We start from the raw sequence: 57,671 nt of genomic DNA on the forward strand, positions 1-57,671 counted from the left end.
CACCCACTTTTTCTTTAGCCTAATCCTCAATACTTCCAAGACTTCGGCTAACTTCCTCTGTTTTCTTCGCCCCATCCCCCGTGGCGGCGTAGACGCTCAATCATCCTTGCTCTGCTTAACTACCCTTTATCAGAAAGAAAAGTCTTGTCAACCCTGTAGCCGCTTAGCGGTGCGCATTTGCGCAGGGTTTACAAGACTTTTCGACCGATAAAGTAGTTGCCGCAGAGCAAGGACAACAGCTGATAGCTTGAACAACTACCAGTTTTCTCTATATTCCTCACTCAATCACTTTAAATATAAGATTGTACTTTTCTCCATATTCCTTACAATAAGCTTCCGCCGTAGAACCCAAATATCCATGCACTCTGATAGAAGCCTTATCCCTTCTATCTGTGATGGCAGGCCATTCGATAAAGGTATTAGCTCCATGGAAATAGATGTCCTTAATATTTGGACAATCCATAAAATTCCAATAGGTTAGTCTCTTGCAGGTTTCAGGAATGTGTACCTCACTGCACTTGTTACCACGTATGGCATCAAGATCTATATCCTCTACAGCGCCAAGGGAAAGTTTTTCAAGCTTTGAATGTGTCAGAGCCCAGGCATTTAGGTACTTAACTGACTGTGGCAAGATAACCTTTCTAAAGTTTCTTTGCCTATTACTGTGATAGCAGGAACTCTCTGCAATTCCCACTGTCCCCTCTCTTACTACAAGTTCAGGCCTGCAATTGTCTTTAATATCTATAAGCCAGTCAGAGACATACAAACAATCATCTTCAGAATCAACAAATCTCTTTTCTATCTCTGTTCCAAGGAATGCCCTTAGGCCTACCTTTATTACAGATGCTGGTATAGTAGCCTCCGCCAGCTTTTTACAATCCTTGAAAAGACATCTTGGAACCACCTTTAATCCCTCATGTAGTTCCACCTTTTCAAGCTGAGGACAATTTTCAAATGCACTTTCGCCAATTTCATCAACTGTTCCGGCAAAAGTAACCTCTTTTAGCAGTAAGCAACCACAAAAAGCTTTAATTCCTATATGCTTGCAATCTTCAGAAATCCTAACTGATTCAATAGTTTTATTATTCTCAAAAGCACGATCACTTATGGAAGTCACATTACTTGGAATAACAAGGTTCTTATTAACGCTATCTGTAGCCTTAAACAGAGTATTACCGATATAGCAGATTCCGCTTTCAAAGGATATAAATGGACAATTATAGAAAGCGTTACTAGCTATATCAAGATGACTCCCAAACTGGACGTCCTTTAGATAATAGCACTCACTAAATGCACCAGATGCTACTGCTGTAACTGACTCTGGAATAACGAGTTTTTCTATAGACAGGCTCTGAAATGAATCCCTATAGATATGATTCATCTTGTATCCACCAACACTTTCAGGAATTACCAGTTCATCTCTGATCACCGCATCCTGCGCCGCTGAAGCCAATCCATCAACCCAATATGAACCTCTGACCTCCAGAGCATTTTTGGCATCATTCCAGATAAGACCACGGGCTTCATAAGCAATTTGTGGAGGCATTCCTCCGCGATCTATATCCATGCTGGCATTATATGATCTATATTCAAGCTCTACTTTTCTTGCATCTTCTCTTGTAAGAGGTGAATTCTTCCCATTTTTTTCAATATATGCAAACCAGCCATCTGCATAGATCATATCCCCATAAAAACTAACTTTGTTCAATATGTCACCCTCCCAACTAACTTAGGACATTCTTTTTCTTTCATTATGCTACAAAGCCCACCAGAATACTCTGGTGGGCTCTAAATACTATCAAACTATCTAATTATCAAATTACTTGTCATCGTCAAGATCAAGGAACTCGAACTCAAAATCATCATCATCACCGATGAAATTCTTGGCACGACGGCGTGGAGCTTCTTCTGGCTCTTCTGATCTTGATGGTCTTCTGGATGGACGCTCATCTGCATAAGCATCTTCTACTGGTCTTCTAGAAGGTCTTGAAGGTCTATCTTCTGGACTTCTCCTTGATGGACGAGCCTCTGGCTCTTCTTCCTCAGCAGGTCTTCTGGATGGTCTTGAAGGTCTTACTGTTCTCTCATCATCAGCAACTGCTCTTCTGGATGGTCTGTCATCCTCTGAAGGTCTTCTGGATGGTCGCTCAGGTCTATCCTCTGAAGGTCTTCTGGATGGTCTGCGCTCTGACGCTTCCTCATCCTCTTCTGGACGAACCCTTCTTCTAGGACGATCTTCCTCTTCTTCAGAATCCCTTGATCTTCTTCTGTTATCTGAATAACGATCAAACTCTTCTTCATCGTCATCATCTTCATAATAAAGCGAATCTCTAAGTTTAAGAGCAAGGATCACAAGTCCTGCAAGTAAAATAGCTATTACGATTGCAAGAATAATGATAACGGTCTTGTAGTTGTTTGCCTTCTTGTTAAGTGAAGGAACCTGCTCTGCAACCTGTACAAGCTGCTGAACCTGTACTCTCTGTTCTTTTTCGTAGTCATAGAGATACCAAGTATCGTTCTCATAAGCAAGTGCATACTTGCCATCCCCCTGCTGCTGAACTGTTTCCTGCTGAGTCTCTTCTGCAGGCTCTGTAGCTTCAGGAGCTTCTTCTCCTTCGCCTTCGCCTTCACCTTCTGCAACTTCAGCATTTTCTCCCTCTGCAGGAGCTTCTTCTGTCTGTACTTCAACTGCTGTCTCAGAGATATTAACAAGATCACTTCTGACAAAACCTGTCTTGCCATTGCTCATAGTGATCTGATACCACTTCTTGCTGTCTGTTCCTGTAGCTTCACCAGTAATTGTTACTGAATCACCCTTTGTAAGCTTACCAACTGAATCATAAGCCTTGCCAGCTCCTGAACGAACATTGCAGTTATCAACTGCTGTTGCGTTCTTCTGATCAACTGCTGTTACAGAAGTCTCAGGAAGAGTTGCTGTTGAAGCATTAGAATCTGTTGATGATGTTGTTGTAGTTGTGCTACTAGAATTAGTTCCTGTAGAACTTGAACTGCTAGAAGAACCTGACTTAGTTAAAAGATCGCTTCTAACATAACCATATTCACTCTTATTAACACGGATCTTGTACCACACATAGCCTGAAGCATCTGTTGTCTCGTCAACAATGTCAACCTTGTCTCCGTTCTTTAAACTAGAAACCTGTGTAGCTGTTGTGCTGGCTGATTCTCTAACCTTTACATTGTCAGTATTGACTGTACCTGTAGTCTCTGTATAGGCATATGATGTAAAGCCTGCTCCTACAAAAACTGTCATACTAACCATCAAGGAAAGAAGTATAGCCCCAATTCTAACTCCCAGTGTTTTTCTCATTTTACCTCCTTCGCATCATCGATAGCCTTTCCAATATCATGACGCATGTACTTATTGTCAAAGCTAACCCACTCTGTTGCTTCGTAGGCTTTAGCTCTGGCCTCCTCAAGAGTATCTCCCTTGGCAGTAATTCCTAATACTCTACCACCGTTTGTAACTATTCCCTCAGAGGTCTTTTTAGTTCCTGCATGGAAACAATAGTATCCATCTTTGCCTTTAAATTTATCTAAACCGGAAATAAGCTTGCCCTTTTCGTAGCTAACAGGATACCCCTCACTGGCAAGAACAACACAAACTGCTGCCTTATCCTCAAATTCCAAGTCTGTCTCTGCAAGCTTTCCGTCGATGCAGGCATTCATCACATCAATTATATCAGTTTTGAGTCTAGGAAGCACCACCTGAGCTTCTGGATCACCAAATCTGGCATTGTACTCAAGTACCTTTGGTCCCTCTGGTGTAAGCATGAGTCCAAAAAAGATAACGCCCTTAAACTCTCTGCCTTCAGCCGCCATAGCCTCTACAGTCTTTCCATAAATATGTTCACGGCAGAACTTGTCTACCTCTTCTGTATAGAATGGACTAGGTGAGAAATTACCCATTCCACCTGTGTTAAGACCTGTGTCTCCATCTCCTGCTCTCTTGTGATCCTGAGCAGATGACATAAGCTTATAAGTCTTACCATCAACAAAGGACAATACTGAAACCTCACGGCCAGTCATGAATTCTTCGATTACCATGTGATTGCCGGCATCTCCGAATTTCTTGTCCTGCATGATCTCTTTTACTCCTGCCCTGGCCTCATCAAGATCCTGGCAGATCAAAACGCCCTTACCAAGTGCAAGTCCATCGGCCTTTAAAACGATAGGAAACTTGGCTGTTTCAAGATAAGAAAGTGCGTCATCAGCATTATCAAAAGTTTCATAGGCAGCTGTTGGAATTCCATATTTCTTCATAAGGTCCTTTGAAAAAGCCTTACTTCCTTCAAGAATTGCTGCGTTCTTACGAGGTCCAAATACTCTAAGTCCCTCTTTTTCAAAAGCATCAACGATACCTCCAACAAGAGGATCATCCATTCCAATAATCGTAAGATCTATTTCCTTTTCCTTGGCAAATGCCACTAGCTTATCGAACTCCATAGGTGTTATAGGAACACACTCACAAAGTTCTGCGATTCCACCATTTCCTGGTGCACAATAGATTTTATCAACCTGAGAGCTTCTTGATACAGCTTCTGCTATGGCGTGCTCACGGCCGCCTCCTCCAACGATCAAAACCTTCATCAAACTTTTCTCCTCTAATATCAGAATAATCCAAGTGATTCGTAATCTTTTATAACTACCTTGTGGTCAACAACCTCTACCTTACCATTGGCAATAAGGTCAATAGCTTTTGGCATGATCTTCCACTCGGCTTCCTCCATGATACGGCGCTGTAATACTTCCGGAGTATCATCCTGTCTCACATAGACAGCCTTCTGAAGTATGATAGGACCTGTATCTGTTCCTTCATCAACAAAATGAACTGTAGCTCCTGATACCCTTGCTCCCCTTTCAAGAACCTTCTCATGAACCTTAAGTCCATAGAATCCAGTTCCGCAAAATGATGGTATCAAAGATGGGTGAATATTAATTATCCTGTTAGGGAAAGCCTTAACAACTGCTTCCGGAATCACTACAAGGCATCCGGCGAGCACGATGAGATCAGGCGCAGCGTCAGTAAGGATCTTCAAAAGAGCTTCGTTAAAATCTTCTCTTTTTTCAAATTCTTTGGGACTCTTAACGGCATAAGGAATGCCTGCCTTCTTGGCTCTCTCTATAGCATAAGCGTTAGGATTGTTACTATATACCAGGCAGATCTCAGTATTGGTGATCTGTCCACCTGCAATTCCATCAATAATTGCCTGGAGGTTCGTTCCGCCTCCAGACACCATAACTGCAATTTTCATCAGATAAGCTCAACTTTCTTTTCACCAGACTTTGTCTCACCTACAATAAAAGCTTTGTCTCCAGTTGCCTCGATTGCCTTAAGAGCTGCATCAACCTGTGAAGGGTCAACAGCAAGAACCATACCAAGTCCCATGTTGAATGTGTTGTACATCATCTGTTCCTCGATCTGGCCTTTCTTTTGCATGAGCTTAAAGATAGGTGGGATGTCATAGCTGTCTTTCTTGACTACTGCTGTGATTCCCTCAGGAAGCATTCTAGGAATATTCTCATAGAAGCCTCCTCCTGTAATGTGGCTGCAGCCCTTAACTGTTACGCCTGCGTCTCTAAGGGATTTCATCATACCACAATATATTCTGGTAGGAGTTAATAAAGTCTCGCCAAGAGTAGCACCAAGTTCATCAACATAAGTGTTAAGATTCTCAGCTGTCATATCAAATACTTTTCTTACAAGTGAAAAACCATTGCTGTGAACACCGCTTGATGCAACACCAATAAGTGTATCACCAGCCTTGATCGTGCTTCCATCGATCATGTTCTTGCGATCAACGACACCAACTGCAAAACCAGCTACATCGTACTCATCTTCCGGCATAAGATCAGGATGCTCTGCTGTCTCACCACCGATGAGAGCTGCACCAGACTGTTTGCAGCCTTCAGCTACACCCTTGACGATTGCTGCGATCTTCTCAGGAATGTTCTTGCCACATGCGATGTAATCCAGGAAAAAGAGCATATCGCCACCAGCACATGCAACGTCATTAACGCACATAGCAACTGCATCTATACCAATTGTGTCATGCTTGTCCATAAGGAATGCAAGTTTGATCTTGGTTCCTACACCATCTGTTCCAGACAAAAGAACAGGATCTTCCATTTCTTTGATCTTACTAAGAGAAAAAGCTCCGGAGAATCCTCCAAGACCACCTAAAACCTCAGGTCTCATTGTCTCCTTAACATAAGCCTTCATAAGTTCTACAGACTTGTAACCAGCCTCGATGTCAACGCCAGCCTTCTTGTAATCCAGTGCCATAATAAACTCCTCATTTCTTATATTTTCACTATCCAGAGTAATACCCTGTAATGTTTACGAATTAGTAGTTCTTGTATCCAACTTCCTGAAGCTTCTCATCTTTTTTGACAACGCTGTCTTTGAGAGATGCTTTATAGTCTTTGAGCTTTTTAAGAAGCTCCGGGTCACTTGTTGCAAGGATCTTGGCTGCCAGTATTCCTGCGTTGGCACCACCATTGATCGCTACTGTAGCTACAGGGATACCTGTAGGCATCTGAACAATACTATATAAAGAATCACGGCCTCCCAGTGAAGTTGTATGCATGGGTATTCCGATAACAGGCATTGGGAAGATCGCTGCGCACATGCCTGGTAAATGTGCTGCCATTCCTGCTCCTGCTATGATAACCTTAAAGCCCTTTTCTTCTGCAGTGTTTGCATATTCAAAGAACTCATCCGGTTCTCTGTGGGCTGAGATGATGCGCATCTCGTAAGATATTCCAAGTTCTTCCAGAATATCTGCTGCCTTCGACATTACGGGCATGTCTGAGTCACTACCCATTACAATTCCAACTTTAGCCATTTCATTCCTCCATTTTGCAATTACAACTTCTAGTCCATTGTATAATAGCACAGCACAACATATTGTGCCACTTTTTTATCCCTTCATGGGCTTATTTAGCTCCTCGGTTCCAGGCAGTACAAACCTGCCGTTTTCTATGATCACGATGCTGGAACCATCCTTCCTTACAGCCTTGATCTGTCCAAGTTCATCATAAGGAATAGTTATATCTGTATGGCAGCTAAAATATGCCTTGTCAGGATCTTCTTTACGCTTTGCAGAGATCTCGTTTTCTCTGGCAATAATGCTCTTTCCATCTGGATTGTAAGTCACATTATCCTCTTCATATGAATAACATGTATCGCCCACTGCAAAATGTGGTCCGGTCTTTTCCGCAATAAGGATTGGAAGCTTATCAGCAATTCCATAATCCCTTGCAACCTGATATGCAGTTGTATTAGTTCCTATGGCAAATTCACCAATAGGAAGTGTCTTGTGGTTAAAGAGGATGTTATCGTTTATGTACTTGCGATTCTCCTCTTCTGAATCAAAGTTTGAACACTTGTAATCTGTGATGCAGCCATCTTTGAATGTGATCTCAAGGTTCTTGAAGAACAGTCCTTCAAGATAAACACCTGTAACATGGAGAACACCTTCTGTTCCTTTTAAAACAGGTGATGTGAACACTTCACCAACAGGGATGTTAACGTCTGCCACGCAATTTTCAAAGTTTGTTTCATGAGCTGGATCTTTGAGTTCATGAAGCACAACCTTCATATTGGTATGATTGTCGCCCATACCGGTCACTTCTACATATTCAGCTTCATCAAGTGCATCAATAAGTTTCTGCTGAATAGTCTGATAAAGCTTGTAATCAAGGGTATTGATCTCAACTACTCTGTCAAAGATTTCCTTGAAATTATCACCTATCTCAGGAACAGGGAATGCTATTATAGTAAAGCTTCTCTCCTTTCCGATGATGTAATCATTTACGATAATACTTGACTGGATCTTGTACTCACTAAGGAGCTTTTGCTGATTCTTGTCCAGATGAACCGCATTCTTATTAGGTTCTGGAGAAAAAGGCTTCTCGCCGAAAACCTCGATAACTGCAGGTCCTCCATATACATAAGCTTTTTCTTTAAACTTTTCACCTGCTGCCCTTACTGCCTCAAGTCGTCTGTTCACAAGCTGTGGATCAAGGAAAAGTCCGTCATCATCCTTGTGATCATAGTCAAACTGCTTGTTTGGTACAGCACCGTAGCATCCACCTCTTCTTGCACTTCCGCCCATGTAAAAAACAGACATCATTGCGCCATATATCGTGGACTTAAGTCCAATGCTTTCAAAGTTCTTAACTGCCTTTTGAACAATCCTCTCAAAGCCAAGCTGATAAAGAATAGAAGCTGTCTTTTTCTTGGAAATATCCTTACCGGTCATCTCAAAGCCAATGCGATAGCCCTCTGTGAAGGTTGTTGCCAGCTTATCGATCTCTTCTTCAGAAAGAGAATTAAGATGTTCTGCTGCCTTTAGCTCATTATCTGTTATATACTCTCCAAATCTGTAGAGATATCTAAGGTCTGAAAGATCACTGTTCATGATAATGTCTCTGTAGTAGCTCTTTTCCGGATCAACTAACTGTCCAAAGCGGATAACACGCTCATCTTCGGCATAGTCACTGTAGAACCAATACATTATCTGTTTGATTTCTTCATAGGTTGGAAGTTTATTTTCTGAAAGAGCGCCACTAAATGCTCCGTATATCTCAAGGAAAAGTTCCATTCGGATCACCATGTTGAACTTATCTTGTTCGAATGCACATGGTATAAGGGATCTCTCTTCAAAATAGAGAGTTGATAGAATCTGGCCAAATTCCTGACCGAGTTTTTCTTTTGCAAAGCTAGGATTACCGTAGCTCTTATGATAATTCTCTGGAAGAATATCACTGTAAAGCTCTTTATTTCTCTTTTGAAGGTCTGATAGAGAGTCTTTCTCCTTGCCTCCATTTGCTGCCCACACAAGGGTATCATCTATCATTAAAAGAAATCTTGCCACGAAGTTAAAGTAATCTCTAAAGACTTCATTTGAAAGATCTTCTTTTGCTATCTCAGCTATTCTTTCTATGGCAAGAGCGTATCTCTCATCGAGTATCTCTCCGCCTGTTTCAAATTCAAACATCAATTCATTATTCATAAAACACCTATTCCTAATAAAATAATAAAGATCACAAAAAGAAAGGCAATCAGGTTAAGGATGATCCCAAGATTTGGGAAAAGTTTGAAGATATCCTTCTCTGTTCTTGCCATTATTCCTAAAACTAATCCTATACACGAAAATATCGCCGCAACAAAAGCCGCTGCGGCGTATCTCATATTAGCCTGTCCCCCATTCTGGTAAGAAAAGAAAACAGACAGAGCCAGTGCAGATACAGACAATATCCCCAATACAGTAGACATGATACCCTTTTCAGGGTGCCTGTTATCAGTGAACATATATCTGTCACGTACTGGCTCAAGCTTTTTAATTTTCAACTTAATAGATCTAAATTTGCTCATTATATAATAATCTTTTTCCTGCTTCCAAGGAGCTTTGCTCCGCTGATAATAAGAAGAACTCCAGCAGCAATACCTGCTACTATTGAAATAACACCAAATGCGATATTAACTGCGCCTGTGCTACCTAATACTTTGTATGTATGTTCGTCCATTCGTAAACCTCCTACTTATCCTAATATCAGTTCTTGGCACCGTACTCAGCATAGTACTCGTCAATAGCCTTCTTGATGTCCTTGTTCAAAAGAACTTCACCATCAATTGGTCTGTTATAAAGATAGCTTACTACATCATCCATTGTAACAATAGCATGAGCACTAAAGCCATATCTTTCTTTGATCTCGTCAAGAGCGCTCATATCACTGTCCTGACCCTTTTCCTGTCTGTTAAGTGATACCATAAGTCCTTCGATATCGCAATCTGCCTGTTCCTGAATGATAGGCACAGTCTCTTCGATAGACTTACCTGATGTTGTAACATCCTCGATGATAAGAACTCTGTCGCCATCTCTAAGCTTTGATCCTAAAAGAATACCCTTATCGCCATGATCCTTGATCTCTTTTCTGTTGGAGCAATATCTGATCTCACGGCCATAGAGCTCGCTAATAGCCATTGACGTTGCTACTGCAAGAGGAATTCCCTTGTAGGCTGGTCCAAAGAGAACATCAAACTCAAGGCCAAATGTATCGTGGATAGCTCTTGCATAGTAGTTGCCAAGTTTCTTGAGCTGAGAGCCTGTTACATAAGCTCCAGCGTTCATGAAAAATGGTGACTTACGTCCACTCTTAAGAGTGAACTCTCCAAACTTAAGGACATTGCTGTCCACCATAAATTCAATAAATTCTTCCTTGTATCTTTCCATTTTTATCTCCCTCCCATTACTTAGATGCAAGCGCATCTGCTATATCTTTTTTCATATCAAGAACAGCACATCTGGCTGCTTCACCGACTCTACCGTCATTAAACTCTTTATAATTCTCACTCTTCCAGGCTGCGATGATGCCTCTTGAAGAATTAACGATAGCGCCAAGTCCATCTTTATTGAAGAAGTGTACCAGGTCTTTGCCCTTTCCACCCTGAGCGCCATAGCCAGGTACCAGGATGTACGCATGTGGCATAATGCCACGAAGGACTTTACCCATCTCCGGATATGTTGCCCCGACAACGGCTCCTACGTTACTGTATGAGCCGTCCATAGACTCAAGCCCCCACTTTTCAACCTGTTCACCAACGTGCTCATAAAGTGGACGACCATCTATTATTCTATCCTGAAATTCACCACTTGATGGATTTGATGTCTTAACCAGTACAAAAATACCTCTGTCTTCCTTGTTGCAGACAGAAATAAAAGGCTTTACACCGTCAGAACCAAGGTATGGATTAACTGTAGCAAAATCTTCGTCAAATCCTCTGTAAACCTTGTCACCAATCTTGGTACTACCAAGATGACCAACAGCATACGCCTCTGAAGTGGAGCCAATATCTCCTCTTTTGATATCTCCAATTACTAAAAGACCTTTCTCTTTACAGTAATCAACAGTCTTTTTGAAGGTAATAAGTCCTGGAATGCCAAGTTCTTCGTACATTGCGATCTGTGGCTTAACTGCTGGCACCAGGTCATAAATATTATCGATAATCTCTTTGTTGAACTGCCAAAAAGCCTCTGCAGCTCCCTCTAAATTCTCTCCTTTTTCCTGGAAACACTTGGTCTTAACTGCCTCTGGAATAAAATCCAGCTTTGGGTCCAAACCCACCACAATAGGTGCGCCTGTATTAACTATCTTGTCTACTAACTTAGAGATCATTAAAACGTATCCTTCCTTATGTTACTTTGCCCGCTCTACCTCTGAAGAAATCATCTATTGCCGCGGTCAGTTTTTCCTTTGGCATGGACTTAAGAAGGTATTTTTCAGGCTTGAGTCTGACAACCTTCATAACACTTTCCTTATCATCCTTGGCTGTAAGAAAGATAACCGGCAGGTGTTTAAGTTTTTCGCTCTCGCGGATCTCCTTGAGCACTTCAGGTCCGTTCATGACTGGCATCTCATAATCAAGAAGCACCAGATCAACAGGATTTTGTGCTAAAAAGGATAATGCGATCTTACCGGAACTAGCCATATAAACATGGTATTTAACTGACAACCATGTTCTCATCATTCTGAGCATAGCACCATCATCATCAACAATCAAAATCTTTTTTCTAAGATTTTCATCGACTTCGCTAAATTCCACAACAGAATCAAGCTGTGCTGCAAGAAGCTGCACATCTAAAGGACGAAGGTGGGTCTCCTGAACCTTTTCTTTGGCAATATAGGTCTGAGCTAATTCGAGCTCTTCATTATTACCTATAAGATATAGCATAAAACGTTCTGAGTCTATAGCTTCATTAAGATATTTAAAAAGATCTACATAATCTTTTGTCAGATCGCCCAAATAAAGCAGATAGATCCTGGGTTTATTTTCTATCTGTTGAACATACTGTGGCAGTGGACTAGCACATACTACAGAATAGTTCTCCTTTTCTAGTCCCTTTACTATAGCACCTACCATAAAGCTTTTTTCTTTACCAATAAGAAGTACGCTTTTTTCCATTAGGTATCCCTCTCAATCCGAACTTAATATTACAATATCCTTAAAAGTCCATCCCTGTCAACTGCTGCCAAAAGACGTTTTACATCGTGGTATTTGTCGGCATATTCCTTAGGTATCTGGTACTCATCAAGCATATTCATAATGTCATCTGCACTATCAAAATAAGAAGCAGCAACAAATTCCTTCATAGAAAGGAATGCCCCCTCAAGCTCCTTAGGATCGATCAGTGGTTTGTCGCTATTATCCTCTTCAAACAAGGAGCCAAGCTTATTGATATAACTTCTGTATTGTTCGAGAAGCGAAGGTGTCAGTTTCTCGATCATTTCTACATCTTCTTTATTTCCGCATTCTTCCAGATACTCTGCTTTATCTGCAAGATCTAAAGCTCCTATGGCTCTTGCAGAGCTCTTAAGGCCATGCACATATATTGTATAGTTTTTGTAGTTCTTTTCATTAAAATATTTTTCAATAAGACCGGATCTTTCGTCTATGGCAAGTCTGAAGTCCTTCATTACCTCTTTTGCCACCTCAGGAGATCCGCACCTCGAAATAGCAGTTTCGATGTCGATGCCATTTATCTTGAGAATGTCCTGCATTGCCTCTTTTTCTGTTTCCTGCTTTGGTGTTGTATCTTCTACGTAATCCTTGTCTCCAGGTTTTGTAACCTTATAGGAAGGTAGATAGCTCATTATCATCTCTTCAAGCTTGATTGGTTCTACCGGCTTGGACATATAGTTTGTAAAGCCCTCTTTATAGTACATTTCTCTGGATCCAGATACTGCATTTGCGGTAAGGGCAATGACTGGAACCTTTTTGTTTAAATTCTCCGGCATCTCTTCCATGGCGTGGAAGGTCTGAATTCCGTCCATTTCAGGCATTCTGTGATCAAGGAAGATTATGTCGTACTTGTTCTTTTTAACAAGATCAAGAGCCTCCATACCGCTGGTGGCCGTATCTACAACTATCTGAGTCTGCTTTAAGAGTCCCTCTACAACGGTGAGGTTTGTTCTGGTATCGTCTACTACCAGTATCCTTGCATCTGGCGCATGGAAGGTCTCATGATATTCATGCGCACTCTTTGCTGCATCCTCAAAGGCCTTAACAATATCGCCAACTGGCTCTGCATCCACTACTGTCTGTATTATGGTAAAAGAAAACTCGGAGCCCGCTCCATATTCGCTCTTGACCGAAAGCTTTGAATCCATAAGGTTAAGAAGGCTGTTAACAATGTTTATTCCAAGTCCGGTTCCTTCAATTGTTCTATTTCTCTTTTCATCGATTCTCTCAAAGGCCTGATCGAGCTTTTCTATATCCTCTTCTCTGATTCCTATACCGGTATCTGTAACGCTTACAGCAAGGGCTATCTTCTCTTCATAAGAGTCTTCAGGGTTTTCTTCTAATACTCTTTCGTATTTCACGTCTAAAGTAACGGAGCCGCGCTCTGTGTACTTGATAGCGTTTGTTATAAGGTTTATGATACACTGTTTGATCCTGACTTCATCGCCAAACAGGATGTGAGGAATATTTTCATCAACAAGAAGCTTGAGTTCAAGGTGCTTTTCACTTGCTTTGATGCTGGCCATATTGATGATATCGTTGATAAGTGACCTTACATCATACTCTACAGGTATGATCTCCATCTTGCCTGCTTCAATCTTGGAAAAATCTAGGATATCGTTTATAAGTGCCAAAAGAGTCTTACCAGAACTCTGAATGTCCTTGGCATATTCAAGAACCTTTTCATTTGTGGTCTCTCTAAGGATCATCTCGTCAAAACCAAGAACTGCGTTGATAGGCGTTCTGATTTCATGGGAGATGTTAGAAAGAAATCTTGACTTAGCCTCATTTGCACTCTTTTCCATATTGAGCTGATCTTCAATACTCTGCCTTGTTTTAACTAGCTCGATATATTCCATAAGTCTGTAAAACGTCAGGTCCACTGCGTGATACAAGTCTTCTATCTCATCATTTGTATCAATCTGAAGTTCATGTACTTCACGTACTTTTTTATCAATATCTATCTCTTTTGAATTATAAATATCTGAAACTGCCTTAGATAGCGCTCTTATAGGCCTTGCTATTCGCCTCTGGGCATATCCGTTAAAGAATACCGCAAGTGGTATAACGATAATGGATATGAGCATAGCTAGCTTGACGCTAAATTCCGAGCTAAGAACCTGGTAATTAACGCTACCTCCTAGTTGTTGTACAAAGCCATCAGAGTCAGCAGTACCGCCTTCTAAGACCTCGATACTAACTAAGCTTTCAAGCTTTTCAGCGTTCGTAGCATGTTCCCATGACCTTTGTTCTAAAGAATTGTTAGTGCTGGAATTAGCCACTTTCATTGTAGGAATAAGTGTATTAGAAGCAAGCTCAGCTGAGATTCCAAGAATGATAGCTTCAAAAACAATGATCTGCATCACTACTGCTCCGATCTTGGACCTTCGCTCAACTTCGTATCTTTCATCTTCACTTAAAAATTCCGGTTTAACATAAAACTTTCCATTTCCAAATAGGAGCTTCTTTTCCGGAGTAAGCTTTTTAAATACCAAATAGACAATAAAGCAACCAATAAGACAACCTGGTGCCTCATTTAAAAAATATGTTACATAGTATTGGAATGGGACTGACGACACATCTATTCCTGCTAAAAGAAACAGGAGGATGCCCCAGAAATCTCCACTTATGAGCTGCAAGATAACAGACACCAATAGAGTTTTGTATACACTTGAAAAGAATTTTTTCCTGGCCATAAAATCTACAACACAGGCCAGAATAAGATAAACGAACACAAGATATGAAAAGCTGCTGTATACAATAGATCTGTACAAAAAGACCAGTAACACGCTGACCATTCCGGGAACAGCTCCGCCTAGAGCTGTCACCGTTATGATCGGTATGTATTTGAAAGCATAGAATATACCCGCAAAGGCCTGGTTCATGTCCTCTACATGAAAAATGTGCTTACTATAAAAGATAGTAAGAATAGACGAGATACCTATCATGCATAACTGAACATAAACCGATAATGGTAATTTTTTTATTCTTCTCATTTAATGTCCATCCCTGTGCATTGAAAACTTGTCCATTGGGTAATTTTTCAGGTTATCTAATACTTTTCTTTCATCCGCCTTGGCAAGAAGTGTTTCTCTCGCCTTATTTATTTCTGAAATATGCTTATGTTTTGACGGTCCTCCTACACATCCTCCTGGGCAAACCATACCTTCTATGAAGTCTTCAGGTAATTTGCCAACTTTTAATAATGTGAGTGCCTTCTTACACTCAGCTCCTCCCGCTGCACGAAGAAGTTTTATTCCGGAAGTATCTTCCCCTCTCTCCTGCATGCACTCTATTACAGCATTTGCAACGCCGCCGCTTGTGGCAAAGCGTTTACCCCATATAGATGATTCCTGATATTCATCAGTGATCGGTTCAAAAGAGATATCTTTTGATCTCATCAGTGCTCTAAGTTCGCCGTAGGTCACAACATAATCTGCATTTCCAGGAACTGACTTATCCTGAGACTCTGACTTTTTAGCGATACAAGGTCCTATAAATACTGTTACGCATCCTGGCCTTGTAGCCTTTAGATATCTAGAAATAGCGCACATTGGTGAAACTGTTGTGGACATGTTGTCTCTGTACTGCTCTGGGAAATGCTTTTTTAGCATATTGATAAATGCCGGGCAGCAGGATGTCGTCATCTTGCGGCCGCTGTTGTATGCTTCGCTCCACTCTTCAGCTTCATAGGCCGCCGTCATATCTCCGCCAAGTCCAACCTCGACCATATCAGCAAAGCCAAGCTTTTGAAGTCCTACTTTTATGGAAGCCATGGAGATATCTTCACCAAACTGGCCTTCCGTAGCTGGTGCGCACATTGCAATTACTTCCTTGCCTGCCTTTATCTCTTTTATGATGTCAACCAGGAAGGTCTTACTTCCGATGGCTGCGAATGGACAACTGTGAATGCAGTGACCACATTGAATACATTTTTCTTCATCTATCTTACAGTAACCATATTCGTCGTAAGTAATAGCTCCAACAGGGCATGCCTTCTTACAAGGTCTCTCCAAATGAACAATAGCGCTGTAAGGACAAGCATTGGCACACATTCCACATTCCTTACACTTAGCCGGATCAATGTGCATATGGGTATCGCCTGGAGTGATGGCTCCAAACTTACAGGAGTTAAGACAAGCCTTACCCATACAGAACCTGCAGTTATCAGTAACTGAATAAGCTGCAATAGGGCATTCATCACAAGCTGGATCTATAACCTGAACTATGTTAGTAGAATCCGGATTATAGGACGGGCTTTTTGCCATTGCCAGCCTGATCCTCTGCCTTACGATCTCTCTTTCTTTGTAGATACAGCATCTGTATGATGGCTTGGGTCCTGGAATTATCTTTAAGATAAGTTCCTCGATGTGCTCTGGATCATTTTTGCCTTCCCACTCCAGTCTGCACACCTGCTCCATGATATTATGCTTGAACCTGTTCATACTTACGTCATTGGTTACCATAAGAAATCTCCCCTGCTCTCTTACAAATTAACTACTCTGCCAAAATCAAAACCTTCGCCGCTATGTGACGTAATAACCAAAGGGCCAGAGCCCTGTTTATCTCTTATATATCTGATGGCCTCTTCTTTACTTTTTTCATCAAGACCTGTAAGTGGCTCATCCATTATCAATATGTCATTTGGAATACAGCAAGCTCTTACAATGGCAACTTTCCTTCTTTGCCCCCCGGAAAGCTCCCTTACCGGCTTGTCCAAAACCTCTGCAGGTAGAAGTTTTTCAAGCTCTTCTCTTGCTGTTTCCTTAAATATCTTATGACTTACCATTGTCACATTTTCAACTGCCGTAAAATCATCGCAAAGCCTGTCTTCCTGAAATACAGTTCCTGACACGATGTAAGGATACTTGTAATCACCAAGGAGCTTCACGCTTCCTTCATCCGGCTTATCAAGTCCAAGAATTATCCTGATAAGTGTTGTCTTACCGCAACCCGAAGGACCTGCAATGATGTAGCTGTGCTCTGATTCAATATCAAGACTAAAGTTATCCAGGACCTTTCTGCCATCAAAGGTCTTTGTAACGTCTTTTACCTCAATAGTCATGCCTTGCGCCCTCCCATAACATGTAATAACAGTAGCAATATCTTTTCACAGATAAAAGAAATAACTACTATCGCAATGGTCCAGGCAAAGAGCTCACCTGTCTCAAGGTATATCTTGGCGTTGTAAAGCCCATTTCCTATTGTTTCAAGGGGCTGACCGATGACTTCAGCGGCAATTCCGCTCTTGAACGCCATTCCAATTGCCAGTTTAAAAGAGCTCTTAAAAAACGGTATGAGCTGTGGCAAGTAGATATATCTGATAACATTCCCCTCAGGCATTCTGAAGGTGTGTGCCATTTCAAGCAACTTGTGGTCTGTTGCATCAAATCCCTCAAGCGTACTGACATAAATGATTGGGAAGACCACCATAGCACTTATAAAGATAGAAATATTGCTGCTTCCAAGCCAAATGAGAAGAAGTATAACAAAGCTTGCTACAGGCACTGTCTTTAAAAGCCCCACAATTGGTCTTGCAAAATCTCTTACAAGTTCCTCCTTGTAAGCAAGGAATGAAAATACAATTCCAAGAACTGTTCCTATCACAAATCCCAATAATATGTGTCCAAGACTGCTGCCTACAGACGCCCAGAAGCTTTCGCTTCCTGATAGTTCAATTAACTTCTGCAATGTCTCAATCGGACCTGCCATAAGGATCTTATTATGTATGATAATTGCCACCAGCTGCCAGATAACGATCCAGAAAAATACTGGCAAAGCCTTTTTGATTATTTTTTTCACCCTGATGTACTCGTTTCTTTTGTTATGTTTTATATTTCTAGCCTTATTGGCTCCAATGCTTACTTATGATTTATCATGCTTGCAAGATATCCGGCGCCAAAGCCATTATCGATGTTCACCACGCTTACTCCGCTTGCGCAGGAATTAAGCATTGATAAAAGAGCTGCAAGTCCTCCAAAAGCTGCGCCATAACCTACACTTGTCGGGACAGCAATAACCGGGCAATCCGCAAGTCCGCCGATCACACTTGCAAGAGCTCCTTCCATTCCTGCAATAGCTATGATCACGTTGGCGCTCATGATCTCATCCATAGCTTTTTTGTTGATAAGTCTATGAATGCCAGCTACACCAACATCATAGAGCCTGACTACTTTATTTCCTAAAAACTCAGCTGTCTTTGCAGCCTCTTCTGCAACAGGAATATCGCTTGTTCCACCTGTTGCTACAACTATCCTGCCAATGCCTTCAGCTGTATTTACCTGCTTACCTGCAACGGCCACCTTACTAAGTTCGTCATATGAGAAGTCTTCTATTTCACTTGTCATATTCTCTTTGAAATATTCAGAAGCTTCCTTACTCATGCGAGTGATAAGTACTCTTTCCTGACCATGAGCTAAGAGTTTTTTGGCAATCTCAACTATCTGCTCATTAGTCTTACCCTGACCATAGATCACTTCACCCTGTCCCTGCCGAAGACTCCTGTGAAAATCCGGTCTGGCAAATCCCATATCTTCAAATGGTGCTTCTTTTAACTTGAGAACAGCCTCTTCTATGCTAGTTTCTCCGTTCTTAACTTCGCATAAAAGCTGCTCAATATCTTTCTCTACCATTAACCTAATTCCTTTTTACCGCAAAGTTTCCACTAATAATATTTTATCATAATAGAGTCCACAAAACATCTACATTATTGTTATTTTGCGGTATGCTTACGCGGTGTTTTCCCTCTTGTTTTCTCTCACGGCATGTCATTTTCCGTATTTCCACATTTAGACATGCCATTATCTTGCTTTTTTCTTCTTATCAGCATGCCTTATCCTCATATTTCACAAATACACATGCTTTCTTTTCTTCAAATGTCAATTTTTGGCATGCCTTTTTCTACTTTTAACCATATAAGCATGCCGCCAGCCCCGAAGCCTTTCTTTTCCAACTGTATCGCCTGCGCCCCCAGAATCCTCCCGGTCATTTTTCATTACCTGCACTTCTCCAAAAAACTTGTTTGCAGGTAACAACTACCGCCACTCCACCACTCCCAGGTCCCATTTCATTACCTGCAACCTCTCATAATACTTGTTTGCAGGTAACAACTACCGCTACTTCACCACTCCCCGGCTCTCTTTCTTTACCTGCACTCCCTTATAATACTTGCTTGCAGGTAACAACTACCGCCACTCCACCACTCCCCGGTCCTCTTTCTTTACCTGCAATCTCTCATAATACTTGTTTGCAGGTAACATATACCACTACTCATCCTCTCCCCGGTCTCATTTCATTACCTGCAATCTCTCATAATACTTGCTTGCAGGTAACAACTACCGCTACTCCACCACTCCCCGGCTCTCTTTCTTTACCTGCACTCCCTTATAATACTTGTTTGCAGGTAACCCATGCCCTAAAATCCCCTCTCTGCCCCTCGGCAGAGTGCCTCCTTGTTCTGCTTAACTACTGCATATCAGCCGGGAGGGGCTTGTCAGCCCCGAAGCCGCGAAGCGGTGCGCCTAGCGCAGGGTTGACTAGCACCGGAGGGCTGATAAAGTAGTTGACGCAGAACAAGGACAACCGCGAAACCAACACACTTCTGCCCTCACCCTTAACAAAAAAGCCCCCTGCGCGCTAGCACAAGGGGCTTCAATCAGCTCAACAGCTATCTTTAATTCAAATGGAACACATGCTTTCCAAGGAACTTACCTACTACTGAAATGATAGGTCCTAGGAACAATGCCATAAGTATGATTCCGATATTTGGTGTTCCGCCAAACATGACGCCAATAACAATTACAAGGAAATCATAACCAATTCTGATAATGTAATAAGGCACTTTAGTAAGTACACGATCAGAAATGATCTGTGGCATGGCATCGTATGGAGATACTCCCATGTCTGCATTGATATAAAAGGAAACAGAAATGATAAACAAAAGCAATGCCAGGGCAAAGATCACTGCTCTTGAAGGAAATTCTGTAAAATAACGCTCTGGTATAGTCTTATCCCAAAGCCATCCAAAAAAGTCGGCGATATATCCAATAAATACCATGTTTGCAATGGTTCCGAATCCGATACATTTCTTGCCAAAAAGAATAACAATAACAAATAATACTGCATTTAATGCAAGTTGCCATGTTCCAAACAAGATTCCAAGTTTTCTTGAAATAGTAAGATTCATAAAAGTACAAGGATCTGTTCCAAGGTCAACCTTAATAAGGAATGAAAGAAAGAATCCCATAAGAAAAACGCCTATAAGCATAACAACAAGACGTTTCATAAAGTCAGGAGTCTCAAAATACTCACGCAAAAAATTTTTAACTTTGTTCATATAACCTCTACTTAAATAATTTATGATCAATTACTCTGCTATATGCAGTGCCCAGTAATTGTTTTTGTAATTGATGATGACTGGAGCATTTACAAAAGCTTCATCGCCGATATAACATCTGTCAGCTTCTTTATCGAAGGTGTATCTCCTGCCTTCACTATCATGCTCATTGATATATTCAAGTGCCTGATCAAGTGTCTCATCACCTTTACACAAATGAATGTTCATAACATTTCCTTTCTTGTCTTCTTGCCAATGAGTTAGTATACCATAAATATTCCAAAAAAATAGTCCATATTTTTATCAAAAAATAGCAAAGAAAAGCTGTTAAAGAATTAATCCTTAACAGCTTATTATCCATATTCAGTTGTAGTTTTTATCTCACACTCTTACCTTAACAAAGGCAACAGCTTTCTTTTCTTCTGTTTGCTCTTTTCTGCGTACCAGATCAGTTGTATGAACTGTGTACTCTGACTGATACTCGTCATCACGCAGGCCATCAGCTCCGAGCAAATCAAGAGCTTTAAATTTGCCGTATGATAAGTTCTGCTCCTTTGCCTTGATAGCATCAGTCATGATCTCTATGCAGCTCTGACTCATGCCTGTTTTAGTCTTTGCGGAACGTCTCATTATTTAATTCCTCCATCTCATAAGAAATATTTTTTCATTAAATGAACTGACGAACCAGGAACAATTTTTAACGGCCCCTCAACCTATTGTGTCCTGAAACCAAAAATTCATTTAATGGGTACATTATATACCTAACCCCTATGAAATGGTAGATACTTTATCGAGTTAAATTATTAAATTTTTATTAATTGGTTTATTGAAAATTAATTTCTAATTGTTTATTTTTGTACTCTAATTCGCTCATCTCCAGCAAGGTAGTTTAAAAGCGCCTGTCTTGCGTGTTCTTTGTCGGTTGCCTCAACGCTAACGGTAAATTGATAGGTATGTTTCTTGTGACCGCCAGCCTGTTCAAGCCTCTCAGCTTCTGCAATAGACTTATCTCTGGTATCTTCACTAGTCATCTCCATTATGTCTTCAATAGCAAATTTAGTGAACATCTCTTTGTGCCTCTCATCCTTAAGATATTCACCTATCAGCGCAAGCGTGTTTCCAAGATTCAGATACTCTCTGTGCAGGAAGGTCTCGAAATCAAGCATTTCATCATTTTCTCCAATTTCATCATCCTTCCATTCCAATTCCTTGTTCATCATTTCCTGTCTCTTTTCAGGATTCTTTTGCTGCCAGTCCATAATGTACCATTTCCAGATCTGCAAGCGCTTCCTGTTGGTCTCTTCATCGCTAAGCTCAGACATCTTCTGAATAGCATGTCTGACGCCCCTAGAAACCAGCGCATCTGTAGTATTTTGTACTTCGTAATTACGACTTTCAACTACAATCTTCTTGGCGGTATTTTCGATAGTAAGTCCCAATGTATCATGAGACAGACTCCTCAAGAACAGAGAGTAATCTCCATGGCGCGCAATAACAACAGGCCTTTCAGAAAGAATAGAATCTCTAAACTCTTTGAAAGACTTAAGCACGTCATCATTCTGAATGTAGCGAAATGTCCTGCTCATTACTTAAGATACTTCTCCATAAATTCTTGTATTCTACAAGGCCTGCCAAAATAATATCCCATCACATCTGATATTGGATATGCACTGGCCATCTTCTCCGTCTCTTCATCCTCAATTCCAGAAAAGCAGGTTCTGATGTTAAGCCTGTGAGTGAAACCTGTAATAGTCTCTACCATGTACTTGGTGGTAGGATTATCCTCCATTCCTCCTGTAAGGGAAGGTGCAATATTTATCAGGTCAATAGGCAAATGCCTTACAAGATCAAGAGTTCCAAAATCCGAGACATCCAGACCAATCTTGAGTCCACAGGACTTCAAAAATTCTACCTGGCTCTTTAAATGTTCCATTCCAAGCTGCCTGCTGCTCTGAGTCAGCTGCAGATATAAGCCGGTTGCCGGATATCCTATTTTTCTTAAAATGTCGATCAGAGTAGTTCTAAATTCTGACCTTTCAAGCTGCATGAAGGCCAGGTTTACACTTAGGAAAAAATCTCTTTTACCTCGTCTGATCTCGAGTGCATCCTTAAGTGCGTTTTCCAAGATCCAATTTCCAAGTAAAAAGAACACCGGATCCTGCTCAAGCCATGGCACAAATTCTGAAGGTGCCACTTCTCCGAAGGGCTCTCTTTCCCATCTGACAAATACTTCCATACCAACCAGATTCTTACCTACAGCTGAAAAAATGGGCTGATATTCAAGAAAGAACCCTTCAAAGCCGTTGATCACACTATTTCTGATAGCATCAACAAGCTCTATATTGCCCCTGTTGGTATCAAGCTGGTCATTATTGTAAATGATAAGATTGCCATGTTTTTGCGTCTTGGAATAGTCAAGGGCATATTTAGCGCTGGTGTATATGGCATGTTCATCAACGGTAGTATCTGTGGCGCATATCATTCCGCCGCCGATCTCAGCTCCAACCTTCTTGCCATTTATCATCAGAGAATCTCTGGTAAAAGACCTCATTCTGCCATAGAGTTTTTTCAGCTCCTCGATGTCCATCTGCCTTGTGATATAAGCAATTATGGTACCTTCGCCTCTGTAAGCCTTACCTCGTCCATTTCCTTCCTGCGTAAGCTTGGTGGCCATGGCTCTGAGGATACTGTTACCTATCATGTAACCATATCGTCTGTTAACATCACTAAAGTCTATAAAATTGATGAGAAGAACAAAATAAGGCGTTCCTGCTGCCTTATACTGTCTCATCTCATTTAGCATTTCATATTGATTAGGTAAAAGAGTAATTGGATCATTATTGTCCACGATACCCTTATTGATTATCGAGCATGCATAAAAAACCGGCTTACCCGCATAATCCTTGATAACAACGCCTCTGCAGGAACAGATCACATACTCGCCATTTTTGTTCTTGGCTCTGTACTCGATATTTGGATCTGTCTTAACCCCTGAATAGAATTCTTTTATATACTCAGCATACTTGTCTCTGTCATCAGGATGAATCCTGTTTTCCCACACAGAAGCTGCATTGTATATGTACTCTCCAGTAAGTCCAAAGTAGTCCACTGCATTCTGTGACCACCTGGAGATATTCTTTTCCATATCAAAAACGTAGACATATCTACTTCTTGAAGTTACAGCAAAGGTATCAAAGATTCTGTTGATGGTTTCATAGGTTCCGCCCATTAGCTGCCCCGTTTCTTGATGCTTTTATTAGTCGTTTGTTGTTGTACATAGCATCATCAGCTTTTTTCACTACATCCTCAAACTTTGTTCCATCCTCTGGACAGCGTGCATAGCCCGCACTTATGGAACCACGAAGTGTAATATCCCCTATTACTACATTTCTTGCCACATTCTGTCTCATACGAGAAATAACATTCTCATAAAATCTCTTGTCATGGGTTCCATGAATAACTACTACAAATTCATCGCCGCCAATTCTAAATGCTCTGTCCTTTTCTCTAATGCTGTTCTGAAGTCTCTTGGCTACAATATTAAGTAGTGCATCGCCAGTCTCATGTCCGTAGGTATCATTAACTTTTTTGAAATCATTCAGATCTATAAAGATCAGGCCATATGGAAGCTTCTTTTTGGATAATTCCTCCATGTGCTCCTGATAACTTCTAGGGTTATAAAGATTAGTAAGAGCATCTCTATAAGACATAACCTCAAGTTCCTTGGTATTAGCCTTAAGTGAAGAGAATGCTGCCATATTAAGAGCAAACAAAATGCTGATGATCAAAATGATTCCAAAGGCAGACAATATCTCATAAGCCTCCATCCAGTTGCTCAAAGGAGACAGCTCAAGAGTCCAATATCCGCCGCCTACTGTGCTGATCATAGCTTCAACAGGTGTCGCAAGAGCTTTTTCTGAATACTCCATGATGATCCTGCTGTCACCTGTGATGACATCGTTGCCGATCAGCTTGTACTCATAGCCTTCATCAGCTATTCCGCTAATATTCACATCAGAAAGAAAGGACGAAAGACTAATGGTAACTGAGGCAAATCCCCAAAAGTCCCCATTATTTCTGCCATCCCCAAGATAAATAGGCCTCCTGATGATGATGCCATAGCTGCCATCAGGAAGTTTTACAGGCGCCAGTATTATTCCAACACCTGTCTGTTTGCTATTGTCTAAATACACCCCTTCAAAATTATCATCGAAAAGATTCTTTCTCTCCGTATAAGCACTCTGAAGTGGGTATACATAAGTTACGATTCCACCAGGAGCAATGGAAATATCTACAACATCAAGATAATCGTCAAATAAAGCTTCTCCAACCTTGTAGAATCTCTCTTGCGTCAGGGCTCCGTTAGCATTTTTAACTTCAATCTCAAGGAGTCTTGTTATGTAATCTCTATTCTTGATCTCAGCTTCTATACGATTAGCAATATTTCCTGCCATAAAAGCAGCTCTTTCTCTTCTGGTTGAAGCAACTGAGCTAAGATAGATAATGCCTATAACAGTTGTGGCAATAAGAGCTAATACAAAGGTCACAAGACCAATTGTTATACTACGCTTTTTTGACATCATTTCCTCCATGATAAAACGATTCAACGTAATTAATTATACCATAATTGCAGGTAATTAAAACTCAGCCCTTATTTACTATTTCTCTTTCAACTACAAATTCAGAATCCTTGATAGCTTCAAGCACTGTTGTGGCATAGTCGGAACTACTTAAAAGTGCAGTAGTTGCATAGCTTTTATCCTTAAGCGCCTGATCCTCAAGGTTCTTAAAAAGAGTCTCAGTTGTGGTACCACTCAGACCTTCAGAAGTATTCCATGAAATCTTTGCTTTGTTATCCTTGCCAAAAAGATCTGCATGAACTCCGCCGTTTTGCGCATTCTCTCTTATCTTTTCAATGGATTTTTTGGCCTCTGATCCTGTAAGGACAGAGATATAGTGCTTGATATCCAGCTTGATCCACATAACGATAGCCAATACCAGCATAATAAGAGACATTGCAGCCATTAAAATTGACATGAGATTGTAAAACTCAACATTACTCATACTTTTTCCTTATCTGATCACTTTCCTACCTGATCCAGTGCCTGCTTAGCAGCCGTAAAGTTCCTCTGTGTCTTGCTTACAAGTTCCTTCGTACTATTAGTCAGGTCATATCTGGTCAGAATATCCTCATCAATATGTGCTAAAAGAGTATCCATCTCTTTTGACATCTCATCATAAGTTACACCTGCTTCAATAAACTTAGCAGCATTATTATATATCTGAGCAGCAACCTCCCTATAGATCACAAGAGCTGTTGTGGGGTTATCCACTTCTGCAATATTTCCATCAGAAATAGCCACAAGATCATCCCAGTATTCTCTGTAACTTATAACCTTGTCTCCACTTTTGGACTCAGTACCGATCGATGAATAGTACTGACAGATCTTGCCAAGTCTAAAAGCTCTTTCCTGCTTGTCTTTTGAAAGTCCACCATTGTCATTTACGATCTGAAACCACTTTGCAGCAAGCTGCTTGTTGCCAACATCGTCATAGCAATAGAAATATGCGATACCAAGTCTGTAGGCCACCTCAGAATAAGCCTGCTTGTTTGTTGATAGCGCACCCTCTACTGTAGTCTTGCCTACAGGTGAAATAAGTATCTTTCTAAGCTCTTCATCCTCTTCCTTTGAAAGAATATCATCAGCCAAAAGAAGGTTATCGATCAGCTCAAAATAGCCATCCACATCCGTTGGTTTTTCTGCTATAGCCTTGGCATACAGGTTCGCTGCCTCGCTTTCATCAGTAGTACCCTTTGCCTCAGCAATATAGTGCTGATAATATGCGTTAGCAAGCTTTCTGCTCTTTATCTGGAAATTAACGCTAAGTGCTGCAGTGAAAAGAGAAAGCACAATAATTGCAACAAATATGAGAACACTTATCTTAGCTTCCTTTTTATATCCTTTTTCAAGTTCCCTGTAGTTCTGAAGATCATACATAACTTCAGCGCAGGAATTGTACCTGTCATCAGGATTACTCTGAACGCACTTGCTGATGATGTACTCAAGTCCTGGTGAGAGCTGCTGATTCCAGTATCTGATCGGATAGAACTCATAAGGTGGTTCACTTGGGTTGTGTCCTGTTACCAGATGATACAGTGTTGCACCCAGGCAAAAGATATCTGTCCTTGCGTCAGTCTGTCCCATTCCGCCAAACTGCTCTGGAGCAGCATATCCACGAGTTCCAAGGTATGATGTATCTCCAGCCTTGGCCTCTTTATACTCTCTTGCGATACCAAAATCAATAAGCGTGATAGTACCATTTGGTCTGAGCATAATATTTCCAGGCTTAAGATCTCTGTAAATGATAGGAGTCTTTCTGGTGTGAAGGTACTCTAAAACCTCGCAGAGCTGGATACCCCACTCGATAACATACTCCTGTGGTTGCGCACCCATGTGTTTGAGCGCTTTTTCAAGAGTATTACCCTCAATATAATCCATTACGATAAGAAATCCGCCATCCTCATCAATAACATCCACAATACTGGGCAAAAAAGGATGTGATAGCTCTTTTAACAGATCTGTCTCAGTAATAAGACTCTGTCTGACAGTCTGGTAATTAGCTACTGCATCCTTCCTAACTTCCTTTATAGCCCAGGGCTTATTAGCCCTTTCATTCATAGCCAGGTACACTGTACTCATGCCACCTTGCCCGATGACACTAAGCACTTTGTACTTGCCGCCTACTATACTTCCAATCTCTAACATAGCATTCCTTTATTCTATACAAATGTTTATAACTGAAATATTATCTTTTTCGCCTCTTTTTTTGAGTATCTCAACTAAACGATCGAGGTTCTTTTTCATATCATCTTCTGTGGCACTACCTGGATGAGAAAGGCAACTGTTAAGTTCGCCTTGCGTAAGTCCTCTCCAAAAGCCGTCTGAACATAGAACAAATTCCTGTCCTCGTTCTATCTTGCCTCTTACCATCTGAGGTTTTACGCTCTCTGATACTCCAAGGCACTGAAGAAGCACACTCTTTTGTGGACTATTCTCTGCTTCCTTAGCAGTCATCATGCCTTTGTCTATCATATCCTGAACAACGCTCTGATCATGGGTTAAAAGAACTGTTTCTCCATTAGAAGAGCCATAAACTCTGGAGTCTCCGATGTTCATGATGACATATTCATCACCAATGACCAATAGGGCGACCATTGTAGTTCCAAGCATGCATCTATGCTGATTGCCATAGTCCAATATCTCGGCATTAATATCTAACGCCAAAGTTTGCCATCCACGAATTATCTCAGATATTATATCAAGAGTTTCTGTTCTATCAAGTCTTTCTGTAACATTTTTATGATACAGGGCCATAGGCAGCCCTTCAACAAACCATTTTCCCATAAGTTCGACAGCTTTTGCGCTTGCAACTTCTCCCTGGGTAAGTCCACCCATTCCGTCGCAAAGAACGCCCATAACTATCTTGCCATACTGTGCAGTACTTGCCACCTTAACCATAGTAGAATCCTGGTTAACCTCTTTAGTTGTGCCTTTATCTGTTGTGATGCTTATTTTTGTATCCATAAAGCCTTCCGATGTCATCTTTTTCTAAACATCAATATTCCGGCGCCTGTCGCAAGTCCTGCGCCTGTAGTACTAAGAACAATAATCAATGCTACATATGCACCCTTGGTCACTCCCAGCACTTCTGGCAGACCACCCTTGCCGTCATCTCCTGAGCCAATAGTTTCCTTAGTTGAAACTAAAATTCCATTGTAAACAAGAGTTTCCTTGTTTCCTGCCATATCCTCAGAAATGATAGTAACAGTATGTGTCTCATCTGATTCATTAATTGTCGCGCTTACTGTTGAACCTGCCTGAGCAAGCTCTTCGCCAGAATAATTCTGAACGATCTGTCCATCAATATAGACCGTCAGCGATTTAACCCCCATATTATCAGTTACATCAACTAAAAATTCATGAGCTGATTCTTTATACTGCTCGCCTTCCTTAAGGCCAACAGTTACAATACTTGGTGCTGTTCTATCTACAGCAAAGGTTATCTCTGCATCTTTTGACTTATTATCCTGAGTATTGGTAGCTCTATCCTCTGTGTAAACTGTTACTGAATAAACGCCATCAACTTCAAAGTTTTCCTTAGGAATTGTGTATGTATAAGTCTTCCAGGTAGTATCTGAACCCTGCTGACTAACTGTATAATCTCTATCCTTGGCAAGTTCGATGATATCTCCATCACGAGTTAAGTTAACATCTTTGTATGTAAGAGTATCTACATTGATCTCAGTTATGGTCACATCCTTTGGATCATTAATATAGTATTGATCATTGAGGACCTTTGTTCCATCACCAAGAACAAATACAGAACCAAAGCGGTTTACAGAAAACACAAGTTCCTCTTTGGTCTCATTTCCAGCCATATCTACAACAGTTGCCTCAAGAACGTAGAGATCATCCATTTGTTTTTCGTGAGCAAAGTCACTAAATGAAGCAACAAATCCATTCTCTGTAGGCTTTACCACACTTCCTGTCTGAACCGGTCCGTTGTTCGCGCCTGTCAATGTGACCTTTGTTGCTTCCATATCCATGTACTTGTCTACATAGGATACTGTAGGTGCAACTGTTCCATTATTAGCTGAGAAATTAGCTACTCCTTCAAAAGAAACTTCTGGAGCAGTCTTATCGATCACAAAAACATCTGACATATAAGTCTCAGATACGTTTCCTGCAAGGTCTGTACACTTGATAGTGTATCCGTATGTTCCATCCTGGTCAAAGGTCATATAACCAGTGCTTAGATCTTCTGTAGTAGCAAATCCTGTGATCTTTGGAAGTGTTCCGCCATCTTCAACCGGCTGAATGCCCACTTCTACAAGCTTTCCGTCAAATGAAAGATCTTTTACTCCAACTGTAGCAATTCTGGTGTCTTTGAAGTACTTCTCGTTATGTCCTTCTTCCTTGTCATAGGTAACCTTAATTTCTGGGGCTGTCGTATCTACTACAAACTCATCTTCATGGAGAACTTCTGAGCTATTGCCAGCCTTGTCACTACATACAATATCAAAGGTGTAGACACCGTCTTTATTAAACTCAATTGTCTTTTCATAAGTAAAAGTACCAGTCTGTGCCCATTCGCTCTCGTTGGCAGTGCCATACTTCTGCTCTAATTTAGGTTTAGAAGCCTCCTGATCAAATGAAAGATCCGTAACTGTAATCCTGGCTGTTCTTGCCTTGTTATAGTACTTCTCATTCATTGGCTCGTTGTTATCGATCTCCATCTCAACATCTGGAGCTGTTGTATCAACAGTAAATCCCGGGTCTTCTACAGTAGATGGTCCATTTCCGCAAAGGTCTACAGCTTCTACAGATACCTGATATATGCCATCACCCTCTGTTACAAAAGAAAGTTTCCAATCCTCCTGTCCCAGTTCGCCCTCAAACTCTTTAAGTTCAGTTGTCTGTTCGCTGCCGTCAATGCTTATCTTTTTAACCTTTACTACTGAACTTTCAGTATCAAGCCATCTGTCCTTGATATTTACTGTGATAGTTGCATTTGAATTAACGTAAGTCTCATTTTCACCTGCAGGATCACCAAAACTATACTCTACATTTACTTCAGGGGCTGTTCTATCTATCACCAGATACTTTGTCCTGCATGAATTTCCATGTCCCATCAGGTCTTTTGCTGAAGCATAAATAACATAAACGCCGTCTTCATCAGTGCTATAGCTGTATTCCAAACGAGTAACCAGATCCATGCTGCCTAAGTTTGCAAGATATTCCTCAGACTCTGCAGTCATAGTTGGAACCAGTATCTTGGCATCATAAAGAAGCTCTTCGCCTTCTGGCTTATCAAAAGAAACAGAATCTTCATCTATGTCAAAATCAGTTATAGTAACTGTTCCCTGAATTCCATCCTGGAAAAACGCATAATCTTCATCTGCGTCCGGGTTCTTGATATTGTCGATCGCGATCACAGGCCCTGTCTTATCAATAACAAATTCGCCTTTGCCATCTTCAATCTTGCCCTCTGAACTGTAGGCTACATTGCCGGCATTATCAGTAAGAGCTGTGACTTCCAATTCATATACAGTTTCTGCACTGGTATCCAGTGTCTCTGTAATTACATAGTACTGACTGGATCCTTTTGCATTTTTATTATCAACTGTTCTAAGGTCATCTTCGCTAACAGACTTCTCTTTTTCTGTTCCATTTACTGTATAGGTAACAGATTTGAGGCCGCTAAGAGTAGCACAATCGCCGTTAGCATCTTTATCATCGCAGTTTGCAGGAACAAAAATAAGAACGTCTACTTTCCTGTTAAAAAAGCTCACTACCTTTTTACTCAGTTTTTTGAGTAGATTTTTTTCATTCTCTACAGTTTCTGCTTCAACTGTAACAACAGCTGTTGGGGCGGTGTTATCAATACTGCAGCTAAGAGTTCCAATCTGCTGCGATGCTTCATCTCCGCAAAACTTGTAGGCTACCACATAATCAGATTTACCTTCAATGTTTTTAACATTTGCTTTTGCTGTGAGCTTATAGATTCCGTTTTCATAAGACTTCTGAACATCTATCGCATTTGAATCTATGTCTGAGATGCAAACTGAATCCAGTTCTCTTACCGTCTGCGCTGTTACAGTGATCTCCGGAACAGTTCCTCCATTAGCAGACACAGAATACCAGTCTCCGTCCGATGTAACAGAAATAGTTATATTACCCGCATCCTCTTCCGCATTATAATAACAGATTCTTCTGTTTACTGTTATTTCTGAGGTATTACCAGCATTATCTGTTGCACGGATTCCTTTGATCTCGTAGTTACGATATGCATTTTCTTCAGGAACCCATGAATATGTATCTTCTATATCTTCCTCTGCCTCCATTAGGGCAACAGAGTCATCAGCAAAGACAACATAAACCCGGTTTGCATCAACCCCAGATGCATCATAAGACTCATCTTCTGGTTCAAGGTCCTCTACCTTGGCTAAAATCTCAAGTGGGCATTTTGAATCGGCATAATAAACTGTCTGGCTCTGTGAGTCTGTAAAAGAGCTGGCATTCCCAAAATTTACATCAGAAATAACTGGAGCAGCTTTATCCTCAACAACAGGTTCTTCTTCAGGCTTTTTTTCTGGCTCTTCCAGTTCTTCTACCTTTTTTTCTTCTTTTCCTGTTTTCTCAACAGGCTTTTCCACTGGTTTTTCTACCGGTTTTTCTTCTGAGTTTTCTTCTGGGTTTTCTATTTTTTTGTCATCAGCAAGTTCTTCAATTGGTGGATTATTATTTGGATCTCCGCCATTTTCTCCTGCCAATACAAAGACAGTAGCAAAATTGCTCCATAATATGATTGGTATAGCGCATACCAAAATAAAACCTTTACAAAAAGGCGACTTATGTCCCCGGTTCACTGTAGTTCTCCTCCTACAAAGCAAGTTCTCTACACTTAATACAGTCCCCTCTTCTGTAAATGTTGCAAAGAAATCTATAAAAATTGAAATTTAATTGCCTAATAAAAACATTTGTATTATATCGTATTGTTACAAGTACTGCAATAATTTTAGTCGTAATTACATGATTTATCTTGATTTTAATTTGTTAATATTTCATATTTATACAAAAAGCACACCAGATGTAGCTTCATCTGGTGTGCTAATTATTTGAATTACTTTATGTAGCAGTGAGTTTGTTAAAATATCGTTAACAATTATTCTTTTTCATAGTAGCTATGCTTATTACTTAACAACAATATTTACGATTCTGCCTGGAACATAGATCTCTTTTACAACAGTCTTGCCATCAAGCTTATCTGCAATGAGCTCTTTTCCTTTAGCAATTACTTCATCCTTAGGATCTTCCTTGCCAATATTCAAAGTAGCCTTAACCTTACCGTTGATCTGAACTGCGATCTCAACTGTATCCTCTACGCACTTGGACTCATCATATGTAGGCCATGGCTCAAAGGCAATAGTATTGTCATGTCCAAGGATCTGCCATATTTCTTCTCCAACGTGTGGGCAGATACATGAAAGCATCTTGATGAAATTCTCAGCATACTCTCTTGGGCAGCTGCCTTCCTTGTAAACTGCATTTACAAAGATCATCATCTGCGCAATAGCTGTGTTGAAGCCAAGAGATTCGAAATCACTTGTAACCTTCTTGACTGTCTGATGATATATCTTCTCAAGGTTGCCATTATTGTCATCTGTGATATTGGCAGGCTCAGTAAAAAATGTGTATACACGGTTGATGAACTTTCTAGCACCAACTACGTTGTTAGAGTTCCATGGCTTGGAAACTTCCAAAGGTCCCATGAACATCTCATAAAGTCTAAGAGTATCAGCACCATAATCACGAACGATATCACTTGGGTTAACAACGAACTCTGGGAAACGCTTACCCATCTTGATTCCATTCTCACCAAGGATCATTCCCTGATGAACAAGCTTTTTAAATGGCTCTTTTACTGGAGAAAGTCCATTGTTGTAAAGGAAGCGATTCCAGATACGTGAATATAACAGGTGTCCTACTGCATGCTCTGGACCACCAACATAAAGGTCAACAGGCATCCAGTGCTTTAAAAGCTCCTGATTTGCAAACTCCTTGTCGTTATCAGGATCGATATATCTCATGTAATACCATGATGATCCAGCTGAACCAGGCATTGTAGATGTTTCTCTTGTGCCCTTAAGTCCGTTCTTGTTATAAGCCTTCCACTCAGTTGCATTCTCAAGTGGAGCCTGACCATTACGTCCCTTATAGTCCTCAAGCTCAGGCAATACTACTGGAAGCTCGCTGTCATCAAGGAATGCAATGCTGCCGTCTTCCTTGTATATGCACGGAACTGGCTCACCCCAATAACGCTGTCTAGCAAAGATCCACTCACGGAAGTGGTAGTTAACCTTTTCTCTTGCAACGCCCATATCAACGAGTTTCTTGGTAATTGCCTTCTTGGCTTCCTCAACTGTGAGGCCGTTGAACTCCTCAGAATTTTCAAGGATATAGCCCTTTCCAAGGTAATCCTGCTTCTCGAATGCATGCTCAGAAACATCAACTGTTCCCTCAGCGTTATTAATAACCTGAATAAGTGGAAGGTTGTGAACCTGTGCATACTCAAAGTCTCTCTGGTCATGAGTAGGAACAGCCATAACCGCACCTGAACCATAGCTTGCAAGTACGAAGTCACCAATAAATACTGGCACTTCCTTACCATTTACTGGATTGATAGCATAGATTCCCTTAAGTGGGCATCCTGACTTAGTCTTGTTAAGGTCTGTACGATCAAGATCATTCTTCTTGAGAGTTTCATCGATATAAGCCTGAACCTCTTCTTTATTCTCAACACGGTCCATGAGTCCTTTAACGATATCTCCGTCTGGAGCAAGTACCATGAATGTAATACCATAGATAGTCTCAATACATGTAGTAAAGATTGAGAAATCTCCGCCACCTACAATCTTGAAATCAACTTCTACACCAGTTGACTTACCAATCCAGTTACGCTGAATCTCCTTAGTTGACTCTGGCCAGTCGATCTCGTTAAGACCATCAAGAAGTTCCTCAGCAAAAGCCTGCTGATCGATAACCCACTGCTTCATCATCTTCTTAACAACAGGATATCCACCACGCTCTGACTTACCATCAATAACTTCATCATTTGAAAGAACTGTTCCAAGCTCCTCACACCAGTTAACTGGCATATCAATGTGCTTGGCATATCCAGCCTCATATAACTTCTTGAAGATCCACTGTGTCCACTTGTAGAACTTTGGATCACTTGTTGCTATCATCTTGGACCAATCATAATCGAATCCAAGTTCTCTAAGCTGCTTAGAGAATGTCTCTATATTCTTCTGTGTGAATCCGGCAGGATGATTACCTGTTGTAACAGCATACTGTTCTGCAGGAAGACCAAAAGAATCATATCCCATAGGATGCAGAACGTTATAACCCTGCATACGCTTCATACGAGACATTATATCAGTAGCGGTGTATCCTTCTGGATGTCCAGCATGAAGTCCTACTCCTGATGGATATGGGAACATATCTAGGGCATAATACTTGGGCTTACTAAAATCCCAAACATCTGTCTTAAATGTTTCGTGATCCTCCCAATACTTCTGCCACTTTTTCTCAATCGCATGATGGTTATAAACTTCTGACATAAACCTAATCCTTCTTTCTTGTTAGCATATATACTACAAAATTTTACCACAAGTGAAATTGATGTCAAACAAAATGAAGTGGAATGTGATTTACAATTTTGACTATGTAATGTATACTTTTCACTTGTATTTATTTCATATGGCGCGATGGTTTTCTGTGCGTCGAATAAATATATTTGTTAATGCTTAATTTATTCTATTTTTGTTATTGGCATTTTGTTATTTTTGTTATTGGCATTTTTGTTATCGTGGTTATTCTAGCCGCCGAGCATGTCATTTTCATGGTTTCAGCCAAAAGACATGCCATTTTCCACTTATTTTATTTGTAGCGACATGACTTTAAGCAATTATTTCGCCATTAGCCATGCTGCTAAATAAAAAACTGAGCTATTTAGACATGCCTCGAACCGACCATTTATGTAAAAGGCATGCCCCTATAAAACTAGTACTAAAGAAAACAACAATTTTAAAATATAAAAGGAGTATAAATGAAAAAGAACTATAACAAACACAACCCAAAAGAAAGCGTTATTCCAAATCAGACTGTCATTGTAAAAGAAAGTCTAGAACCAATTCAAAGCCTTATAAAAGAACGCATTCTCTTTCTTGAAAGAATTGTTCAGGATTATGAAAGCTCTTTTCACCATATGCCGGATGGTTCCCTTGGAGTGATCAAACACGGAAACAGATATCAGTACTACTGGAAGCAACCTAATCATGCTTCAAGTGACAATTTACCAAAACGCACTTATATAAAAAATAGTGAAATTTCTTTAGCAAGCTCTTTGGCTCAAAAAAGCTATCTAAAGCAAGCCTACTCTTTGGCAAAAAAAGAGATCAAACTTCTATACCCACTTGTTGATCTAGATAAAGCCCCCTTAGTATCCCTGTATCACTCTCTTCCAGAATTCCGACAAAAGTTGATAACCCCATATGCGATCCCAGATAATGAATTCATAGATTTATGGAATAACGTTTCTTACCACAAACATGATATGTATGATGAGACATTATTCATTACCAATCGAAACGAAAGAGTCCGTTCAAAAATTGAAGTAAATATTGCAAACATGCTTGATAAGTACAATGTGCCATATAAATATGAATATCCCATGAGCTTAGTCAAAGGAGAGACCATATATCCTGATTTCCTTTGTCTAAATGTAAGAACTAGGAAAGAGATAATATGGGAGCATTTTGGAATGATGGATGATATCGGATATTTGCGTAAAAACTATGCAAAGTTACAATCCTACCAACTTCATGGATACATGCTAGGAAAGAACCTAATTACTACTTTCGAAACATCCAAGCAACCGCTTGATTCAAGGATAATCAAGGCAACTATTGAAACCTATCTTATGTGAGAATCCATGATCATCACCTATTCTCACATGCTAATTTCTGATCATTTTCTACCTTATCTAGTACTTTTGTTCACAAATTTTTTTAAAAAATGCAAGATATTGTGTTTGTCAATTTAGCGTTGATGTATTATCATTAATGAGTAGAGACACTTTTTTCTTTTGTAGAAATGAGGTGAATTATGTATATTGCCATGCAATGCGCTGATAGTAACGGAATGTTAAACACTGAAATATGCACATTTCAGGGAATCAGATATGACACAAGATATAAATCAGCGGTTATATCAACAGAACACCTTAACCATGATTACGTAATTCCTATGGAAGCTAAGGATTATGAAGCTGCCGCTAAGCAGATCATGGATGCAATGAAATCTCATGCTGAGATGATCAACATCGAGCAGGGAATTGTATGCCGTGGACGAAAAGGTGAGTCAAGACACGTAGATCCTCAGAAACTGGTGATCGTACCAATGTAAAAATACATAAATATATAAGTGCAAAGCTGTTATATTACTTCGCGCGTGGGTTTATGTGCTATATGCTTGTTCTGTACCTATCTTTGACATGCTTATAGTTTTCTTTACTCATGTAAGCTTATTTCATGATGATATACGGATGAATTTCATCCATCATAAAAAAACATCGGCATTCCTTTTCGTGTTTTTAGCTCGAATGGGCATGCCATTTTTTATTAATCTGTATTTTTTCTACATGCCTTTTTCTCAAAAGACTCGCTAAAAGCATGCCTTGTTCAAGCTAAAACTCCAAAATTGGCATGCCAAACAAATTGTTGTAAATCAAAAGGCATGCCCAACCTCAAAATCGCACATGTAAATTGCACAACCTCCTCATACCCCGACCAGAACAAAACGCCCAAACTACATCCCCCCAAAAAACAAAAGCCCCCTTCGCACAAAGCAAAGAGGGCATACAATACAAATATAAACTTACCAAGAAGTCTCACTTTCCCATAGAAGCTATAAGAGCATCGATCTCTGCCTGGCTGAGCATCTTGCCAGGATCACCGCCAGAAGGTGCTGCCGGAGCTGCTCCACCTGCAGGAGGAACATTCGCAGGAGAAAAACCGCCACCTCCACCTGCCTGAGATGACTTTCCCATGATGCTCGCTAATAAAGCTTGCTGTTCAGCACTAAGTCCATTTGAATCCATAAGCAATGCACCTTTCTTGTGCAATCCTGTGAAAAAGGACAATACACATAGTTCCATACTTACAATTATTGTAAATAGTGAGGTTAGATACGTCAACTAACCTTTTTATAAACAAATTTATAAATTTTTCCCATATTTGCAAATGTCCTTAAGGCAACACTTTTCGCAGTCAGGTCTCCTGGCGACGCACACAGCTCTTCCATGAGTAACAAATCTGTGACATAGCGCATTCCCCTCTTCTGGAGGAATGATCTTCCAAAGCTCTTTTTCCACCTTGGCTGGATCCTTGATATTATCAACAAGTCCGATCAGATTGCTAAGCCTGATGCAATGAGTATCTGTAACGATAGCAGGCTTACCATACACATCTCCCAAAACAAGGTTGGCACTCTTTCTTCCAACTCCAGGAAGAGCCAGCAGTTCCTCCATATTGTCTGGTACATTTCCGCCATATTTCTCATGAATGATCTTCATACAGGCTGATATATCTCTTGCCTTGGAATTGCCAAGACCACATGGGCGCACGATCCTCTCTATATCAGCCACATCAGCTTTTGCCAGAGCCTCAACAGTTGGAAACTCTTTATATAAAAGAGGTGTTATCATATCAACTCTGGCATCAGTACATTGAGCTGCCAGTCTCACGCTTACAAGAAGCTGCCAGGCCTTGTCATAAGCCAGTGTACACACTGCATCAGGGTATTCTTTTTTCAATCTCTCTATTACTTCCAGTGCCAGTTTTTTCTTTGTCATAGACCATTCCTTATTTTGCAAAATATAGCAAATTTGCATATGTTAAATTAGCATAACAATTCTTTCATTACTTTCCTCTTTATGCTATCATATTCCGAGCTAACGCTTTAAGGAATTTTGCAATTAATTTCATCAAAATTCCTATGGGAGGAGTAACATGATCAACTATTATAACGCTTTTATTTCTTACAAGCACGCTGATCTCGACAACAAAGTAGCCGCCGAGATCGTACGTGGTCTTGAGCATTATCACATTCCAAAGAAGATCCAGAAATCAACTGGTATCAAAAAGATTGACAGGATCTTCAGGGATAAGGATGAGCTTCCTATTACAAACGACCTTAATGACACTATTTCAGAAGCTCTAAAAAACGCTGATTATCTTATTGTCATCTGTTCAACCAATACCTGCAAATCAACCTGGGTAGAAAAAGAAATTGAGACCTTCCTGCAAAATCATACAATGAACCAGGTTCTTACTGTACTTGCAGATGGTGAGCCTTACGACGTTATTCCAAAAATGCTTTTAACCGGTAAAAGAAATGTCGTAGACGAAAATGGTGAGACAAAAACCATCGAAGTTCCATTAGAGCCCCTTTCCTGTGACTTCAGACTTCCGCTTAAAAAAGCAAGAGCAGAAGAACTTCCTCGTCTGGCTGCTGCTCTTATCGGCTGCTCATATGACGAACTTATGAACAGACATCGTCAGTACAAGATGCGCAGGATGACAGCCATCTTTGCAGGCGCAATGGCACTTACGATCGGTTTTTCGGGATATATGCTCTATAGCAGAACTTTGATCCACCAGAACTACATCGAGTCTCTGCGTAGCCAGTCCAGATTCTTGGCAACCCAGTCCACGACTGTATTCAGTGACGCCAACAGAATCGACGCTATACATCTTGCACTTGCTGCTCTTCCAACAGAAGAAAACAGTGAAATGCCTGTAACTCCTGAAGCTGTTAAGGCAATAACCAAGGCATCCTATGCCTACGTTTCACTTTCAGGATCAAGCATCAGTGCCAACTGGAACTACACAATGCCTAACATCGTAAGATCCTTTAAGATCTCACGCGATGGAACTAAGCTGGCAGCGATAGATGATGCCTGTTGCATTACAGTCTGGGATACATCATCTCACAAGCAGATACTTTCACTGAACTTTGACGATTATGATATTACCTATGAGTTTTTTAACTCTGATAAGATCTCAATATATTCAGACAAGGCATTCTATTTCTATGACCTTAATTCAGGAGAACTTCTGTGGAAAAAAGACCTCCAGGAATCCTACGGTCCTTCCGTATTTAAATATACTGACAACTCACTCCTTCTTGCTTTCAAAAGCGGTGAATTAGTGGAGTGTTCTATAGATGACGGCTCAGAAATAAGCACTTCAACCTTTCTTGAGAACAGAGATATATTGGAATATGCTTCATCACTGACTCTTTCTGATGACAAGACCAAACTGGCCTTTTCCATGAGTGCCCCAAAAGAAGAGAAATCAGATGAAGTCTTTAAAAACAATAATTACTATCTCTGTGTATATGATATGGAGACTAAAGAGCTAAAATCTGAACTCATAGGAGATTGTAGCCTGACAAGTATCACCTTCGATGGTAATAACAATATTTTCTTTGCCTGCCATACAGGTAGCTTTGGTGATGGAAGCACAAGATACAATTATTACACCTTTACTACCGATGACTTTTCTGAGATATATTGCTACTCCTCTGAAGACCTTACTCAGAAATGGACTCAGGAATTTGTCTGTGATGATGTAGAATATGACAGCTCTTTCCTCCCACTTGCGAATGGCACAGTTCTCTATCACGCTGGTAACGCTGGAAGCATCTATGACTGTGAAACCGGAGAAGTGATCGAAAATCATCATCTTACAGACTCTATCATTAATGCAAGTGATAACGACGGAGATGGCGTACCTCTTTATGTTGTCCGCTCAGGTGCTACTGTAATGCCAACCACTTTGGGATCAGGTTCAAAGGGTGTAGCCTCAATAGACAGATTTACCGACAAGCTTGATGAAGTCCATGTAAATGGTGCTTACTACACTCATCAGACTTATAGCCACGATATTATCAGCTATGGTGTAAACGTCTGTGACGAAGACTGGACTAAATTTACTAATTGTGAGGCTACTGATTCGCCTAGCTCTTCTCATTATTTAGATGATGATGTGCTGGCCCTTCTCTATGACAACGACGACGGAACAGATCTTGCCATATTGGATCCAAACGATAAGACCTACAAAACCACCATTACACTTAGCGACACCGTAGCCCCATACAGATTCAAGATATTAGGCACTTATAACAAGGTTCTTTATGTTGTATATAATGAGTACATTTCAGGAAACACTGCAGATTATCTTAAGTTAGTAAGTTATAACCTTGTGACCAAGGAAACAGAAGAAAAAGAGCTTACAGATAATTACACTCCAATGGATATCTGCTGTGGTCTTGTAGACAATAAGATAGCGTACTTTTTGACAGAAGATTACAAGTCATGTGGAATTTACTTACTTGACCTTGATACAGGAAAAGAGGAAGTGATACCGATCGAGGGACTAGAACTAACTTACTGCAAATCGCTTCAGTTCTTTGATAACTCACACCTTGCTTATTTCATTGGCGATACTGACGACAAGAACTACATAATCGATCTTGAAAATAAAAAGAGCTTTGAAATAACTCTTCCTGAGGACTGGAGCGGAACTACAAGCATAGCTGTAACCAGCAAAGGGGACAAGATAGCATTTTCTAATGATGAAGTAATCATTGTTAAAAATATCGAAGGCGAGCTCCTTGGAGAAATAGACTGTGAACATGTACCACCACTTGGAATGACATTCTATGATGACCCAAACCAGGGCGAAACACTCCTCGTGGCGTACTCAAACGGATCCCTTGCAAGATATATGTCAAATGACTGTACTTATATAGCAACCAGTGATCTCTCAACCTACGCAAATGACTCATCTGAAGCAACTTTCAAGTTTGATCAGGAAAATGGTTGCCTCTATGTAACAATGGATAAGCTCGTAGATATCATAGATCTAAATTCCTGGTATGAGACAACGGTTATAGAGGCTTGTCTTGGACACCACATTCCTACAGATACCTTTATCACTTCGTCTTATTCTGATTCAAAGGAAAGATATATAGGATACTTCAAGCACTATACAACTGAGGACCTTATAAATAAGGCCCAGAATATTATTCAAGATACAGAAATGCCTGCAAACAAGAAAGCTATGTATGGTATAGGATAAAATAAAATGTTAAACCAAAAGGGACGGCAAAAAGCCGTCCCTATATTATTTTTTACGAGTATAGAGCTGATCAAAAAGTCTTTCTTTGATGATATATATGTCATGAAGGTCGTCTTCGCGACATGCAATATAATCTCCGGGATTTCCCAGATAATATTTTTCCTCATCCCACATGGTAAAGATCTTCACAGTCTTTTTTATCTGAGAAGCAAATATCACAGAATGATCATCCCTTGGGATTATGGTCCTGGCATAAGCCAAAATCTGTTTCTTTTCACCGGAAGCACAATCCTTAATAGTCGGATTGTACTCAAGATCCACATCATACTCCTCATTGGCCAAAGAATAGCTTCTCTTAAGCTTCCTGGCATCAATAGGATATATCTCGCCTTCTATTCCTATCATCACATAAAGCTGATCATTAACTGTGATGTCTATGTCACCCTCAAGGGTTCTGATAGAAACCCTGGTATTCTCCGGGAAAATATCCGTAAGCTTGGCACAGCCTCTTTTACAAGGGATCTTAACATATCTGTCCATAGAGGATGTATCAAGCAAAGTATTCCTTGCGATGATCACATCATAGCTATCAAAGTACTCTTCCATTCTGTGCTTTATGTACCATTCAGCGCCATCTTGAAAAGAGCCTTGGATCTGTGTTTGTTTGCCTGCCACCAACTCAGGCCTCATGTTGCCACCTGCTTTGTAGATATGTCCTCCGCCACCGCCAACACCTTCAGCAAGAAAGAATGCAAGCTCGTTTGCATGCACTTCTTTTGCGCAGCTTCTGACTGAAAACTTGATCTCATCCTTTCCTACATAGTAGGCAAGGCACACGTCAACTCCTTCTGTTTCAAGGGAAAAATCGCTCATGACCCCTAAAATATTCGGGTCGCAGGGCTCAGATTCTATGATAAGATACTTCTTTTTGGCAAAAAACTCATATCCGAGTATGGCCTTTCCAGTGATCTTGAGCTCATCCAAAGACATATTGGAATTTCGCATCTTCACAATGAGACTTCTGTTTACCACAAGTTCATCCATCATATCCCTGTCAAGAGGATGGGAAACCTCAGAAAACTTATTTGTATCACAGTATAATCCGTAATAAAGAGCTGTGGAAAGCTTCATATCGATCTCATAGCCCTCATCCATAAGCATGTCCCACACTATGGTCGAAGCACTTCCTACACTGCTTCTGACTTCTGAAAGATCTGGAAGCTCCACAGTCTTTTGATGATGATCAATTACTGCTATAGTCTGTGCCCTGGTCATAGTGACATTTCGCTGACCATATTGGCAGTCCACTGTCAGAAGAAGTTCCACCTCTTCATCAAAAGAAGGGGCATACTCAACAGGAATCTGAAGCTCATCCACCATAATCATCAGGTTACTCTTTTTTATCCTGTTATTTCCTCTGTAGATGAATCTAATATTTTTGCCTTGATCTTTAAAATACAAATACAGGCCATATCCCGAAGCAAGTGCATCTGCATCAGGGTTATCATGGCACTGGATCACAATATCATTAAACGCAAGTAAATCTCTTAACTTCATAAACTATCTTTCTATAAATCATTTTAGCTTATATTCACAGGTATCAGGGTCAATCAGGAGCTCAAGATCAGCTTTCCTTGTCTTAGTAAGGCAAAGTCTTACATTTGCCATATCGCTGAAATCCACAAACTCTTCTGCCTTCTGCCTAGTGTTGCCACTAGCCTCTTTCCTATCTATAAGTCTTTTCCTCAGAAGCTCTTCCTTGGCAGAAATTGAAATGGTATAATCAGCAAACTCTGATAGATTCCTAAATCCGTCAATATCAGCTAAAAGGTAATTTCCTTCCAAAAGTACAATATCGCCATCAACTGTTATGGCATCCTCAATTGGATTATGAAGGAGCCTGTCATAGATCGGCCATTTGCAGCTCTTTTCCCTGCAGGCCTCCTGGATCTTGCTCCTAAGTGCGTCACTGTCAAAGGTTACAGGTGCCCCCTTGATATCAACCATAGGAATCATCCTGCCATTCACGGTAGTCTTGTGTGTCAAAAGATATTCCTGCCTCCTGTGAAAGCCATCCATACCTATGGCCTGTACCTTTTTGCCCGGAATTATCTCTTTTGATAATTCCTCCAAAAAGCTCACCAGCGTACTCTTACCAGCTCCTGGAGGAGCAGCAAGCATCACCAGTATCCTCCTCTTTTTATCATCATGCATCTTGGAAAGCTCATGCAAAAGAGGGACAAAAATATTGTCTATAGATTCCTGACTATAAGTAACTTCAATATCTATACCATTGATATTTGCCTTATATTCCATAAACAAAAACTCGCCTTCATATTTTTAGTTCCTACAATTTTATATGATTTTTCCTGTTAATGCAAAATCCTTGTACCATCCGGAATAGTCCGTAGATACAAGGATTTTTTGCCTAACAGCCTGCGGTTGGGACCGCCAGCCTAAAGTTTATTTTTATGCCTCTTTTTTAGCTTCGCCTTCTGGGAAGATGATCTTGTTAACAAAGAAGAAGATCACCATACTTACGCCGCCGTTAAGGACTGTTGTACCGATATTGTAAACAAAGTCAGGTACAAACTGACCTGCTACAGCTACCCATACGCAGTTGATAGAGTTAACGATACATGTGATCACACAGAATGCAAGGAAGTACCACATAGCCTGATACCATACCTTACCCTTGCTGCGGAATACGAAGTTACGCTGAATAGGGAAGTTTACAACCTCACCAATAACCATAGCTACCATGTATGCTGCAAAATAAGCAAGGCCGCCCTGAGCTGTATCATAGCCAAGAATGTTCCACTTAAAACCAACTCCAAATAAATTCACTGGAATGCCTGGCCATCCAAAAGCTCTGTCTCCAAGTCCTCTAAATGCATAAGGCAGGAACTGCAGGATAAGATATTTGAACACTGTGATCACGTTAGATACGATCACAAAAAGTCCGCCTTCCCTGATCCACTGAGCTGCCTTTGGGTGTTTTTCTGTAAACTCATTCCACCACTTCATAATAATAAATCCTCCAATCAAACATAAGCTTATTTAGCTTCTTTTATTTTCGCCTCATAGGCTTTGTTTTTCTTACTGTTTCTAAAGTAGCCACCTATGATCTTGCCAAGTCCACCAAAGAAACGACCATTCACAAGTTCTACAATTCCGTCGACCATCTCCATGCTGACAGCACCTGCAGTCATCTTGGCCATGGCTCTAAATGGCATGTTGTAGATAAAGAGAATGTTAAGATCAGGCTTGCCGCTCTCATCAGCTTTTTTCTTCATGGCTGTGAGACGATCATAAGCAAATCTTGCAAGTCCGCTCCTTGCATAATACATCTGGCAGATGGCATCGTTTGGTCCAAGCTTGCCGCTCCACTTTCCATCAGGAATGCTTCTTCCAAGAAGTTTCTCATACTCAGAAGCCTCTACAGACTCGATCTTGCCTGTATAGTATGAATGAAGCTCTGCCTTATCATAAGGCATAGTATCTGTTGTCTTAGCCTTCATGATGCTGGCTGTAAGCTTTATGTCAGCACTGCTTGCACCGATCATGATCTGATAATTTCCATCTTCTACTTCCCACTTATTTGTCTTTACATTAAAGTAGCGGAAAGTCTTGTCGTCAAAAGCAATTGAAACTTCCTTGCTCTCGCCGGCTTTCAAGTATACCTTAGCAAAGCCCTTAAGCTCTTTTTCTGGTCTGAAGACCTTAGCACCTGGAAGTCCAACATAGAGCTGAGCTACCTCTGCTCCGTCGAAGCTACCTGTATTCTTGATGGTAAAAGATACTTTGTCATCAGTAACCTTGATGTCACTATACTCAAAACTTGTGTAAGAAAGTCCAAATCCAAATGGATAAAGAACTGGAACCTTTGCTGTGTCATAGTATCTATAACCAACATAAAGGCTCTCTCTATACTCAGAAGTTCTCTCCTGACTAGGATAATAGCGATATGCAGGTGTATCCTCTAATCTTCTAGGAATAGTCTCTGAAATCTTACCGGAAGGGTTTACCTTGCCCATAAGGATATCGAGAACTGCGCCAGCGCCTGCCTGTCCATTAAGGTAGCAGTGAAGCATAGCCTTAAGATAGTGATGCCATGGCATTTCAATAGCTGAACCAGCACTGATAACACCAACAAGGTTAGGATTAACCTGTCCAAGCTCCTGAAGAAGATTGATCTGATTCTGAGGAATCCTCATATGAGTTCTGTCCATTCCCTCAGACTCACTGTCTTCATTAAGTCCAAAGAAGTAAAGAACCACATCTGCCTTAGCCGCTATATCAAGAGCTTCTTTTTTGGTAACTGCATCCTCTTCGCCGTTTCTGGAATAGCCTCTGCTCATACCAACGACCTGAAGGTCATAGGAACTGATCATCTCAGATATTGTCTCAATCTTAGTAGGATTAACAAGAGAAGATCCAGCACCCTGATATCTAGGAACAAATGCGAAATCACCAATAACAGCAACCTTTGTTCCAGCCTTAAGAGGAAGTGTATTTCCTTCGTTTTTCAAAAGAACTGCACTCTCTGATGCTGCTCTTCTGGCAATCTGATGATGCGCGTTCTTGTCAAACTCATCACTCTTGCCCTTAGCATTAGCATGAAGAGTCAAAACTGCATCTAAAAGCTCATCTACTCTGGCGTCCAGGTCTTCCATTTTGATCTTGCCGCTCTCTACTGCTGCAATGAGCTCTCTTGCTGAATCAAGACCAGGATTTGGCATTTCAAGGTTTGAACCTGCTGCAACTCCAAGAGCATGATCGTTTGAAGCGCCCCAGTCCGTAATTACAATTCCATCAAAACCCCATTCATCTCTCAAAATATCATTCAAAAGATGCTTGTTCTCGTTGGCATAAACACCATTAACCTCATTGTAGGCAGACATTATAGTCTTTGCCTTTCCCTCTTTTACAGCAATCTCAAAACCTGTAAGATATATCTCTCTTAAAGTTCTCTCATCTATTACTGCATTCATAGCCATTCTGCGAAGCTCCTGGGAGTTTACCGCAAAGTGCTTTGGACATGCATAAACGCCTCGTGACTGAATTCCTCTGACATAGGAAGCCGCCATTTTACCTGCAAGATAAGGATCCTCTGAAAAATACTCAAAGTTTCTGCCACAAAGTGGACTTCTTTTGATGTTAAGGCCAGGTCCCAATAAAACGTTAACCCCTTCTGCCATAGCCTCTTCACCAAGAGTTTCGCCGAGAGTCTCTCCAAGTTCTTCATCCCAGCTGTTTGCTATAGTTGCTGCTGTAGGGAAACATGTTGCAGGCAATGATGCGTTAAGTCCAAGATGATCTCCTGCACCTGCCTGTTTTCTGATACCGTGAGGTCCATCAGAACAGAAAATAGAAGGAATTCCAAGCCTCTCAAAATCTCTGGTCTGCCATTCCCCCTTGCCGCTTAAAAAAGCTGCCTTCTCTTCGATTGTCATCTTCTCAATGATATCTTGATGTTTCATTCTTTTCCCCTTTACTAAATAAGTAAGTCTGGTGCCCGCTGATTAAAGCAGGCACCGACTCACATAAAAAATTATTCCTCTGCTGATGTTGCCGCAGGTGCTTCTTCTTTCTTTCTCTTTAAGAAGTTCTTGATGAAGATTGCCATGAGGCAAACCATAAGAGCGCCAAAGATAACATCAAGTACGATCATGAGCTTCTTCCAGGAAGCCATTCCCATTGTGAGGTTTTCAGGTGCATAAGCACGGCTGTTGACTACAGTATAAAGAATATTCTTTGTAGCTTCTCTCATAGCCTGCTGAGCGCCGTTTGTATCTCTGAACTGTACATTGTTTGTAGCTGTTGGATAGTTAACAAGCATACAGTCTGTACCATTTCTAATGGCCTGGTCAGATGACATGTAGCCATATACTCCGAAGTAATCAGTAAGAACGAAGCCATTGAAGCCCCACTCATCTCTAAGTACTGTCTTAAGGAGTGATGCAGAACCACCTGCCCAACGGTTACCAATGTAGTTGAATGATGACATTACAGCACACATATCAACGTTCTTTACGCAGATCTCGAAAGGTCTAAGGTAAGTTTCACGGATAGCCTGCTCATTTGACCATGTGCAGAGCATATCACATCTATTCTCTTCCTGATCGTTCATAGCGAAGTGCTTGATATAAGCATATACTCCGTTAGCCCATGAACCCTTACAAGCTTCAGAAGCAACATATCCTGAAAGGATAGGATCTTCTGAATAGTACTCGAAGTTACGTCCAGCAAATGCTGTTCTGTGAATATTCATAGCTGGTGCATACCAACCTGAAACATCCATCTCATCAGCCATCTTGCCGATGTAATCACCAAATGAATAAGCAAGCTCTTTGTTGTAAGTAGCTGCAATTGTTACTCCAACAGGGAATCCAAGTGATCCAACACCTGTGAAGTTGTTGTTGATAGAAGCAGGACCGTCACAGTCGTTTGTACGAACCTTACCAATTGAATCAACTGAGTTTGTCTGATATCCACCAAGAGAGATAAGAGCATTCATATCATCAAGTGACATACTGTTAAGAAGCTCATCCCACTTAGGATCGTTCTTATCAAGACCTCTAAGGTCTGCAAGCTTAAGTGTTGTCTCAGCACCAGTTGTAACTGCCTCAGCATTTGCATCTTCATCAGCTGCTGTAGCTTCTGCTGATAAATAGTTGCTGATGTTGTAGAAAGATGCCTTAGCATCTGCTGCCATCTCATAGCTCTTTGGAGCTGCTGTAGCTGCTGCGTAGTTAGCAAATCCATCTGCTCTTGAAAGGTATTCAATATTACCTTCTGCATAATCAAAAGCGTTTGTAGCTGTAACAAGATCGCTCTGTCTTGAGTTTGATCCGCTATAAGTTACTGTAGAATCTACAGTGTATGTCTTAGAGTCAATAACATTGTGTGAATCTGAGTTGATTGAGATCACATAGTCACCAGCATCAAGAACGTAAGCCTTTGCGTTCTGGTAATCATATGATGCCATATCTTCTACTGCAAAAGAGATATTGATAGTCTCTGATGCACCTGGCTCAAGAAGCTGTGTCTTTTCAAACTGAACGAGGTTTGTTGAAGCCTTCTCAATTCCACCGTTTTCATAAGGAGGATTGTAGTAAACCTCTACTACATCCTTACCAGCTACAGAACCTGTGTTAGTAACAGTAACATCGAAGCTGATCTTACCATCTGCCTCTGTGATGTCACCCATTGTCTGCTCAAATGTTGTATAAGAAAGTCCATAACCGAATGGGTACTGAACCATCTCATCATAGTTGATAAGTCCTTCAAGAGCTGCTGTCTCGTAGAACTTATAACCTACATAGATACCCTCTACGTAGTTGATGAATGATACCTCTGCTGTAGATTCATTTCCTGTGAATCCAGTAGATGTATAAGCAAACTCATCCATGTTTGTATAGTTGAAGTCACCGAAGTTGTTCCACCAAGGTGTCTTTTCCATATCGTAAACATATGTGTCGATTGTCTTACCAGATGGGTTAACCTCACCTGTTACGATCTCACCAAGGGCCTCCATACCAACGTGACCCATACCAGCTACCCAAAGAACTGACTTAATCTGTGGGTGATCTTTTATAAAGCCAAGCTCGAATGCGTTTGCACCGTTGTAAACAAGAACTACCTTGTCGAAATTAGCACAAACAAGATCGATCATCTCTTCTTCTCTGTTTGTAAGCTGAAGATAGTGATCACCTGCATCCCAGTCATTGCCTTCATTTAATGTATCATCATAAGTTCCAGCTGTGTATGTAGTTCCATCCATGTAAGAACCATCAATTACAGCATTCATGTCTGTAGGAAGGTCAGCACCCTCACCACCTGAACGGCTGATAACGATCATTGCTGTATCTGAGAAGCTCTTTGCATTTGCCATAAGCTCATCAGTATAAAGAGATACGTTAGGTTCAGGAAGTGTCCAATCCTGATTCCACATTCCAACTACAGGTCTGTCAGCCTTGTAGTCTGTATAGAACTGTGTAAGTTCTGAGTTAGTTTCAATACCAGCGTCTGAAAGAGACTGAAGAAGTGAGATCTGATCATATGCATCGTTAAGAGCACCTGAACCAGCTCCACCAAGGATAGGATTTGTTGAAGCCCATCCAAATACATTTAACTTGCTGCCAGAAGCAACAGGAAGTGTATTGTCATTGTTTTCAAGAAGAACAATACCCTCTCTTGCGATATTCTGTGCAAGAACTGTAGTCTCGTCTGAAGTAGTCTTGGAAATAGTTCCACTTCCACTTACAAGATCGAGCATTGTGCTCATAGGACCTGAACAGATCATATTTACACAAACAACAATACCAGTCAGCATAGCTACTAAAGCTGTGCCCCTAATAAGCTTTTTAACAGGCTTATTAAGTTTCATAACTGCAATCATTAATACGACTGCGATAGCGATGATAACACCAATAGCGATCAAATATGATCTGATTGATGTTAAGACGTTAAGGACGTCATCCATATTAATAGATAACATATTTTGAACCTCCCTTTTTATTTAGCACTGCAGGTGTTCAGGCTGCAGTTACTTTCTACGTTTTCCTGTCATTTTGGGTCACTGGCAGGTAACTACATTTTCAGATTATCACAAACAAAAAATCGTGCCGTTTTTGTCACAAACTGCACGATTTTTGTCATGAAATGTATTAAAGATTTTTTGATGTCCTACAAAATTATGTTATTCTGCAGTTTCTTCCGCTATTTCAACTTCTGCGCTATCTTTAAAGAACTTCATTTCTTCATTGAGCTTTTCTGCTATATCCTTAAGACCATTAGCAGATCCAGCAAGTGTAGTAACGGTAGCAGAAAGTTCCTGCATTGATGCTCCCGTCTCTTCAGAAGAAGCTGCATTTTCCTCTGAAATAGCTGATAGAGCACTCATTGTATCAACAACCGCATTCTTGGAAGTTTCACAGGTATCAGCTCCTTCAGAAATGAGCTGAACGCCTCCAACTGTACTTCCGATATCATCAAGCATGCCATTAACTGCCTCAAGGGTTTCTCCAAGAGCAATCTGCTGATCGCTGTTTCCTTTCTTGACCTCTTCTGCAGCAAGAACGGCTGCTTCAGACTGTTCCAGCAGAACCTCCATCTCTTTTCTAATGTCATCTGCCATATCCTTAGAGTCATCAGCAAGCTTACCAATCTCTTCAGCAACTACCGCAAATCCCTTACCTGCCTCACCAGCTCTAGCAGCCTCAATTGAAGCATTAAGTGAAAGGAGATTGGTCTGAGTTGCAATTGAGGTGATGCCTTCTACCTTTTCACTTATAGTGTTAACAGCATCCTTAGTTGCCTGGATGGTATTAGCAATATCATCAATCTTAGCTGTCATCTCTGAGGATGAGTCCTGAAGAGACTGAAGAGATTTACTTGAAACCTCTGAAGCTTCTTTCATCTTACCAGCAAGATCTGAAAGGTCTCCAGATGATGACTGTACACTTCCTACAGCATCACCAATTCTTCCTACATTTTCAGAAGCATTCTGAATTTCATCAGCCTGCTGAGTTGCACCAGATGCAATCTCCTGAACTGCATTGGAAACATCTTCTGCAGTCTGGGAAATCTGGTTCGCCATATCTGAAAGTTCCTCAGATGATTTTCCCACATTATCTGCAGATCTCTTTATATTGGTAACAATACCATCTAATGTTTCAATTAAGGAGTTAGTGGCTTTGGAAATAAGTCCAAATTCGTCTTTTCTGGCATCATGCTTTTCAACCATTTTAAATCTTCCATCAGAAAGAGCTTCAAGCGACCTCTGGACTGCCTTTATAGGCTCTGTAAAACTCTTTGCCATGAGAATCGAAATGATCATCGCTGCAATAAGAAGTCCCACTCCAACAGCAATGACAATAATTGCTGATTTTCTAGCAGCTCCAAGCACTTCTGATTTAGCTGTAGCTGTTGCAATGACAAATCCTGAATTGGGATCCCTTGCAAAAGCTATGTAAGAATCATCATAAGCTTTTTCTAGGTAGAAGCCTTCTTCTTCGGTATTAGAAAAGAACTGCATATAAGAAAAGTCTTCGTTAGTATTGTCACCTTCACCTACTACATAAGCTGCATGAGCACATAGAGTACCTTCTCTGTCTACCATAAATGCATTAGTAGTATCTTTTGCCAAAAGCTCGTGAAAATTATTGAGGTCGTAGTTTCTGTGTGCAACACCAACTATCTTGTTGCCATCCATGACAGGTGTCGAGAATGTGATCATTCTCTTTCCAGTTGTCTTGCTGACCATTACGTTAGAAATATAAGTATTACCTTTGATAGCTTCCTGGAAATATTCTCTCTCTGATACATCTATAAAGTCACCCTCTGTCCTGACTACCTGCATTCCAGATGGACCAGCAATAGATGTAATGACGCCATCATTCATGACACTATCAGCTCTTCTAACGATATCCTGAACCTCTTCGTATGGTATGCTGGTATCACCACTAACATATGCCACTACCGTTGGGTTAGAAGCAATGTTTTTGATGGTCGTCAGGTTAGTATTACAAGCATTCTCAAACTGAGATTCTACATACCAAACCTGCCATTCAGCAGCATCTTCAGCATCAAGAAGTGCCTTACTAGTTGAAGTATTGTAACTTACGATAACTGCTACAGCTAGTGGAACTGCCGCAACAAGAATCATGATACCAATAAGCTTAGTCTTAATACTGTCAACAAATTTTATTCCGTTTGCATTCTTATTATCTGCAGACATGGTTTTACCTCCATAAAAAGTGGTTCTAAAACGCATATACTCATATATTAATTATATTTTTATTGTCTGAGAAAAAAAGAGAATGTACGGTTTTTTAATACTTTTTTAATGGTTATTTGGTTCGTCTTCCTGATTCTATCATTTCTTTTTCAAAAGCCTCAGGGTTTTTAAGGTAATAGTCCTGATGATACTCCTCTGCCTCATAGAAACTCTTGAATTTTTCGATAGCAACATAGGTCTTCTTGCCAGATTCCTCTTCAAGCTTGTGAATGCGGCTCTGGGCACGAAGTTTTTCCTCTTCTGTGCTGTAATAGATAGCCAGTGTATATGAGAAACCTTTATCGATAAACTGTCCCTCAGGATCAAATGGATCCACATTGGCAAAAAAGATATCTAGAAGCTTATCATATGAAACCTTCTCAGGATCATAAACAAGCTCAATAGTCTCACGATGTCCGGTCTTCTGAGCTTTTACATCTTCATAGGTGGGATTAACCTCATCCCCGCCTGAATAGCCGCATATAACCTTATCAACTCCATACATCTTGTAAATTGGTGTCACACACCAAAAACATCCCCCGGCAAAATGTGCTTTCATAACCTTTCTCCTCTTTTATGTTTTATATCTATCTGATGTCAGACCTGTTAATTACTTAAGCTCTAAACTATCAGATATGTAATACTTGAAATCATTATCTGAGCAGTACTTCTTGACCTGTCCAATTAACTTATTATCAGTAGTATATTCCAGAAGATAGATATCAAGTCCATTACCAGCAGCAAGTTCTACATATTCCTTGAAGTACTTGCTATCTTCTGCCGATTTCTTGGAAAAAGAATCATTGTCCCAATCTATCTCACTAAAGACTGATTCTTGATTAACTGCATCAGCTACATCATCAGCTGATCCATTCTTGGTAATAAACTCTGTGATGTAAGTATCTCCACCGTTTATGCAGACATATTTACCAGTTTTCTTAAGTCCCTTGAGGATCGTTGTAAGTCCCTCATATATCTTCTGAGTCTTGTAACAGTAATAAACATCAGTGTTATCCACAAAAAAGCCATCAATTCCCTTTGCTACAAGCTCTTTTGCAAGCTTATCTGTGATAAACTTCTGCCAAGACTTATCTGAAACGTCAATCCAGCTCTCCTCTTCCCAATTCTCATAAGCTCCAAGAGACAGATGCTTGTAATCTTCATAATATGGTCTAAAATCCTCTATTGAGCCTACGTTAATATAACTATAGACTGTGCAGCCGCTGTCCTTAAGTTGCCTAATCTCCTTCTTGGTAAAGTACTGAGCATCAATGACCACGATCTCGTAGCTTTTCATCTTGCTAATGGCATCTGAATCCGCACCAATAAAGACTCCGTAAGGGTATTTCTTGGTGGAAGCCTTGGTAGATGCAGATGATGAGAAATTCAAGCTTACTATAGCCAGTAAAATGAGGGCTACAGCTATTATTAAGTTAGTAACAAGTTTCTTCTTTTTCATAAAAACAAACATAGCAGATAACGGGAGTAAAAACAAATTAAAAAATTGTGAACTGTGAGGGGAGTGAGGAGGTGATACCGGAAGGGTGTAGCGATTGCCACCACTGATTACCTGCATTGTGCCGTTTTGCTGCGATGTAGGTAATCCTTGGCCGGCCATCGCCTTTTCACAGCTGTACTCTTAGCCAAATAATATTGAAATTTACGTTTTCGGCTAATATATATCTTCATCTATTCTTGAAATCAAAGTGGTTCTTTAGCCGAAAACAGTTAGACTTGCTTAATTCAGCTAATATTTTGTATAACTAGTGCTCACTTATAAATGGATAGTAAACAAAAACATTAGCCTATTTATCTAAAATCTATGTTTATCGGCTAAATCAGTAATTCTTCTTGTTTTTTTATGCCACTAATTCTTTAGCCGAAAAATCAACTTTGTAGAGTTTTAAGCTAAACATGCTTGTTTTCTACCGTTACAGTGTGATGAGTGTGGATAGTTCACTTGAGCGTTTTATTTTTCGCAGATGATACATAGCATGAAAAATCCCCAAATAGATTTATGTTATGAATAACATGAAATAAATCTATTTGGGGATTATGAATGTCTTATGCATCCTGCTAAAAATACTATAGAGCGAAAGTGGAGCATCCGCGCCTTCACACGTCCGTAGGCCAAGAAAGTTCCGGGTGGCCAATACACCCCCGGTGCCACTCACCCATGCTTGAGCTTTTTCTCTTCGTACATGTTGTCGTCCATGCGGCGGAAAAATCCATCTCGATCATCCTTGGCCACATCGTAAATCGCATAACCAAGAGAAAGTGAAAGCTTGTAGTGTCTACCTTCATTCTCATTAAAGATCTTAAGCTCTTCCCTGATATTTCTGATAATATTCTGCATTTCATAATGACTTGTGTTATTTACAAGTACAATAAATTCATCGCCTGCAAATCTCGTAGCGATTGCCTTATCAGGCTTACTTAAAATAATAACTCTGGCAACATCTACAAGTGCCTCATCACCTGCTGAATGGCCAAGGGTATCATTGATACTCTTGAAGTAATCTACGTCTATCATGATCGCACCGATAACCACATTCTTATCTTTAAGAAAATTGTCCATCTGATAATCAAGATAAGCTCTATTATACAAGCCTGTCAAAGTATCAAGATAAGAAAATTCATTCTGAAGAGACATATAGATAGCAGTAAGACCTATGGCAAGAGACACCCAGATAAGTGAAACGCCATAGAACATAGCCTGAATACCGGTACCAAGTACGATTGGTCCCATCATCAGATATAATGGGAAAAACTTTGCTTTTCCATATCTCTTTTCATAGCAGATAAGTATCACTATGCTCATTACAAGATATCCCAGATCAACAACATAAAACGCATAGTTTGCATTTAATCTGTGATACACATTTGCCTCATCGATATAAAAGATAATAGGAAAAAAGATGTTTAAAAATGCCACGATCACCATTATCACTGCTGGTATAAAGGCCTTGGTATAGATTCTCTTTACTCTTGCCTTGCTGTTGTAAAGCTTGATGTCCTCATAAAGGCACCAGCATGATATAAAGACCGGATTTGACATGAAACAAAAGGTATTGGCAAAAACATTTATAAAATGCCACAGCCTCCCAGGCTTCCCGTCTGAGTAAAAAGAGAAGAAATCTACTACACAGGAAACCATTGTCAAAATAGTTATATATGTAAATATCTTGAGTTCAAGGTCTCTTTTCGCGCGCCTTACACGACTGCTCACCAGCAATGCGATCAGTAATATAAAACCCATACAATCAGCAATTGCGACTGCTAATATGTTCAAGAAACTCCTCCTTTAGGAATGAGCATTTTAAGCTCAAACCAATTATCTTTGATGTCAAAGTTAACTGTTCCGTGATATTTCTCCAGGGTATATCTGATACTCTTAAGGCCGAAACCATGATTTCCTTTGTCAGCCTTAGTAGTTACAGGATAGCCGTTTTTCATAGTTATGTGGTTCTCGCAGTAGTTATTGATCTGTATAAGAACAAAGTTTTTCTTAGGAGAAATCGCCATGTGAATTAGTCTTTTCTCTGGATCTTCTATAAGAGATACACTCTCGATAGCATTATCCAAAGCGTTTCCAAATACAGTACAGATATCTGCAACATGCATGAAATCAAGGATATTGCCATCAGCTACGCAGGTGATCTTGATATTATTGGCTCTGCAGTTCATCATTTTACCTGCAATAAGCGTATCAAGAACACTATTGCCTGTCTGAAGCTCAGGACTGTAGGACTCTAGTTCCTGTTCAAGAGTATCGATCCACTTCTTTCGCTCTTCATCACTCATTTCAGAACGAAGGCCTGCTATCTGATGCTTTAAGTCATGATACTTCATGTTGATCATGTCAAAAGTAGTTTGATAGCCCCTGTACTTATCATACTGAGCCTTCAGCATAGAGTGGATGTTTCTAAGCTCTTTTTCTGCAAGAAGCTCACAAATTCTACTCTGATAAACATATAATATCATTATACCGGCAATATCAACAAGTGTCCTGATATAAAAAACATCCGCAGTGACTCCTGCTGAAAAAGGAGTGTTCTGAACAATGAAGCTAAGATTACTAAAAGCAAAGATGGCTGCTGCAATAGCAATAGCCGCCCACAACTCATGATAATTGATCTCAAGCTGAAAGATTCCTCTTGTGATGCTGACTTCCATGTAATGAGCCCATGTAAACACAAGCACATATACAGATACCAAGATAAGGATCTGAATGGCATAAGAATCATTCTTGGTAAGGAAAAAGCAGGCAAGCTGCCACTCAAGAGAAGCCGCAAGCTCTGCAAGAAGAAATGCTCTTGCGCAATAGTAACCAACAACATTTCTACTGGTGTCACAAGTAAGATATAAGAAAAGGTACATAAATCCCACCGCAATAAGCATACAGGGGATCCAAAATATAACCGGTAGATTCTTGGTAAATACAAGAAATACACTCTGTACTATCAAAGCAAGCACAGAAAAGATAATAAAGGTCTTGTTTCCAATTTTTCTTTTTAATACCAGACAATAGATCATACAAGCCAGCCATTCGGCAAGGGCTGTATATAATCGTGGTATATCCTGATAAATATTTTCCATGTGAATTCCTTTAAATTACTGAGCCATATACTCAGTCAGGGCAGTCATAAAATCATTTTTTCTGGCTCTGCTGATAAGAAGCTGCTTGCCAGCAATGAGACAACTGCCATTTTCCACGCCATCCACATATTTAAGATTAACAAGATATCCCTTGTTACTCCTAAAGAAATTGTAGGGGACAAGCTGTTCTTCAAAGTCTTTTAACTTCCCCCTTATAGAAAACTCCCCTCCACTGGTATAAAAGTTAAGATTATGTCCTTCACTTTCAATGTAAAAGACATTGTCTATATCGAGTTTTTTTACGCCAGACTGCATCTCTATTGATATAGTCTTGGTACTCTTATTCTTCATCTTGGATATAGCTCTTCCAAGCTTCTGAGAAAAAGCAAAATAACTAACTGGCTTAAGTACGTAATCAAGGGCATCAACCTGATAACCCCTGATAGCGTAATTAGTCATGTTAGTAATAAACATAATGATAACGTCCTGATCGAGTTTTCTGATCTCCTCTGCTGCCGTCATACCGTCCATGAGCTTCATCTCAATATCCATAAGGATAATATCAAACTGTCCACGATATCCATTGGTAATCTCATCACCATCCTTAAATCTGGTTATCTTGAAAGTTTTTCCGCTCTCTGACTGATATTTTTTTACAAACTCTATCAGCTGATCAGCATATGAATTTTCATCTTCAACGATCGCAAGCTGGATCATTCACATGTTCTCCTATTAACTTCTCCATCCAGACCATGTTGTACCATCTGCCAAACTTGTAGCCGCATTGGTGGAACTCGCCAACCATAGAATATCCCATCTTCTCATGGAATCTTACACTATCATAGTTCAAGTGCTCATCTTCAGCCCCGTTTGGGTAACCGATACAAGCATTAAGATTAAGAATTCCCATCTCTTTAAGGCGCTTTTCAAGTTCCTCATAGAGCATGCGTCCAATTCCTTCTCTTCTGGCATCCTTTGCCACATAGATAGAAGTCTCAACTGCCCACTGATAAGCAGCTCTTTCCTTGAATGGACTAACATAAGCATATCCGTAGATCTTGCCATCTCCCTCTACTACTAAATAAGGGAACTTTTTTAGTACATGCTCTATTCTGCCTCTGAATTCCTCTACAGAAGG

45 protein-coding genes (1 of these 45 only partly in view) are annotated in these 57,671 nt (G+C 40.4%); 3 read left to right on the top strand and 42 right to left on the bottom strand.

Going from position 1 to position 57,671, the window contains the following annotated elements; genetic code table 11:
- Positions 1-277 precede the first annotated feature (277 nt).
- From BUA02_RS09140 to leuS, 28 genes are all read right to left on the bottom strand, one after another.
- Positions 278-1,708, bottom strand: coding sequence for a leucine-rich repeat domain-containing protein (locus BUA02_RS09140; protein WP_072703168.1), 1,431 nt, complete (start codon positions 1,706-1,708; stop codon positions 278-280).
- Between the two features lie 111 nt (positions 1,709-1,819).
- Positions 1,820-3,328, bottom strand: coding sequence for an SH3 domain-containing protein (locus tag BUA02_RS09145; protein ID WP_072703170.1), 1,509 nt, complete (start codon positions 3,326-3,328; stop codon positions 1,820-1,822).
- Positions 3,325-4,608, bottom strand: coding sequence for a phosphoribosylamine--glycine ligase (gene purD, locus BUA02_RS09150; RefSeq protein ID WP_072703173.1), 1,284 nt, complete (start codon positions 4,606-4,608; stop codon positions 3,325-3,327). Before purD ends, BUA02_RS09145 begins: the two co-directional genes overlap by 4 nt.
- A gap of 20 nt (positions 4,609-4,628) precedes the next feature.
- Positions 4,629-5,276 (bottom strand): phosphoribosylglycinamide formyltransferase, encoded by a 648-nt coding sequence (gene purN / locus BUA02_RS09155; RefSeq protein WP_072703176.1) that lies wholly within the window; start codon positions 5,274-5,276, stop codon positions 4,629-4,631.
- Positions 5,273-6,298: a phosphoribosylformylglycinamidine cyclo-ligase gene (purM, locus tag BUA02_RS09160; RefSeq protein WP_072703571.1), complete on the bottom strand. Its 1,026-nt coding sequence runs from the start codon at positions 6,296-6,298 to the stop codon at positions 5,273-5,275. Before purM ends, purN begins: the two co-directional genes overlap by 4 nt.
- A gap of 67 nt (positions 6,299-6,365) precedes the next feature.
- The gene (gene purE / locus BUA02_RS09165) at positions 6,366-6,866 is read right to left on the bottom strand and encodes a 5-(carboxyamino)imidazole ribonucleotide mutase (protein WP_071175513.1); all 501 of its coding nucleotides are present in this window, start codon (positions 6,864-6,866) and stop codon (positions 6,366-6,368) included.
- Positions 6,867-6,941: 75 nt separating this feature from the next.
- A complete protein-coding gene (locus tag BUA02_RS09170) occupies positions 6,942-9,038 on the bottom strand; it encodes an aminopeptidase (RefSeq protein WP_072703179.1) in 2,097 nt (698 codons plus the stop codon).
- Positions 9,035-9,400, bottom strand: coding sequence for a DUF6142 family protein (locus BUA02_RS09175; protein ID WP_072703182.1), 366 nt, complete (start codon positions 9,398-9,400; stop codon positions 9,035-9,037). Before BUA02_RS09175 ends, BUA02_RS09170 begins: the two co-directional genes overlap by 4 nt.
- Positions 9,400-9,552, bottom strand: a complete 153-nt coding sequence (locus tag BUA02_RS15870) for a hypothetical protein (RefSeq protein ID WP_176764343.1) — start codon at positions 9,550-9,552, stop codon at positions 9,400-9,402. The genes BUA02_RS09175 and BUA02_RS15870 overlap by 1 nt, the downstream gene beginning before the upstream one ends.
- Before the next feature lie 26 nt (positions 9,553-9,578).
- Positions 9,579-10,259 (bottom strand): orotate phosphoribosyltransferase, encoded by a 681-nt coding sequence (gene pyrE / locus BUA02_RS09180; RefSeq protein ID WP_072703185.1) that lies wholly within the window; start codon positions 10,257-10,259, stop codon positions 9,579-9,581.
- A gap of 16 nt (positions 10,260-10,275) precedes the next feature.
- Positions 10,276-11,202, bottom strand: a complete 927-nt coding sequence (gene pyrF, locus BUA02_RS09185) for an orotidine-5'-phosphate decarboxylase (protein ID WP_072703188.1) — start codon at positions 11,200-11,202, stop codon at positions 10,276-10,278.
- 16 nt (positions 11,203-11,218) lie between these two features.
- Positions 11,219-11,989, bottom strand: coding sequence for a response regulator (locus BUA02_RS09190; RefSeq protein WP_072703191.1), 771 nt, complete (start codon positions 11,987-11,989; stop codon positions 11,219-11,221).
- Between the two features lie 29 nt (positions 11,990-12,018).
- Positions 12,019-15,042 carry a response regulator gene (locus BUA02_RS09195; RefSeq protein ID WP_083572715.1) on the bottom strand — a complete coding sequence of 1,008 codons (3,024 nt, stop codon included), beginning with the start codon at positions 15,040-15,042 and terminating at the stop codon, positions 12,019-12,021.
- Positions 15,043-16,512: a 4Fe-4S dicluster domain-containing protein gene (locus BUA02_RS09200; RefSeq protein ID WP_072703197.1), complete on the bottom strand. Its 1,470-nt coding sequence runs from the start codon at positions 16,510-16,512 to the stop codon at positions 15,043-15,045. It lies immediately after the preceding gene.
- A gap of 20 nt (positions 16,513-16,532) precedes the next feature.
- A complete protein-coding gene (locus BUA02_RS09205) occupies positions 16,533-17,111 on the bottom strand; it encodes an ABC transporter ATP-binding protein (protein ID WP_072703200.1) in 579 nt (192 codons plus the stop codon).
- On the bottom strand, positions 17,108-17,848 hold the full coding sequence (locus BUA02_RS09210) for an ABC transporter permease (RefSeq protein ID WP_242946495.1): 741 nt from the start codon (positions 17,846-17,848) through the stop codon (positions 17,108-17,110). Before BUA02_RS09210 ends, BUA02_RS09205 begins: the two co-directional genes overlap by 4 nt.
- Before the next feature lie 59 nt (positions 17,849-17,907).
- Positions 17,908-18,678, bottom strand: coding sequence for a nickel pincer cofactor biosynthesis protein LarB (gene larB / locus BUA02_RS09215; protein WP_071175503.1), 771 nt, complete (start codon positions 18,676-18,678; stop codon positions 17,908-17,910).
- A 1,040-nt stretch (positions 18,679-19,718) separates the two neighbouring features.
- Positions 19,719-20,381, bottom strand: a complete 663-nt coding sequence (locus BUA02_RS09220) for a YczE/YyaS/YitT family protein (RefSeq protein WP_072703206.1) — start codon at positions 20,379-20,381, stop codon at positions 19,719-19,721.
- A gap of 30 nt (positions 20,382-20,411) precedes the next feature.
- Positions 20,412-20,609 carry a hypothetical protein gene (locus BUA02_RS09225; RefSeq protein WP_071175501.1) on the bottom strand — a complete coding sequence of 66 codons (198 nt, stop codon included), beginning with the start codon at positions 20,607-20,609 and terminating at the stop codon, positions 20,412-20,414.
- Between the two features lie 153 nt (positions 20,610-20,762).
- A complete protein-coding gene (locus BUA02_RS09230; RefSeq protein WP_071175500.1) occupies positions 20,763-21,011 on the bottom strand; it encodes a hypothetical protein in 249 nt (82 codons plus the stop codon).
- A gap of 218 nt (positions 21,012-21,229) precedes the next feature.
- On the bottom strand, positions 21,230-21,967 hold the full coding sequence (locus BUA02_RS09235) for a hypothetical protein (RefSeq protein WP_072703209.1): 738 nt from the start codon (positions 21,965-21,967) through the stop codon (positions 21,230-21,232).
- Positions 21,967-23,610, bottom strand: coding sequence for a sensor domain-containing phosphodiesterase (locus BUA02_RS09240; RefSeq protein ID WP_072703212.1), 1,644 nt, complete (start codon positions 23,608-23,610; stop codon positions 21,967-21,969). Before BUA02_RS09240 ends, BUA02_RS09235 begins: the two co-directional genes overlap by 1 nt.
- Positions 23,594-24,961: a diguanylate cyclase domain-containing protein gene (locus tag BUA02_RS09245; protein WP_072703215.1), complete on the bottom strand. Its 1,368-nt coding sequence runs from the start codon at positions 24,959-24,961 to the stop codon at positions 23,594-23,596. The genes BUA02_RS09240 and BUA02_RS09245 overlap by 17 nt, the downstream gene beginning before the upstream one ends.
- A gap of 64 nt (positions 24,962-25,025) precedes the next feature.
- Positions 25,026-25,445 (bottom strand): hypothetical protein, encoded by a 420-nt coding sequence (locus tag BUA02_RS09250; RefSeq protein ID WP_072703217.1) that lies wholly within the window; start codon positions 25,443-25,445, stop codon positions 25,026-25,028.
- 17 nt (positions 25,446-25,462) lie between these two features.
- The gene (locus BUA02_RS09255) at positions 25,463-27,148 is read right to left on the bottom strand and encodes a serine/threonine protein kinase (RefSeq protein ID WP_072703219.1); all 1,686 of its coding nucleotides are present in this window, start codon (positions 27,146-27,148) and stop codon (positions 25,463-25,465) included.
- A gap of 9 nt (positions 27,149-27,157) precedes the next feature.
- Positions 27,158-27,967 carry a PP2C family protein-serine/threonine phosphatase gene (locus BUA02_RS09260; protein WP_072703222.1) on the bottom strand — a complete coding sequence of 270 codons (810 nt, stop codon included), beginning with the start codon at positions 27,965-27,967 and terminating at the stop codon, positions 27,158-27,160.
- Between the two features lie 14 nt (positions 27,968-27,981).
- On the bottom strand, positions 27,982-31,812 hold the full coding sequence (locus tag BUA02_RS09265; protein WP_207647713.1) for a hypothetical protein: 3,831 nt from the start codon (positions 31,810-31,812) through the stop codon (positions 27,982-27,984).
- Between the two features lie 324 nt (positions 31,813-32,136).
- Complete coding sequence (gene leuS, locus BUA02_RS09270) at positions 32,137-34,566, bottom strand: leucine--tRNA ligase (protein WP_072703228.1); 2,430 nt, start codon at positions 34,564-34,566, stop codon at positions 32,137-32,139.
- Positions 34,567-35,054: 488 nt separating this feature from the next.
- Here leuS and BUA02_RS09275 point away from each other — a divergent pair, with 488 nt between their 5' ends.
- Complete coding sequence (locus BUA02_RS09275; RefSeq protein ID WP_072703230.1) at positions 35,055-35,933, top strand: PDDEXK family nuclease; 879 nt, start codon at positions 35,055-35,057, stop codon at positions 35,931-35,933.
- 179 nt (positions 35,934-36,112) lie between these two features.
- Positions 36,113-36,412 carry a hypothetical protein gene (locus tag BUA02_RS09280; protein ID WP_072703233.1) on the top strand — a complete coding sequence of 100 codons (300 nt, stop codon included), beginning with the start codon at positions 36,113-36,115 and terminating at the stop codon, positions 36,410-36,412.
- Between the two features lie 484 nt (positions 36,413-36,896).
- Here BUA02_RS09280 and BUA02_RS09285 read toward each other — a convergent pair whose 3' ends face one another.
- Positions 36,897-37,106: a hypothetical protein gene (locus BUA02_RS09285; protein WP_071175489.1), complete on the bottom strand. Its 210-nt coding sequence runs from the start codon at positions 37,104-37,106 to the stop codon at positions 36,897-36,899.
- A 117-nt stretch (positions 37,107-37,223) separates the two neighbouring features.
- Entirely contained in the window at positions 37,224-37,859 is a 636-nt protein-coding gene (locus tag BUA02_RS09290) for an endonuclease III domain-containing protein (RefSeq protein ID WP_071175488.1), read from the bottom strand.
- A gap of 157 nt (positions 37,860-38,016) precedes the next feature.
- On the opposite strand from BUA02_RS09290, the gene BUA02_RS09295 reads away from it, so the two are divergent.
- On the top strand, positions 38,017-41,151 hold the full coding sequence (locus BUA02_RS09295) for a toll/interleukin-1 receptor domain-containing protein (RefSeq protein ID WP_072703236.1): 3,135 nt from the start codon (positions 38,017-38,019) through the stop codon (positions 41,149-41,151).
- A 45-nt stretch (positions 41,152-41,196) separates the two neighbouring features.
- Here the strand turns inward: BUA02_RS09295 and BUA02_RS09300 are convergent, their stop codons facing one another.
- The 12 genes from BUA02_RS09300 to BUA02_RS09355 form a co-directional block, all read right to left on the bottom strand.
- Positions 41,197-42,708: a DHH family phosphoesterase gene (locus tag BUA02_RS09300; protein ID WP_072703239.1), complete on the bottom strand. Its 1,512-nt coding sequence runs from the start codon at positions 42,706-42,708 to the stop codon at positions 41,197-41,199.
- Between the two features lie 18 nt (positions 42,709-42,726).
- Positions 42,727-43,467 (bottom strand): nucleoside/nucleotide kinase family protein, encoded by a 741-nt coding sequence (locus BUA02_RS09305; RefSeq protein ID WP_072703242.1) that lies wholly within the window; start codon positions 43,465-43,467, stop codon positions 42,727-42,729.
- A 153-nt stretch (positions 43,468-43,620) separates the two neighbouring features.
- A complete protein-coding gene (locus BUA02_RS09310) occupies positions 43,621-44,178 on the bottom strand; it encodes a GtrA family protein (RefSeq protein ID WP_072703245.1) in 558 nt (185 codons plus the stop codon).
- A gap of 29 nt (positions 44,179-44,207) precedes the next feature.
- Positions 44,208-46,634: a glycoside hydrolase family 3 C-terminal domain-containing protein gene (locus BUA02_RS09315; RefSeq protein ID WP_072703248.1), complete on the bottom strand. Its 2,427-nt coding sequence runs from the start codon at positions 46,632-46,634 to the stop codon at positions 44,208-44,210.
- Positions 46,635-46,705: 71 nt separating this feature from the next.
- Positions 46,706-49,654 (bottom strand): glycoside hydrolase family 3 N-terminal domain-containing protein, encoded by a 2,949-nt coding sequence (locus BUA02_RS09320; RefSeq protein WP_072703251.1) that lies wholly within the window; start codon positions 49,652-49,654, stop codon positions 46,706-46,708.
- 201 nt (positions 49,655-49,855) lie between these two features.
- The gene (locus tag BUA02_RS09325; RefSeq protein WP_072703254.1) at positions 49,856-51,895 is read right to left on the bottom strand and encodes a methyl-accepting chemotaxis protein; all 2,040 of its coding nucleotides are present in this window, start codon (positions 51,893-51,895) and stop codon (positions 49,856-49,858) included.
- Between the two features lie 112 nt (positions 51,896-52,007).
- Positions 52,008-52,493 (bottom strand): peptide-methionine (S)-S-oxide reductase MsrA, encoded by a 486-nt coding sequence (msrA, locus tag BUA02_RS09330; RefSeq protein ID WP_072703267.1) that lies wholly within the window; start codon positions 52,491-52,493, stop codon positions 52,008-52,010.
- A 51-nt stretch (positions 52,494-52,544) separates the two neighbouring features.
- Complete coding sequence (locus tag BUA02_RS09335; protein ID WP_072703270.1) at positions 52,545-53,393, bottom strand: endo alpha-1,4 polygalactosaminidase; 849 nt, start codon at positions 53,391-53,393, stop codon at positions 52,545-52,547.
- 711 nt (positions 53,394-54,104) lie between these two features.
- The gene (locus BUA02_RS09340; RefSeq protein WP_072703278.1) at positions 54,105-55,226 is read right to left on the bottom strand and encodes a GGDEF domain-containing protein; all 1,122 of its coding nucleotides are present in this window, start codon (positions 55,224-55,226) and stop codon (positions 54,105-54,107) included.
- Positions 55,223-56,533, bottom strand: a complete 1,311-nt coding sequence (locus BUA02_RS09345) for an ATP-binding protein (RefSeq protein WP_071175478.1) — start codon at positions 56,531-56,533, stop codon at positions 55,223-55,225. The genes BUA02_RS09340 and BUA02_RS09345 overlap by 4 nt, the downstream gene beginning before the upstream one ends.
- Positions 56,534-56,548: 15 nt before the next feature.
- Entirely contained in the window at positions 56,549-57,250 is a 702-nt protein-coding gene (locus BUA02_RS09350) for a LytR/AlgR family response regulator transcription factor (RefSeq protein ID WP_071175477.1), read from the bottom strand.
- On the bottom strand, positions 57,228-57,671 hold the 3' portion of the coding sequence (locus BUA02_RS09355; RefSeq protein ID WP_072703281.1) for a GNAT family N-acetyltransferase. 105 nt of this gene lie beyond the right edge of the window; 444 of the gene's 549 nt are visible here — the last part of the coding sequence; the start codon falls outside the window, past its right edge — the gene reads right to left on this strand; the stop codon is at positions 57,228-57,230. Before BUA02_RS09355 ends, BUA02_RS09350 begins: the two co-directional genes overlap by 23 nt.

Source organism: Butyrivibrio hungatei DSM 14810, assembly GCF_900143205.1.
In the GTDB taxonomy this organism is placed as follows: domain Bacteria; phylum Bacillota; class Clostridia; order Lachnospirales; family Lachnospiraceae; genus Butyrivibrio; species Butyrivibrio hungatei.

Excerpts from the sequence above, each read along its gene's own strand:
- BUA02_RS09145 (WP_072703170.1), bottom strand. The coding sequence starts at position 3,328 with ATGAGAAAAACACTGGGAGTTAGAATTGGGGCTATACTTCTTTCCTTG.
- purD (WP_072703173.1), bottom strand. The coding sequence starts at position 4,608 with ATGAAGGTTTTGATCGTTGGAGGAGGCGGCCGTGAGCACGCCATAGCA.
- purE (WP_071175513.1), bottom strand. The coding sequence starts at position 6,866 with ATGGCTAAAGTTGGAATTGTAATGGGTAGTGACTCAGACATGCCCGTA.
- BUA02_RS09170 (WP_072703179.1), bottom strand. The coding sequence starts at position 9,038 with ATGAATAATGAATTGATGTTTGAATTTGAAACAGGCGGAGAGATACTC.
- BUA02_RS09175 (WP_072703182.1), bottom strand. The coding sequence starts at position 9,400 with ATGAGCAAATTTAGATCTATTAAGTTGAAAATTAAAAAGCTTGAGCCA.
- BUA02_RS15870 (WP_176764343.1), bottom strand. The coding sequence starts at position 9,552 with ATGGACGAACATACATACAAAGTATTAGGTAGCACAGGCGCAGTTAAT.
- pyrE (WP_072703185.1), bottom strand. The coding sequence starts at position 10,259 with ATGGAAAGATACAAGGAAGAATTTATTGAATTTATGGTGGACAGCAAT.
- pyrF (WP_072703188.1), bottom strand. The coding sequence starts at position 11,202 with ATGATCTCTAAGTTAGTAGACAAGATAGTTAATACAGGCGCACCTATT.
- BUA02_RS09190 (WP_072703191.1), bottom strand. The coding sequence starts at position 11,989 with ATGGAAAAAAGCGTACTTCTTATTGGTAAAGAAAAAAGCTTTATGGTA.
- BUA02_RS09195 (WP_083572715.1), bottom strand. The coding sequence starts at position 15,042 with ATGAGAAGAATAAAAAAATTACCATTATCGGTTTATGTTCAGTTATGC.
- BUA02_RS09200 (WP_072703197.1), bottom strand. The coding sequence starts at position 16,512 with ATGGTAACCAATGACGTAAGTATGAACAGGTTCAAGCATAATATCATG.
- BUA02_RS09205 (WP_072703200.1), bottom strand. The coding sequence starts at position 17,111 with ATGACTATTGAGGTAAAAGACGTTACAAAGACCTTTGATGGCAGAAAG.
- larB (WP_071175503.1), bottom strand. The coding sequence starts at position 18,678 with ATGGTAGAGAAAGATATTGAGCAGCTTTTATGCGAAGTTAAGAACGGA.
- BUA02_RS09220 (WP_072703206.1), bottom strand. The coding sequence starts at position 20,381 with ATGAACAAAGTTAAAAATTTTTTGCGTGAGTATTTTGAGACTCCTGAC.
- BUA02_RS09225 (WP_071175501.1), bottom strand. The coding sequence starts at position 20,609 with ATGAACATTCATTTGTGTAAAGGTGATGAGACACTTGATCAGGCACTT.
- BUA02_RS09230 (WP_071175500.1), bottom strand. The coding sequence starts at position 21,011 with ATGAGACGTTCCGCAAAGACTAAAACAGGCATGAGTCAGAGCTGCATA.
- BUA02_RS09235 (WP_072703209.1), bottom strand. The coding sequence starts at position 21,967 with ATGAGCAGGACATTTCGCTACATTCAGAATGATGACGTGCTTAAGTCT.
- BUA02_RS09240 (WP_072703212.1), bottom strand. The coding sequence starts at position 23,610 with ATGGGCGGAACCTATGAAACCATCAACAGAATCTTTGATACCTTTGCT.
- BUA02_RS09245 (WP_072703215.1), bottom strand. The coding sequence starts at position 24,961 with ATGTCAAAAAAGCGTAGTATAACAATTGGTCTTGTGACCTTTGTATTA.
- BUA02_RS09250 (WP_072703217.1), bottom strand. The coding sequence starts at position 25,445 with ATGAGTAATGTTGAGTTTTACAATCTCATGTCAATTTTAATGGCTGCA.
- BUA02_RS09255 (WP_072703219.1), bottom strand. The coding sequence starts at position 27,148 with ATGTTAGAGATTGGAAGTATAGTAGGCGGCAAGTACAAAGTGCTTAGT.
- BUA02_RS09260 (WP_072703222.1), bottom strand. The coding sequence starts at position 27,967 with ATGGATACAAAAATAAGCATCACAACAGATAAAGGCACAACTAAAGAG.
- leuS (WP_072703228.1), bottom strand. The coding sequence starts at position 34,566 with ATGTCAGAAGTTTATAACCATCATGCGATTGAGAAAAAGTGGCAGAAG.
- BUA02_RS09275 (WP_072703230.1), top strand. The coding sequence starts at position 35,055 with ATGAAAAAGAACTATAACAAACACAACCCAAAAGAAAGCGTTATTCCA.
- BUA02_RS09280 (WP_072703233.1), top strand. The coding sequence starts at position 36,113 with ATGTATATTGCCATGCAATGCGCTGATAGTAACGGAATGTTAAACACT.
- BUA02_RS09285 (WP_071175489.1), bottom strand. The coding sequence starts at position 37,106 with ATGGATTCAAATGGACTTAGTGCTGAACAGCAAGCTTTATTAGCGAGC.
- BUA02_RS09290 (WP_071175488.1), bottom strand. The coding sequence starts at position 37,859 with ATGACAAAGAAAAAACTGGCACTGGAAGTAATAGAGAGATTGAAAAAA.
- BUA02_RS09295 (WP_072703236.1), top strand. The coding sequence starts at position 38,017 with ATGATCAACTATTATAACGCTTTTATTTCTTACAAGCACGCTGATCTC.
- BUA02_RS09300 (WP_072703239.1), bottom strand. The coding sequence starts at position 42,708 with ATGAAGTTAAGAGATTTACTTGCGTTTAATGATATTGTGATCCAGTGC.
- BUA02_RS09305 (WP_072703242.1), bottom strand. The coding sequence starts at position 43,467 with ATGGAATATAAGGCAAATATCAATGGTATAGATATTGAAGTTACTTAT.
- BUA02_RS09310 (WP_072703245.1), bottom strand. The coding sequence starts at position 44,178 with ATGAAGTGGTGGAATGAGTTTACAGAAAAACACCCAAAGGCAGCTCAG.
- BUA02_RS09315 (WP_072703248.1), bottom strand. The coding sequence starts at position 46,634 with ATGAAACATCAAGATATCATTGAGAAGATGACAATCGAAGAGAAGGCA.
- BUA02_RS09320 (WP_072703251.1), bottom strand. The coding sequence starts at position 49,654 with ATGTTATCTATTAATATGGATGACGTCCTTAACGTCTTAACATCAATC.
- BUA02_RS09325 (WP_072703254.1), bottom strand. The coding sequence starts at position 51,895 with ATGTCTGCAGATAATAAGAATGCAAACGGAATAAAATTTGTTGACAGT.
- msrA (WP_072703267.1), bottom strand. The coding sequence starts at position 52,493 with ATGAAAGCACATTTTGCCGGGGGATGTTTTTGGTGTGTGACACCAATT.
- BUA02_RS09335 (WP_072703270.1), bottom strand. The coding sequence starts at position 53,393 with ATGAAAAAGAAGAAACTTGTTACTAACTTAATAATAGCTGTAGCCCTC.
- BUA02_RS09345 (WP_071175478.1), bottom strand. The coding sequence starts at position 56,533 with ATGGAAAATATTTATCAGGATATACCACGATTATATACAGCCCTTGCC.
- BUA02_RS09350 (WP_071175477.1), bottom strand. The coding sequence starts at position 57,250 with ATGATCCAGCTTGCGATCGTTGAAGATGAAAATTCATATGCTGATCAG.